Annotated in this window: 52 protein-coding genes and 1 pseudogene (1 of these 53 cut by a window edge); 28 read left to right on the forward strand and 25 right to left on the reverse strand. The window is 73.4% G+C overall.

Translation table 11 applies throughout. The features are described 5' to 3' along the window. Positions 1–217: 217 nt before the first annotated feature. The 3 genes from ACSNOB_RS07910 (at position 218) to ACSNOB_RS07920 (ending at position 2,595) form a co-directional block, all read left to right on the forward strand. Positions 218–757 carry an RNA polymerase sigma factor gene (locus tag ACSNOB_RS07910; protein ID WP_393102445.1) on the forward strand — a complete coding sequence of 180 codons (540 nt, stop codon included), beginning with the start codon at positions 218–220 and terminating at the stop codon, positions 755–757. A 13-nt stretch (positions 758–770) separates the two neighbouring features. Continuing rightward, a complete protein-coding gene (locus ACSNOB_RS07915; RefSeq protein ID WP_436685924.1) occupies positions 771–1,811 on the forward strand; it encodes a CU044_5270 family protein in 1,041 nt (346 codons plus the stop codon). A 106-nt stretch (positions 1,812–1,917) separates the two neighbouring features. After that, the gene (locus ACSNOB_RS07920) at positions 1,918–2,595 is read left to right on the forward strand and encodes a GOLPH3/VPS74 family protein (RefSeq protein WP_436685925.1); all 678 of its coding nucleotides are present in this window, start codon (positions 1,918–1,920) and stop codon (positions 2,593–2,595) included. Positions 2,596–2,691: 96 nt separating this feature from the next. On the opposite strand, the gene ACSNOB_RS07925 is transcribed toward ACSNOB_RS07920, so the two are convergent. Then, the gene (locus tag ACSNOB_RS07925) at positions 2,692–4,416 is read right to left on the reverse strand and encodes a phospho-sugar mutase (protein WP_436685926.1); all 1,725 of its coding nucleotides are present in this window, start codon (positions 4,414–4,416) and stop codon (positions 2,692–2,694) included. A gap of 48 nt (positions 4,417–4,464) precedes the next feature. Then, a complete protein-coding gene (locus ACSNOB_RS07930) occupies positions 4,465–6,573 on the reverse strand; it encodes a protein kinase domain-containing protein (protein ID WP_436685927.1) in 2,109 nt (702 codons plus the stop codon). 206 nt (positions 6,574–6,779) lie between these two features. Between ACSNOB_RS07930 and ACSNOB_RS07935 the strand changes: the two genes are divergently transcribed. Continuing rightward, positions 6,780–8,363 (forward strand): acyl-CoA mutase large subunit family protein, encoded by a 1,584-nt coding sequence (locus tag ACSNOB_RS07935; RefSeq protein WP_436685928.1) that lies wholly within the window; start codon positions 6,780–6,782, stop codon positions 8,361–8,363. 692 nt (positions 8,364–9,055) lie between these two features. Further along, a complete protein-coding gene (locus ACSNOB_RS07940; RefSeq protein WP_393102451.1) occupies positions 9,056–10,315 on the forward strand; it encodes an amidohydrolase in 1,260 nt (419 codons plus the stop codon). Here the strand turns inward: ACSNOB_RS07940 and ACSNOB_RS07945 are convergent. Continuing rightward, positions 10,272–11,255 (reverse strand): DUF4349 domain-containing protein, encoded by a 984-nt coding sequence (locus tag ACSNOB_RS07945; RefSeq protein WP_436685929.1) that lies wholly within the window; start codon positions 11,253–11,255, stop codon positions 10,272–10,274. The two genes, ACSNOB_RS07940 and ACSNOB_RS07945, sit on opposite strands and share 44 nt — an antisense overlap. A 117-nt stretch (positions 11,256–11,372) precedes the next feature. Here ACSNOB_RS07945 and ACSNOB_RS07950 point away from each other — a divergent pair, with 117 nt between their 5' ends. The 4 genes from ACSNOB_RS07950 (at position 11,373) to ACSNOB_RS07965 (ending at position 14,883) form a co-directional block, all read left to right on the forward strand. Next, entirely contained in the window at positions 11,373–12,002 is a 630-nt protein-coding gene (locus tag ACSNOB_RS07950) for an MBL fold metallo-hydrolase (RefSeq protein WP_436685930.1), read from the forward strand. Positions 12,003–12,007: 5 nt separating this feature from the next. Continuing rightward, positions 12,008–12,958 (forward strand): hypothetical protein, encoded by a 951-nt coding sequence (locus ACSNOB_RS07955; RefSeq protein WP_436685931.1) that lies wholly within the window; start codon positions 12,008–12,010, stop codon positions 12,956–12,958. Between the two features lie 37 nt (positions 12,959–12,995). Beyond that, positions 12,996–13,739 carry an SCO6745 family protein gene (locus ACSNOB_RS07960; protein WP_393102455.1) on the forward strand — a complete coding sequence of 248 codons (744 nt, stop codon included), beginning with the start codon at positions 12,996–12,998 and terminating at the stop codon, positions 13,737–13,739. A gap of 181 nt (positions 13,740–13,920) precedes the next feature. Continuing rightward, positions 13,921–14,883, forward strand: coding sequence for an N-acetyltransferase family protein (locus ACSNOB_RS07965; protein ID WP_436685932.1), 963 nt, complete (start codon positions 13,921–13,923; stop codon positions 14,881–14,883). Between the two features lie 115 nt (positions 14,884–14,998). Here the strand turns inward: ACSNOB_RS07965 and ACSNOB_RS07970 are convergent, their stop codons facing one another. Further along, on the reverse strand, positions 14,999–15,454 hold the full coding sequence (locus ACSNOB_RS07970) for a gamma-glutamylcyclotransferase (RefSeq protein WP_091097949.1): 456 nt from the start codon (positions 15,452–15,454) through the stop codon (positions 14,999–15,001). 165 nt (positions 15,455–15,619) lie between these two features. Between ACSNOB_RS07970 and ACSNOB_RS07975 the strand changes: the two genes are divergently transcribed. Next, a complete protein-coding gene (locus ACSNOB_RS07975) occupies positions 15,620–17,023 on the forward strand; it encodes an NAD(P)H-quinone dehydrogenase (RefSeq protein ID WP_393102457.1) in 1,404 nt (467 codons plus the stop codon). On the opposite strand, the gene ACSNOB_RS07980 is transcribed toward ACSNOB_RS07975, so the two are convergent. Continuing rightward, entirely contained in the window at positions 17,001–17,639 is a 639-nt protein-coding gene (locus ACSNOB_RS07980) for a DUF998 domain-containing protein (RefSeq protein ID WP_436685933.1), read from the reverse strand. The genes ACSNOB_RS07975 and ACSNOB_RS07980 overlap by 23 nt on opposite strands. Positions 17,640–17,831: 192 nt before the next feature. Here ACSNOB_RS07980 and ACSNOB_RS07985 point away from each other — a divergent pair, with 192 nt between their 5' ends. After that, on the forward strand, positions 17,832–18,293 hold the full coding sequence (locus tag ACSNOB_RS07985; RefSeq protein ID WP_436685985.1) for a DUF1877 family protein: 462 nt from the start codon (positions 17,832–17,834) through the stop codon (positions 18,291–18,293). Here ACSNOB_RS07985 and ACSNOB_RS07990 read toward each other — a convergent pair. Beyond that, entirely contained in the window at positions 18,290–19,000 is a 711-nt protein-coding gene (locus ACSNOB_RS07990) for a DedA family protein (RefSeq protein ID WP_436685934.1), read from the reverse strand. The two genes, ACSNOB_RS07985 and ACSNOB_RS07990, sit on opposite strands and share 4 nt — an antisense overlap. Before the next feature lie 505 nt (positions 19,001–19,505). Here ACSNOB_RS07990 and thrS point away from each other — a divergent pair. After that, entirely contained in the window at positions 19,506–20,723 is a 1,218-nt protein-coding gene (gene thrS, locus ACSNOB_RS07995; RefSeq protein ID WP_436685935.1) for a threonine--tRNA ligase, read from the forward strand. 73 nt (positions 20,724–20,796) lie between these two features. Here the strand turns inward: thrS and ACSNOB_RS08000 are convergent, their stop codons facing one another. From ACSNOB_RS08000 to ACSNOB_RS08015, 4 genes are all read right to left on the reverse strand, one after another. After that, positions 20,797–22,701 (reverse strand): ABC transporter ATP-binding protein, encoded by a 1,905-nt coding sequence (locus ACSNOB_RS08000; protein ID WP_436685986.1) that lies wholly within the window; start codon positions 22,699–22,701, stop codon positions 20,797–20,799. Positions 22,702–22,843: 142 nt separating this feature from the next. Next, entirely contained in the window at positions 22,844–24,577 is a 1,734-nt protein-coding gene (locus ACSNOB_RS08005; protein ID WP_436685936.1) for an ABC transporter ATP-binding protein, read from the reverse strand. Then, positions 24,571–25,035: a MarR family winged helix-turn-helix transcriptional regulator gene (locus tag ACSNOB_RS08010; protein ID WP_393102463.1), complete on the reverse strand. Its 465-nt coding sequence runs from the start codon at positions 25,033–25,035 to the stop codon at positions 24,571–24,573. Before ACSNOB_RS08010 ends, ACSNOB_RS08005 begins: the two co-directional genes overlap by 7 nt. A 25-nt stretch (positions 25,036–25,060) precedes the next feature. After that, positions 25,061–25,507: a DoxX family protein gene (locus tag ACSNOB_RS08015; protein WP_436685937.1), complete on the reverse strand. Its 447-nt coding sequence runs from the start codon at positions 25,505–25,507 to the stop codon at positions 25,061–25,063. Between the two features lie 85 nt (positions 25,508–25,592). On the opposite strand from ACSNOB_RS08015, the gene ACSNOB_RS08020 reads away from it, so the two are divergent. Next, on the forward strand, positions 25,593–26,159 hold the full coding sequence (locus tag ACSNOB_RS08020; protein WP_436685938.1) for a TetR/AcrR family transcriptional regulator: 567 nt from the start codon (positions 25,593–25,595) through the stop codon (positions 26,157–26,159). Positions 26,160–26,207: 48 nt separating this feature from the next. Here the strand turns inward: ACSNOB_RS08020 and ACSNOB_RS08025 are convergent, their stop codons facing one another. Together ACSNOB_RS08025 and ACSNOB_RS08030 are read right to left on the reverse strand one after the other, a co-directional pair. After that, positions 26,208–27,647 (reverse strand): GuaB1 family IMP dehydrogenase-related protein, encoded by a 1,440-nt coding sequence (locus ACSNOB_RS08025; RefSeq protein ID WP_436685939.1) that lies wholly within the window; start codon positions 27,645–27,647, stop codon positions 26,208–26,210. Between the two features lie 87 nt (positions 27,648–27,734). Beyond that, positions 27,735–28,331: a LysE/ArgO family amino acid transporter gene (locus ACSNOB_RS08030; RefSeq protein ID WP_436685987.1), complete on the reverse strand. Its 597-nt coding sequence runs from the start codon at positions 28,329–28,331 to the stop codon at positions 27,735–27,737. A 96-nt stretch (positions 28,332–28,427) separates the two neighbouring features. On the opposite strand from ACSNOB_RS08030, the gene ACSNOB_RS08035 reads away from it, so the two are divergent. After that, positions 28,428–29,318 (forward strand): LysR family transcriptional regulator ArgP, encoded by an 891-nt coding sequence (locus tag ACSNOB_RS08035; RefSeq protein ID WP_436685988.1) that lies wholly within the window; start codon positions 28,428–28,430, stop codon positions 29,316–29,318. Positions 29,319–29,426: 108 nt separating this feature from the next. On the opposite strand, the gene ACSNOB_RS08040 is transcribed toward ACSNOB_RS08035, so the two are convergent. Next, positions 29,427–31,178 carry an acetyl/propionyl/methylcrotonyl-CoA carboxylase subunit alpha gene (locus tag ACSNOB_RS08040; protein ID WP_436685940.1) on the reverse strand — a complete coding sequence of 584 codons (1,752 nt, stop codon included), beginning with the start codon at positions 31,176–31,178 and terminating at the stop codon, positions 29,427–29,429. Between the two features lie 147 nt (positions 31,179–31,325). Here ACSNOB_RS08040 and ACSNOB_RS08045 point away from each other — a divergent pair, with 147 nt between their 5' ends. The 4 genes from ACSNOB_RS08045 (at position 31,326) to ACSNOB_RS08060 (ending at position 35,144) form a co-directional block, all read left to right on the forward strand. After that, positions 31,326–31,934 (forward strand): PadR family transcriptional regulator, encoded by a 609-nt coding sequence (locus ACSNOB_RS08045; RefSeq protein WP_436685989.1) that lies wholly within the window; start codon positions 31,326–31,328, stop codon positions 31,932–31,934. A 129-nt stretch (positions 31,935–32,063) separates the two neighbouring features. Continuing rightward, entirely contained in the window at positions 32,064–33,023 is a 960-nt protein-coding gene (locus ACSNOB_RS08050; protein WP_393102468.1) for an ATP-binding cassette domain-containing protein, read from the forward strand. A gap of 20 nt (positions 33,024–33,043) precedes the next feature. Further along, positions 33,044–33,799 (forward strand): ABC transporter permease, encoded by a 756-nt coding sequence (locus ACSNOB_RS08055; protein WP_393102469.1) that lies wholly within the window; start codon positions 33,044–33,046, stop codon positions 33,797–33,799. Positions 33,800–33,896: 97 nt separating this feature from the next. Then, a complete protein-coding gene (locus ACSNOB_RS08060; RefSeq protein ID WP_436685941.1) occupies positions 33,897–35,144 on the forward strand; it encodes an MFS transporter in 1,248 nt (415 codons plus the stop codon). A gap of 79 nt (positions 35,145–35,223) precedes the next feature. Here ACSNOB_RS08060 and ACSNOB_RS08065 read toward each other — a convergent pair whose 3' ends face one another. From ACSNOB_RS08065 to ACSNOB_RS08085, 5 genes are all read right to left on the reverse strand, one after another. Further along, a complete protein-coding gene (locus ACSNOB_RS08065) occupies positions 35,224–35,877 on the reverse strand; it encodes an O-methyltransferase (RefSeq protein WP_436685942.1) in 654 nt (217 codons plus the stop codon). A gap of 9 nt (positions 35,878–35,886) precedes the next feature. Beyond that, on the reverse strand, positions 35,887–36,543 hold the full coding sequence (locus ACSNOB_RS08070) for a Maf family protein (RefSeq protein WP_436685943.1): 657 nt from the start codon (positions 36,541–36,543) through the stop codon (positions 35,887–35,889). A gap of 17 nt (positions 36,544–36,560) precedes the next feature. Then, entirely contained in the window at positions 36,561–37,673 is a 1,113-nt protein-coding gene (mycP, locus tag ACSNOB_RS08075; RefSeq protein ID WP_436685990.1) for a type VII secretion-associated serine protease mycosin, read from the reverse strand. A gap of 1,450 nt (positions 37,674–39,123) precedes the next feature. Further along, on the reverse strand, positions 39,124–39,591 hold the full coding sequence (locus ACSNOB_RS08080; RefSeq protein WP_436685944.1) for a hypothetical protein: 468 nt from the start codon (positions 39,589–39,591) through the stop codon (positions 39,124–39,126). Between the two features lie 144 nt (positions 39,592–39,735). Continuing rightward, positions 39,736–39,948: an acyl-CoA carboxylase subunit epsilon gene (locus tag ACSNOB_RS08085; protein WP_436685945.1), complete on the reverse strand. Its 213-nt coding sequence runs from the start codon at positions 39,946–39,948 to the stop codon at positions 39,736–39,738. A 92-nt stretch (positions 39,949–40,040) separates the two neighbouring features. On the opposite strand from ACSNOB_RS08085, the gene ACSNOB_RS08090 reads away from it, so the two are divergent. Beyond that, entirely contained in the window at positions 40,041–41,972 is a 1,932-nt protein-coding gene (locus tag ACSNOB_RS08090) for a protein kinase domain-containing protein (RefSeq protein WP_436685946.1), read from the forward strand. An 88-nt stretch (positions 41,973–42,060) separates the two neighbouring features. Continuing rightward, the gene (locus ACSNOB_RS08095; protein WP_436685947.1) at positions 42,061–42,291 is read left to right on the forward strand and encodes a hypothetical protein; all 231 of its coding nucleotides are present in this window, start codon (positions 42,061–42,063) and stop codon (positions 42,289–42,291) included. A gap of 95 nt (positions 42,292–42,386) precedes the next feature. Here ACSNOB_RS08095 and ACSNOB_RS08100 read toward each other — a convergent pair whose 3' ends face one another. Beyond that, complete coding sequence (locus tag ACSNOB_RS08100; protein WP_436685948.1) at positions 42,387–43,139, reverse strand: GH25 family lysozyme; 753 nt, start codon at positions 43,137–43,139, stop codon at positions 42,387–42,389. Positions 43,140–43,513: 374 nt separating this feature from the next. Here ACSNOB_RS08100 and ACSNOB_RS08105 point away from each other — a divergent pair, with 374 nt between their 5' ends. Continuing rightward, positions 43,514–44,257 carry a M50 family metallopeptidase gene (locus ACSNOB_RS08105; RefSeq protein ID WP_436685949.1) on the forward strand — a complete coding sequence of 248 codons (744 nt, stop codon included), beginning with the start codon at positions 43,514–43,516 and terminating at the stop codon, positions 44,255–44,257. Between the two features lie 178 nt (positions 44,258–44,435). Here the strand turns inward: ACSNOB_RS08105 and ACSNOB_RS08110 are convergent, their stop codons facing one another. Further along, positions 44,436–44,906: a GNAT family N-acetyltransferase gene (locus ACSNOB_RS08110; protein WP_393102479.1), complete on the reverse strand. Its 471-nt coding sequence runs from the start codon at positions 44,904–44,906 to the stop codon at positions 44,436–44,438. Positions 44,907–45,066: 160 nt separating this feature from the next. Here ACSNOB_RS08110 and ACSNOB_RS08115 point away from each other — a divergent pair, with 160 nt between their 5' ends. The 3 genes from ACSNOB_RS08115 to ACSNOB_RS08125 all read left to right on the forward strand — a co-directional run bounded on the left by ACSNOB_RS08115 (position 45,067) and on the right by ACSNOB_RS08125 (position 47,481). Further along, positions 45,067–46,059, forward strand: a complete 993-nt coding sequence (locus tag ACSNOB_RS08115) for a ketopantoate reductase family protein (protein ID WP_436685950.1) — start codon at positions 45,067–45,069, stop codon at positions 46,057–46,059. A gap of 62 nt (positions 46,060–46,121) precedes the next feature. After that, positions 46,122–46,622 carry a SigE family RNA polymerase sigma factor gene (locus ACSNOB_RS08120; RefSeq protein WP_393102481.1) on the forward strand — a complete coding sequence of 167 codons (501 nt, stop codon included), beginning with the start codon at positions 46,122–46,124 and terminating at the stop codon, positions 46,620–46,622. Further along, positions 46,615–47,481 carry a hypothetical protein gene (locus tag ACSNOB_RS08125; RefSeq protein ID WP_436685951.1) on the forward strand — a complete coding sequence of 289 codons (867 nt, stop codon included), beginning with the start codon at positions 46,615–46,617 and terminating at the stop codon, positions 47,479–47,481. Before ACSNOB_RS08120 ends, ACSNOB_RS08125 begins: the two co-directional genes overlap by 8 nt. 157 nt (positions 47,482–47,638) lie before the next feature. Here ACSNOB_RS08125 and ACSNOB_RS08130 read toward each other — a convergent pair whose 3' ends face one another. After that, a complete protein-coding gene (locus ACSNOB_RS08130) occupies positions 47,639–49,222 on the reverse strand; it encodes an acyl-CoA carboxylase subunit beta (protein ID WP_436685952.1) in 1,584 nt (527 codons plus the stop codon). Between the two features lie 118 nt (positions 49,223–49,340). Here ACSNOB_RS08130 and ACSNOB_RS08135 point away from each other — a divergent pair, with 118 nt between their 5' ends. Continuing rightward, positions 49,341–50,216: a biotin--[acetyl-CoA-carboxylase] ligase gene (locus ACSNOB_RS08135; RefSeq protein ID WP_436685953.1), complete on the forward strand. Its 876-nt coding sequence runs from the start codon at positions 49,341–49,343 to the stop codon at positions 50,214–50,216. Between the two features lie 80 nt (positions 50,217–50,296). On the opposite strand, the gene ACSNOB_RS08140 is transcribed toward ACSNOB_RS08135, so the two are convergent. Then, the gene (locus tag ACSNOB_RS08140; protein WP_436685954.1) at positions 50,297–50,758 is read right to left on the reverse strand and encodes a MarR family winged helix-turn-helix transcriptional regulator; all 462 of its coding nucleotides are present in this window, start codon (positions 50,756–50,758) and stop codon (positions 50,297–50,299) included. Positions 50,759–51,149: 391 nt separating this feature from the next. Between ACSNOB_RS08140 and ACSNOB_RS08145 the strand changes: the two genes are divergently transcribed. Further along, positions 51,150–51,722 (forward strand): PH domain-containing protein, encoded by a 573-nt coding sequence (locus ACSNOB_RS08145; RefSeq protein ID WP_436685955.1) that lies wholly within the window; start codon positions 51,150–51,152, stop codon positions 51,720–51,722. 33 nt (positions 51,723–51,755) lie between these two features. On the opposite strand, the gene ACSNOB_RS08150 is transcribed toward ACSNOB_RS08145, so the two are convergent. The 3 genes and pseudogenes from ACSNOB_RS08150 to ACSNOB_RS08160 all read right to left on the reverse strand — a co-directional run. Then, the gene (locus tag ACSNOB_RS08150) at positions 51,756–52,484 is read right to left on the reverse strand and encodes a GtrA family protein (protein ID WP_393102930.1); all 729 of its coding nucleotides are present in this window, start codon (positions 52,482–52,484) and stop codon (positions 51,756–51,758) included. Between the two features lie 63 nt (positions 52,485–52,547). Next, positions 52,548–53,081 (reverse strand): GtrA family protein, encoded by a 534-nt coding sequence (locus tag ACSNOB_RS08155; protein WP_393102932.1) that lies wholly within the window; start codon positions 53,079–53,081, stop codon positions 52,548–52,550. Between the two features lie 162 nt (positions 53,082–53,243). Beyond that, positions 53,244–53,340: pseudogene (locus ACSNOB_RS08160) on the reverse strand (GtrA family protein); the annotation flags it as partial. A gap of 157 nt (positions 53,341–53,497) precedes the next feature. Between ACSNOB_RS08160 and ACSNOB_RS08165 the strand changes: the two are divergent. Both ACSNOB_RS08165 and ACSNOB_RS08170 read left to right on the forward strand, forming a co-directional pair. Further along, positions 53,498–55,339: a phosphoenolpyruvate carboxykinase (GTP) gene (locus tag ACSNOB_RS08165; protein WP_436685956.1), complete on the forward strand. Its 1,842-nt coding sequence runs from the start codon at positions 53,498–53,500 to the stop codon at positions 55,337–55,339. A 43-nt stretch (positions 55,340–55,382) separates the two neighbouring features. Further along, positions 55,383–55,609, forward strand: partial view of a hypothetical protein gene (locus ACSNOB_RS08170; protein ID WP_436685957.1) — the 5' portion only. Its footprint extends 637 nt past the window's final position; 227 of the gene's 864 nt are visible here — the first part of the coding sequence; it begins with the start codon at positions 55,383–55,385; its stop codon lies off the right edge, out of view.

Raw genomic sequence — 55,609 nt, forward strand, 5'->3', positions numbered from 1 at the left:
GGGGCGGGCGGCCCCGGCCGGCAGGCCACGTCCCGCCCCGGCCGGTGACTTCCACCCGACCGCCACGACGGTCCGCTCGGCCGACAGGCCGTCCCGCCCCGGCCGGCCAGTTTCCGCCCCGGCCGTTGGGTTCCGCCCCGGCCGCCGGTAACGATCCGCCCCGCCCGCGACACATACGTGGTGTCCCTGTCAGGAACTGCGGTCGGGAGATCGATAGATGAAACCCGTGGGTGAGCGGGGCGAGGGCTGGTTCACCAGCCTCTACGCCGCGCACTACCCGGACATCGTCAGGTATGGCATGCGTCGGCTTCCCGATGCCGACGCGGCGGCCGAACTCGCCCAGGACGTGTTCGTCGTCGTCTGGCGGCGGCGCGGCGAGGTGCCCGAACGCGCCCTGCCGTGGCTCTACGCCGTCGCGCGGCACGTCGTGGCGAACCGGTGGCGGTCCCGGCGTGGCGGTCCGAGCCTGCTTCCGCTCGCCGAGGCGGACCACGTACCGGCACGAATCGTCGGACCCGACGCCGTCGCGCCGGTGCTCGACCTGCACCGGGCGCTGCGCACGCTGCCCGAAGCCGACCAGGAGATCCTCCGGCTGGTCGGCTGGGAGGACCTGAGCGTCGGCGACGCCGCCGTCGTCCTGGGCTGCACCCGGTCCGCCGCCGCCGTGCGGCTCTACCGGGCCCGGCGCCGACTGCGCTCCGCCCTGGCCACCCCCACCCCCGCCCGCGGCGCCCGGCCGGCGTCCGCCCATGTCTGAGAGGAGCAGCAGCATGCACACCAAGCAGCAGGTCCGGGAGCTCCTGGGCCCGGCCGACCCGGCGCGCCACGCCGTCGTACCTCCGTCGCCCCTCACCGCCCACGACCTGATCCTCCGCGCGGAGGACGCGACCGCGATCCCGGCCGGGCCGGCGCGGCGGGGCGCGCCCCGCCGCACCATGCTCGTCGGCGCGGCCGCCGCGCTGGCCGTGCTCGGCTCCGCCGGGGTGGCGCAGGTGCTCCGGGACGGGGCGCCCACCGGTGCGGTGCCCGCGCAGCCGGTCGCCGGGACCGTGCTCGTTCCGGTGGCCTACGAGGTCGTCGAGGGTGAGCCGGCCGGGCGGCACCTGCGGGCGCTCGCCGCCCGCCTGGTCGACGGCCCGCAGGACACGACCGGTGGCCGCTACTCCTACCACCACACCAAGTCCTGGGGCGGCGCGGCGATGTCGTCGCCCGAGGGCCACACGATGAGCTTCGTGGAGGAACGCCGCCACTGGGCGGCGGACGACGGCCGCCGCTGGCAGGACGACAAGACTCTGGGTGTCGAGTTCCCCGACGCGGCGTCCCGGGAATACTGGTCCACGCGGCCGCAGACGCCCGCTGCCAACCCCTCGGCCACCCCCCCGCGGCAAGGGATCCAGGAGATCCCGCGCGAGCCGGAGAGCAGGCCGTTGCCGGCAGACCGGGCGGAACTCGCGCGCTGGCTCGGGGCCGAGAAGCCGGCGGGCGAGCTGGCCAAGCCCACGTACCAGCTCTACAGCAGCTACCTGGTGCCGAAGCGGACCCGGGCCGACCTCCTCACCATCCTGGCGGAGAAGCCCGGCTTCGTGTGGCGTGGCCGGGTCGTCGACCGGGCCGGCCGCCAGGGCGTGGCCGTCACCGCCGACCTCGTCCCACCGACGGGGGAGTACCCGGAGCGGGCGCAGATGCTGCTGGTCTTCCACCCGTCGACCGGTGAACTGCTCGCGCACGAATACCTGGAGACGGCCCCGAAGCGTCGCGTGCTGCACTACGCGCTCCTGCTCGACGCCCGGCGCACCGACACGGTGGGCTGACCGGCCGCCCCCGGCCTGCGGCGACGGCGAGGCGCGCGGCCGCGGCGGCGAGTCGTCGGCGCGCAGTTGCTGCGCGGAATGCGCGCACCCGCTAGCGTCTCCGCCCATGACTGGTGTTGCGCTCGCCGAAGAGCTGCTTCTCCTCGCGTACGACGACGAGACCGGCAAGGCGACCATGCCGCGGATCAGCCTCGACCTGGGGATGGCCGCCGCGGTGCTGATCGAGCTGGCCCTGGCCGGACGGATCGTGTATTCCGACGGATCCCTGGCGGTGGTCGACCCGACGCCCACCGGCGAGCCGCTCGTCGACGGGGTACTCGCCCGCATCGCCGAGGACACGCCGCACAGCCCGTCGTCCTGGGTGCAGCGGCTGCGGCACGGCCTGCGGGACAGGATCCTCGGCGACCTGTGCGCCGAGGGCGTCGTGCGGGACGTGGACGAGACCGAGCTGGGCTTCATCCACGTGCACCGCTACCCGACCGTGAATCCCGACGTGGAGGCGGACACCCGGCGCCGGCTGGCCGAGGCGCTGGCCGACGGTCAGCTCCCCGACGAGCGGACCGCCGCCCTGGCGACCCTGGTCGCGGTGCTGCGGATGGAACCGGCCCTCGGCCTGAGCGGCGATGCCGCCCGCGACGCCCGTCGCCGGCTGGAGGAGATCGCCGGCGGCGCCGGCTTCTCCGGCAACGTCAGCCTCGACGACTCGGTCGTCCGCCCCTCGGTGGGCCTCGTCGTCGCCGCCCTGGGCCGCGCCGTGGACGCCGCCCTCGGCCCTCGCCGCTGACCCCCGGCCCCGTCCACCCGTCGACCGTGGGGTCGCCGCCCCGGAGAGCGTTCCGGCGGCCGGCCTCACGGTCGACGTGGTGGGGCGGGGCGGGTCTCAGAGCGCGAGGGCGGCGGAGATCTCGGTGCGGAGGGCGGCGACCGCCGCCTGCGCCCGGGTGCGGGCCGCGGCGACGTCGCCGTCCGCCACCGGCTCCACCACCTCCAGGTACGCCTTGAGCTTCGGCTCGGTGCCGGACGGCCGGATGACCACCCGGGCGGCCTCGGTGCGCAGGATCACCACGTCCGCCTCGGGGAGCAGGTCCTGCGCCTGCGTGACCGGGTGGCCGAGCAGCACGGTCGGGGTCGCGGCGCGGATCCGGGCCATCGCGTCGGCGATCACCCGCAGGTCGTCCACCCGCACCGAGAGCTGGTCGGTGTGGTGCACGCCGAACTCGGCGGCCAGCTCGTCCAGCCGGTCGGTCAGCGTGCGGCCCTGCGTCTTCAGCCCGGCGGCCAGCTCGGCGACGGTCAGCGCGGCGGTGATGCCGTCCTTGTCGCGGACGTGCTCCGGGGCGACGCAGTAGCCGAGCGCCTCCTCGTAGCCGAAGACCAGCGGCTCGGCCCCGCCGCCGGCCCGCACGATCCACTTGAACCCGGTCAGCGTCTCGTCGTAGGGCAGGCTCCGGGCGGCGCACATGGCCCGCAGCAGGGACGACGACACGATCGTGGTGGCGTAGAGGCCCTCGACACCGCGCCGCATGAGGTGGTCGGCCAGCAGCACGCCCACCTCGTCGCCGCGCAGCATCCGCCAGCCGGGGCGGTCGGCGTCCGACGCCGCGGGGCCGGCGACCTCGCCGCGGTCGCTCGCCGCCCGGCCGGTGTCCCGGACCACCACCGCGCAGCGGTCCGCGTCGGGGTCGTTGGCGATGGCGATGTCCGCGCCGGTCGACTCGGCGATGGCGATCAGCCGGTCCACCGCGCCCGGCTCCTCCGGGTTGGGGAAGGAGACGGTCGGGAACGCCGGGTCCGGCTCGGCCTGCTCGGGCACCACCCCGGGCACCGGGAAGCCGGCCCGGGCGAAGGCCGCCGTGAGCACCGCCGCCCCCACCCCGTGCAGCGGCGTGTACGCCACGGCCAGGTCGCGCGGCCCGTCCGGGTCGATCACGGCGGTGGCCCGCTCGACGTAGGAGGCGACGAGGTCGTCGCCGAGGACCTGCCCGGCGGGACCGAGCGGCACCTCGGCCAGCGGGCCGACCGCGCGGATCGCTGTCTCGATGCCGGCGTCGGCCGGCGGCACGATCTGCGCGCCCGCCCCGAGCGCCCCGCCCAGCTCCGCGCCGAGGTAGACCTTGTAGCCGTTGTCCTGCGGCGGGTTGTGGCTGGCGGTCACCATCACCCCGGCGACCGCCCCGAGGCGCCGTACCGCGTACGCGAGCACCGGGGTGGGCAGCGGGCGGGGGAGCAGCAGCGCGGCGCGTCCCGCGCCGGTGGCGACCTGCGCGGTCCGCTCGGCGAACTGCCGGGAGCCGCGCCGGGCGTCGTACCCGATCACCAGCGGGCCGGAGCCGCCCTGGGCCGCGAGCCAGGCGACGAGCCCGGCGGCGGCCTGGGTGACCACCGCGAGGTTCATCCCGTTGGGGCCCGCGCGCAGCGGGCCGCGCAGCCCGGCGGTGCCGAAGGTCAGCGGGCCGGCGAACCGGTCGGCCAGCTCCGGGGCGCTCGCCGGCAGGCGGTCGAGCACCGCCCGCAGTTCCTCCCGGCTGGCCGGGTCGGGGTCGTCGTCGAGCCAGCGCCGGGCTTGCTCGCGAATGTCGTCGATGTCAGTGGTTTCCGCCGGCATGCCTCTTGATAGCACGCCGGCGGATCACCGCTTCTTCTTCCCCTGCGATCAGCCGGCGTCGGTGAGTTGGAACGACTTGACCATCTCGTCGAAGATCGGCTTGCTCTCGTCGAACTTCGCGTCGGTCGAGGTGAGGTAGAACGAGTAGGCCTTGCCCTCGTGGACCACGCCGCGCCACACGCCGTGCCGCTTGGTCTCGCCCTCGCCGCAGGTGTACTCGAACTCGGCCGCCGGCTTGCCGACCCACTCCACCTCGTTCATGGCGAGCTGGGCGTACGGCTTGACGCACGACTTCGACCGGGTCTTGAGGCCCTCCTCGGCGACCTCCGCCCAGCGGATCGAGGTGGTGCGGAAGTTCTCCACCAGGATCCGCACCTTGCGGCCCTCGTCCTGCGGGTCGACGTAGTCGACCCAGTCGCCGGCGCTCTTGCGCTCCCAGCCCTGCGGCACCATGACCCGCACGCCCTTGCCGGAGTGCTCCTTCATCTCGGGCACCCCGGCCGGGGCCGCCGAGGTCGGGGCGGCCTGCGGAACGGTCGGCGCCGCGTCGTCGCCGCCGGTGAACAGGACGATCGCCCCGATCAGCAGCACCACGGCCAGGCCACCGGCGGCGGCGAGCTGGACCTTGCGGGGCCAGCCCTTGACCGTGCCGACGAACTGGCCGCCGACGGCGCGCACGCGACCGGGGAGCCCGCCGCCGGCGTCGCCCGCGCCCGGCGCGGTGGCCGGGGAGGTCCAGGGCTGGCCGGTGCCGGGTACCGACCACTGGCCGCCGCCGTAGGTCCCGCCGAGCTGCTGGGTGGCCTCGGGCGGCGGGCTGCCGAAGACGGGCGCGCCGGCTGCCATCCGCTGGGTGGTGTCCGGCTGGCCGCCGAAGCCGACCAGGCCGGCCGCGTTGGTCCGTAGCTGCTGGGTGGCGTCGGCCGCGCCGGCGTGCGGGGTGGCCTCGGGGCCGCCGTAGGTGCGGCCGGCCGGCGCGGTCGCGCCCGGGGCCGGCATCGCCCCGGTGGGGGTGTGCAGCGGCCCGGCCAGCGCGTCGGCGCTGGTGTCCTCCGTGGCGGCGGAGCCGGCGGGGAGGGCGGCCGGGGCCGGGCGCTCGCCCCGGCGCAGCGCGGCCAGGCGGTCGGTGAGCGACTCGTCGGGGCCGAGCATCGCCCGCCCGCCGATCTGCCCGCTCGGCTTCGGCTGCTCCGGCTGGGCGGCCGGCGGGGCCGGCACCGGCCGCTGCACCGGGACGACCGAGTACGGGTCGGTCACCGAGTTCACCGCGGCGGCGTTGCTGGTCAGCGGGCCGGCGAGCAGCTCGCGCAGCATGGCCCGGGCGGTGTGCACGTCGAGGCGGCGGGCCGGATCCTTCTCCAGCAGGCCCATCAGCACCCGGGTCAGCGGCCCGCTGCGCTGCGGCGGGGCGGGCGGGTCCTCGACCACCGCGTGCATGGTCTCGATCGGGTCGCCCTTGTCGAACGGGGGCCGCCCCTCCACCGCCGTGTAGAGCGTGACGCCCAGCGAGAAGAGGTCGCTCGGCGGGCCGAACTCCTGGCCCATCGCCCGCTCGGGGGAGATGAAGTGCGGCGAGCCCAGCACCATGCCGGGGGTGGTGAGCTGCACGTCGGTGGGCATCCGGGCCACGCCGAAGTCGGTCAGCACGCAGCGGCCGTCGGCGCAGATCAGCACGTTGGCCGGCTTGACGTCGCGGTGCAGCACGCCGATCGCGTGCGCCACCTCCAGCGCGCCGAGCAGCGCGATGCCGATCTTGGCGACCACCCGCTGCGCGACCGGCCCGTCCTCGATCACCATGTCGGCGAGGCTGCGGGCGTCGAGCAGCTCCATCACGATCCAGGGCCGGCCGGCCTCGGTGACCACGTCGTAGACCTGGACGACGGCCGGGTGCTGGATGGCGGCCGCCGCGCGGGCCTCGCGCAGGGTGCGCTCGTACATGGCGTCGCGGTCGCTGGGGGCCAGCCCCGGGGGCAGGACGACCTCCTTGACGGCGACGTCTCGCCGCAGGAGCGTGTCTGTGGCACGCCAGACCGTGCCCATGCCGCCGTTGCCCACCGCGGAACGCAGCGAGTAGCGACCACCGATGGTCGTGCCGGGTGTCGCGCGTCCGTTGGGGGGACTGACTGGTCCGCCGCTCCACGTCGGGATCTGAGTCACAGAAAAGCCACCGGGGGAAATCGAGGGGGGCTGGGACACAACCCCCCTATCTTGCTGGTTCCGACGCCCGATGCGAAAGCCGACGCGACGGACGTTTCCCTAACTCGACAGTACGTGCCCGAAAGTTCACCTCTCGTCGATCTCCGGCGACGTGGTGTGCGGTATCCCTCACCCGCCGACGCCGCCGCGCGTCCTACCATCCGCTAATGAGCGAACGGCGGTCAAGCGAGTCCGGCTTCCCGATCAAGGGCGTCTACACGGCGGCCGACCTTCCCGAGGACCTGGACTCCCGACTCGGCGGGCCGGGCGAGTTCCCGTACACGCGCGGGGTCTACCCCACCATGTACACCTCCCGTCCGTGGACGATGCGCCAGTACGCCGGCTTCGGCACCGCCACCGAGTCCAACGCGCGGTACCACCAGTTGTTGCGGGCCGGCACGATGGGCCTCTCGGTCGCCTTCGACCTGCCGACCCAGATGGGCTACGACTCCGACGACCCGATCGCGCACGGCGAGGTGGGCAAGGTCGGGGTGGCCATCGACTCGATCGACGACATGCGGCTGCTCTTCGACGGCATCCCGCTGGACAAGGTCTCGACCTCGATGACCATCAACGCGCCCGGCTCCGTGCTGCTCCTGCTCTACCAGCTGGTGGCCGAGGAGAACGGCGTCCCCGGCTCGGCCCTGAACGGCACGATCCAGAACGACATCCTCAAGGAGTACATCGCCCGGGGGACGTACATCTTCCCGCCGAAGCCCTCGCTGCGGCTGGTCGCCGACACCTTCGGCTACTGCCGCAAGGAGGTGCCGAAGTGGAACACCATCTCCATCTCCGGCTACCACATGGCCGAGGCCGGCGCGACGCCCGCGCAGGAGATCGCGTTCACCCTGGCCAACGGCGTCGAGTACGTCCGGGCCGCGCTGGCGGCCGGGCTGGCCGTGGACGACTTCGCGCCCCGGCTGTCGTTCTTCTTCGTCGCCCGCACCACGCTGCTCGAGGAGGTGGCGAAGTTCCGGGCCGCCCGGCGGATCTGGGCCCGGCTGATGCGCGACGACTTCGGCGCCAAGGACCCGAAGTCGATGATGCTGCGCTTCCACACCCAGACCGCGGGCGTGCAGCTCACCGCCCAGCAGCCCGAGGTGAACCTGGTCCGGGTGGCGGTGCAGGGGCTCGGCGCGGTGCTCGGCGGCACCCAGTCGCTGCACACCAACAGCTTCGACGAGGCCATCGCGCTGCCCACCGAGAAGGCGGCCCGGCTGGCGCTGCGGACCCAGCAGGTGCTGGCGTACGAGACCGACCTGACCGCCACCGTCGACCCGTTCGCCGGCTCGTACGTGGTGGAGGCGATGACCGCCGAGATCGAGGCGGCGGCGACCGAGCTGATGGAGCGGGTCTTCGACCACGGGTCGGCGGTCGACGCCATCGAGGCGGGCTTCCAGAAGCGGGAGATCGAACAGTCGGCGTACCGGATCGCGCAGGAGATCGACTCCGGCGAGCGGGTGGTGGTGGGCCTCAACCGGTTCGCCATCGACGAGGAGGAGCCGTACGAGCCGCTGCGGGTCGACCCGGCGATCGAGGCGGCGCAGGCGGAGCGGCTGGCCCGGCTGCGCGCCGAGCGGGACGCCGGCGCGGTCGAGCGGTCCCTCGCGGAGTTGCGCGCCGCCGCCGAGGGCACCGGGAACGTGCTCTACCCGATGAAGGAGGCGCTGCGGGCCCGCGCCACCGTGGGCGAGGTCTGCGGCACGCTGCGCCAGGTGTGGGGGCTCTACCGCCCCGCCGACCGCTTCTGACCGCTCCGGCCGACGGCCGTCCGTCCCCGCCCACGCCGACGGCCGTCCGTCCCTGCCCACGCCGGCGGGGCGGACGGCCGTCGGCCGTTCCGGTGCCCCACGGGCCGGTCGGTCGGGACGTTTGCGCAGCTCGCGGCGCATGCCGGACCGAGCGCTACAGTCGAGACAGCTCCGTCGCCGATCGGGCGACGCAGACCGCGGGAGCAGGCCCGGCGACGCCGCCGGAGGGGCCCCCGCGTTCGGCGGGGCGGCGCGGCCCACCCGGCTGCGGCGTGTGCCGGAGGGGTTTGGGGGTAACCCGACCGGGTGAACTCGGACGCACACGGTGTGCGGTCGTTCCGTGCCCGGCTGTGTGACCGTCTTCGGGGCCCGTCGCCGACAGGTCGGGTAATTGTCGGAGTGTCGGTTCATCGGACCGACTAATGCGACAATTCGGAACGACGGCCCCGAGATCGGCGTCGATTTGGTGACGACCGAGTCGGTTACGCGTTGTAGGAGGTGTGGGGCAGATGACGGCGTTCGACCGCGATCTACCTGCTGTCCCGCAGATCTACGAGCGCTCTCAGCAGGGCATTCGTGACACTGTGCGTCCCGATCACTACCGGAACGAGGTTGCGCAGCGTCACCGCCGGAGGTCTAGGCTGTCTGCTGTTCCTGATGATCCATCCATCTCTAGCGAACGAGAATTCGACGTGACGAGTGCGTTGACGCTGCCGACCGGCAGCCAGCTGGCGTCGTCCTGGCCGGAGACGCCGCCCGGGTCCGAGCCCCTGCCGTTCGAGCTGGACCACCTGCTCGCCCTCCGGGTGCCCGGGCTGATCGCCACCCGTCGCCACCTCCACTCGCACCCGGAGCTCTCCGGCGAGGAGTTCGAGACGGCCGCCCTGATCGCCCGGGAGCTCTCCCTGGCCGGGCTGCGCCCGCGCCTGCTCCCCAAGGGCAACGGGGTCATCTGCGACATCGACGGCCGCCCCGACGGTCCGGTGGTCGCGCTGCGCGCCGACATCGACGCGCTGCCGCTGACCGACTCGAAGGACGTGCCCTACCGCTCCACCGTGGACGGCGTCTGCCACGCCTGCGGCCACGACGTGCATACCACCGTCATGCTCGGCGTCGGCATGCTGCTGGCCCAGCTCGCCGACCTCGGCGAGCTGCCCGGCCGGGTCCGGCTGATCTTCCAGCCGGCCGAGGAGATCCTGCCCTGCGGCTCGCTGGAGGTCATCGAGGCCGGCGGCCTCGACGACGTGGTGCAGATCTTCGCGCTGCACTGCGACCCCAACCAGCCGGTCGGCAAGGTCGGCCTGCGGGTGGGCCCGATCACCGCCGCCGCCGACAACGTCACCGTCCGGCTGACCGGCCCCGGCGGGCACACCGCCCGCCCGCACCTGACCGTCGACCTGGTCGACGCGCTGGGCCGCCTGATCACCGAGGTGCCGGCCCTGGTCAGCCGCCGGGTGCCGGCCAACAGCGGGCTGCTGCTGGTGTTCGGCCACGCCTCGGCCGGCACCCGTTACAACGTCATCCCCTCGGAGGCGTGCGCCTCCGGCACCCTGCGGGTGATGGACCGCGACACCTGGGAACTGGCCCCCAAGATCGTGGGTCAGGTGGTCCGCGACGTGATCGCGCCGACCGGGGCCACGGTCGACCTGGAATACCTGCGTGGCCGTCCGCCGGTCTGCAACGACTCGCGGGCCATCCAGGTCCTGACCGCCGCCACCGCCGCCGCGCTCGGGCCGGAGGGCGTCGCCGAGACCCCGCAGAGCATGGGCGGCGAGGACTTCTCCTGGTACCTGGAGTACGTCCCCGGCGCGCTCGCCCGGCTCGGCGTGGGCCGCTCCGGCCCGAACGTGGACCTGCACCGGGCCTCGTTCGACGTCGACGAACGGGCCATCCCGGTCGGCGTGCGGCTCATGGTTCAGACCGCGCTGCGGGCACTGGCGGCGGCGCGGTAGGCGGCAGCGACGCCCCCGGCCCCACCGGTCGCACCGGCGGCGGGCCGGCGCGACGACGCCGCCGGCGCAGCGCCACCAGCAACACCGCCAGCGGTACGCCGAGCGCCACCAGCCACGGCAGCACCGCGCCCAGCACGGTCAGCAGGATCGTCATCGAGGCCAGGAAGACCTTCCAGCCGCCCTTCAGCCCGGCCAGGAAGCCGACCTCGGTCTCCTCGTCGGCGGTGCTCGCGTCCGGCCCGACCAGCGACACGGTGATCGTCGACAGACTGGCCAGATCGGTCAGCCGCTCCTTCTTCGCCTCCAGGGAGGCCAGGTCGGCCTCCCGGCGGGACAGCTCGTTCTCCAGCGACACCAGGTCGCTGATCGAGGTGGCCCGGGCCAGCAGCCGCCGGGCGCTCTCCACCCGGGCGCGCTGGGTGGTGATCCGGGCGTCCAGGTCGACCACCTGCTCGGTGACGTCCTCGGTGTGGATCTCCCGCCGCTGCTGCCGGCCCAGCTTCGCCAGCTCGTCGACGACCCCGTAGAACTTGGCGGCGGGCACCCGCAGCTCCAGCTCGGCCCGCGCGTCGGCGTCGGCGCTGCGCCGCTCGTCACCGCCGACGAAGCCGCCGGCCGCCGTCACGGTGGCGATCGCGCTCCGCGCGGCGGCGTCCACATCGTCCACCTCCACCCGCATCGTGCCGGTGTAGATGATGGACCGCTGGTCGACCCGCAGGTCCGGCGCGCCCGCGCCGCCGCCCTGCTCGGCCTTTCCGCCGGTCTGCTCCGCCGCGCCGCCGGCCCGGTCCCGGTCCGCCGTAGCCGCCTCCGGCGCGCTGGCGGCCGAGTCCTTGCTCCCGCCGGAGTCGCCGCCGCCGCACGCGGCCAGCCCCAGCAGCGCGACCAGCGCCGCAGCCGTCAGCCGTACGCCCCGGCGTCGTCGTTCCCGTCCGTCCATCCCGGCTCCCCTCGTCGTCGCCCCCGTGCGGGGCGATACGTCAGACGCGGCGCGCCAGCACGCCGGTTCCGGCAGACTGCGCTCAGGACATCACGATTCGATAATCTTGGAGTCACGATGCACATCACCAAGTACGCCCACTCCTGCCTCCGGGTGGAGCACGACGGGGGAGTGCTCGTCATCGACCCGGGCGTGTTCAGCGAGCCCGCGGCGCTCGACGGGGCGGACGCGGTGCTGATCACCCACGAGCATCCCGACCACGTGAACGTGGAGGCGGTCACCCGGCAGCTCGACCGGCGTCCGTTCCCCATCCACGGCCCGGCCTCGCTCGCCGGCACCCTGGGCGACGCGGCCGGGGCGCTCGACCCGGTCCAACCCGGACAGTCCTTCACGGCCGCCGGGGTGCCGGTGCGCGCCTACGGCGGCCGGCACGCCGTGATCCACCCCGACATCCCGGTGGTGGACAACCTGGCCTACCTGCTCGACGACGTGGTCTACCACCCCGGGGACTCCCTGGTGGTCCCCGAGGACACGCAGGTCGACACGCTCTTCCTGCCGATCCACGCCCCGTGGACGAAGTTCTCCGAGTCGCTGGACTTCCTCCGCGCGGTCGCCCCGCGCCGGGCGTACGCGCTGCACGACGGGTTGCTCAACGACAACGGGCTCGGCGTGCTGAACAGCAACTTCACCCGGCTCTCCGAAGTCGACTACCGCCGGCTCGAACCGGGCACGCGAATCGACGCCTGACGGCGATGCCCGGCCCGCCCCGAGAGCTGGTGCACCGGCTCTACACCACCCCACCGGACCGGTTCGTCGCGATCCGCGACGAGGCCGCCGCCGAGGCGCGCCGGGCCGGCGACCCGAAGACCGCGCGGGAGATCGCCCGGCTGCGCCGCCCCACCGTGGCCGCCTGGCTGGTCAACCTGCTGGCCATCCGTCGCCCCGAGCTGGTCGCCGACCTCGCCCAGCTCGCCGAGGCGCTGCGGTCCGCCCAGCGCGAGCTGCGCGGGCCCCGGCTGCGGGAGCTGTCCGCCCAGCGGCGGGCGGTGGTCGGCGCGCTCGTCGCCGAGGTCCGCAAGCTGGCCGCCGAGGCCGAGGGGGCCCCGCCGGCCGGGAAGCTGCCGCTGGCCGAGGTGGAGGGCACCCTCAACGCCGCGCTCTCCGACACCGAGGTCGCCGAGCAGGTCCGCTCCGGCCGGCTGCTGCGGGCCGCCCACTACGCCGGGTTCGGCGAGGTGCCCCGCCCGCAGCTGCGCCTGGTGACCGGCGGCGAGGAACCGGAACCGGAGCCCCGGCCGGAGCCGGCCGGCAAGCGGCGGGCCGGCGTCGACCGGGCCGCGCTCCGCGCCGAGCAGGCGGAGCGGGCCGCCCGCGCGGGCCGGGCCCGCCGACGCCGGGCGCTGGAGAAGGAGCTGGCGAAGGCGCGTACCGAGCAGGAACGGGCCGAGGCGGAGCTGGCCGACGCGACGGCGGCCGAGCGCGACGGCGCCGCCACCCTGGACGCGATCGAGACGGAGCTGGCCGAGCTGGAGCGGCGGCGGGCCGTCGCCGAGCAGGACCTGAGCCGGGCGAAGCTGGCCCGCCGCGGGGCGGAACGGACGGTGACCGCCGCCCGCCGCCGCGCCGGCGAGGTCGAGGCGGCGGTGGAGGCCCTCGACGCCGAAGAGGGGGATGCCGAGGCGGGCGACGGCGGGGCAGACTGACCCCTGTGGACGGACGGGTCGATCCGGGAGCGGGCGGATGACGCCGGAACAGGTCGCCGCGGCCAGCAAGCCCGTCGTGCTCGAACTCGGCGACGCGTACACCCGCTGCCCGACCACCCTGCGCCGGGCCCGGCTGCTCGGGATCTCCGGCTGGGCGTTCTACGTCGCCGGCCGGGCCGGCGCCCTCGGTGACGTCCGCGCCGAGACGGTCGCCGCCGCCCTCGGCTTCCTGGCCCCCGACGCGGTCGCCGACGGGTGGGACGCGGCCCTGCGCACCGTCCGGCCGGTCGACGTGGCCGCCGCCACCCTCGCCGAGTGCTGCCGGTGGGGCGACGAGCACCTCGACGCCCTCCCCGGGGCGGGGCGGCTCGCGGCGCTGCTTCGCCGCGCGGTCGAGGCGGCGGACGCCAGCGGCATGCCGCTCTTCGCCGCCTGGCGGGCGATGCCGGTGCCGGAGCGCACCGCCGGCGCGCGGGCCGCCGTCGGCCTGCGCCTGCTCCGGGAGCACTTCGCCGGGGCGTACCTGCTCGCGGTCCGGGCCGGCGGGATGACCCCGCTGGAGGCCGTGCTCGCCGGGCCGGAGGGGGAGGCGGGCGCGGTGGCCTGCGGCTGGCCCCCGCCGTACCCGGCGGTCGGGCCGCTGGTCCGGCGGCGGCTCTGGGCCGAGGCGGTGACCGATCGGCTGGCCTCGCCGGCGTTCGCGGCCCTCGGCCCGGCGGACGGCGCCGAGCTGGTGGAGCTGCTCTTCGCCACCCGCGCCCACCTGAGCGGCCAGGGCTGAGCCGGGACGCCGTCCCGCTGCCCGCCCGACCGGCGCGGGCTGAGCCGGTAGTGGTGTCCCGGGCGCCCACCCTCGGGCGCCCGGCCAGCCGATCCGCCGGCACCGGCGCCGCCGGCGGGCGTGAGCCGGGCCGCGCGAAAATCGGCGGCGCCCCAGCGGCCCGCCTGTCAGGATCGCCCCCGTGACTCTCCCCGCCGGCTGGCACGCCCGCCGCCCCGCCCCGGACGACGTACCGGCGATCCTGGCCGTGGTGCACGCCGCCGACACCTTCGCCGTTGGCTACCCCGACTTCGACGCCGAGGACGTCACGGCCGCGCTGACCGCGCCGTTCTTCGACCCGGCCCGGGACTCCTGGGTGGTCACGGACCCCGAGGGCGCGGTCGTGGCCTGGGCGACGCTGGACAACCCGACCGGGGTGGGGCGCGAGTTCGTCGAGGTCTACGTCGACCCGGAGCGCGGCGACGACCTGCGTGCGCCGCTGCTCGCCCGCCAGCTCGACCGGGTCGCCGAACGCGCGACCGAGCGGGGCCTGCCGGCGCTGACCGTGCGCACCGCCGTCTTCGCCCCCGAGACGCGGTGGGCGGCGGAGCTGGTCGAGGCCGGGTTCACCCGCGCCAAGCGGTACGTGCGGATGAGTCGGCCGCTGGCCGGGCTGCCCGCCGAGCCGCCGCCCCCGCCCGGGGTGACCGTCCGCCCGCTGCGCGGCGACGACGAGGCCGACCTGCGGGAGTTCCACCGGATCTACGACACCGCGTTCCGGGACACCCCGGACTACGAGCCGGCCGACTTCGACCGGTGGCGGCAGCGGATCACCCAGCACGGCACCACCTGGGACGAGTGGTTCGTGGCCGAGGTCGACGGGGTGCCGGCCGGCGCGCTCCAGTCCTCCGACCAGGCGCTGGAGCAGAACGAGGGCTTCGTGCGGGCCCTGTCGGTGCTGCCCGCGTACCGGCGGCGCGGGGTGGGCGCGGCGCTGCTGTGGCGGGCCTTCACGGTCTACGCCGCCAAGGGCCGGCAGGCCGCCGGGCTGGGCGTGGACCTGGCCAACCCGACCGCCCCGGTGACGCTCTACCGGTCGGTCGGGCTGCGCGAGGTGCGCTGGACCGACATGTACGAGCTGGTCGTCCCGGCCGTCGGTGTGTGATTGACGACCCCGGCCGGGGTCGGCTCGTGGCGGCGGCCCGCCCGGTAGCAGACTGGGGGCCGTGGGATACGCGCGCAGAGGCCGACGCGGTGCCGGTGGGCCGGGACCGCGGCCTCTAGGCCGACGCGGTGCCGGTGGGGCGGGACCGCAGCTCGGTGACGTAGTCGTCCGGGGCACCCGCCTTCTCGGCGGCGTTCGCGATCTCCGACAGGTACCACGAGGTGGGCAGGCCGCCCTCGTAGCCGTCGAAGACGTAGACCCACGCGGTCACGTCCCCGTCGAGGGTGGAGACGCGCACGTGCAGCTTGCGGTACGTGCCGGCGGTCACCCCCTCGATCTCGTCGAGCTGGGCGGCGTCGTAGGGGTGGATGTCGTAGAGCGCCACGAAGACCCGGTCGCCGGGGGACTCGACGACGGTGCTGACCGCGCCCTCCCAGCCGATCACGTCCTCGCCCGCGAAGGTGAGCCGCCAGCCCTCCAGCCAGCCGGTGCCCACCATCGGCGAGTGCGGGCAGTAGGCGCGCATGCGGGCGGGATCGAGGTTTGAGCCGTAGGCGGCGTAATGACGCACGGCGATGACGATAGCCCGCCCGCCGGGTGGGGGAGAATACGACGGTGCGTGTCGGACGCGTTCGGGAGAAGAAAGTCACTGTGAGCATGGGTCGGGGGCGGGCACGGTGAGCGCGAGGAGTGCAGCGGAGCGGAGCCCCGCAGTCGCGAACGAAAGGATGGCCCTGTGAGCCGGATCGTGATCATCGGTGGCGGGCCGGCGGGCTACGAGGCGGCCCTGGTCGCCGCGCAGCTCGACGCCGACGTCACCGTCGTGGAGGCCGAGGGTGCCGGCGGGGCCTGCGTGCTGTCCGACTGCGTACCGTCGAAGACCTTCATCGCCAGCTCCGAGGTGGTGACCGGCTACCGGGACACCGAGGAGTTCGGGGTGCACTCCGACGGGCTGGAGGCGGTCACCGTCGACGCCCGGGCGGTGCACGGGCGGGTCAAGCGTCTCGCGCTGGCCCAGTCGGCCGACATCCACGCCAAGCTGGTCAAGGCCGGGGTGACGTTCGTCGCGGGCACCGCCCGGCTCGGCGAGGACACGCTCGGCCACACCCACCGGGTGATCGTCACCCCGGCCGACGGCGGCGCGGAGCACACGATCGACGCGTCGACCGTGCTGGTCGCCACCGGCGCCACCCCGCGTCAGCTTCCCACCGCCGTACCGGACGGCGAGCGCATCCTGACCTGGCGCCAGGTGTACGACCTGCCGGAGCTGCCCGAGCACCTGATCGTGGTCGGTTCCGGCGTCACCGGCGCCGAGTTCGCCAGCGCCTACCTCGCCATGGGCGTCCAGGTGACCCTGGTCTCCAGCCGCGACCGGGTGATGCCGCACGAGGACGCCGACGCGGCGATGGCCATCGAGCGGGTCTTCCGCAACCGGGGCATGAGCATCCTCAACAACTCCCGGGCCGACGCCGTGCGCCGCACCGCCGACGGGGTGGAGGTGGAGCTCTCCGACGGCCGGAAGGTGTCCGGTTCGCACGCGCTCATCGCGGTCGGCTCGATCCCCAACACCGCCGACCTGGGCCTCGCCGAGTACGGCGTCGCGCTCGCCCGGGGCGGCTACGTCACCGTCGACCGGGTCTCCCGCACCAACGTGCCCGGCATCTACGCCGCGGGCGACTGCACCGGGGTGCTGCCGCTGGCCAGCGTCGCCGCGATGCAGGGCCGGATCGCGATGTGGCACGCGCTCGGCGAGGCGGTCCGGCCGCTGCGGCTGCGTACGGTCGCGGCGAACGTCTTCACCGACCCGGAGCTGGCCACCGTCGGCGTCTCCCAGGACGAGGTCGACGCGGGCAAGGTGCCGGCCCGGCAGGTGATGCTGGCGTTGGACGGGAACGCCCGCGCGAAGATGGACGACCTCGCCGACGGCTTCGTCAAGCTCTTCTGCCGGCCGGCGAGCGGCCAGGTGATCGGCGGCGTGGTGGTGGCGCCGAAGGCGAGCGAGCTGATCCTGCCGATCACGATGGCGGTGGAGAACAACCTCACGGTCAACGAGCTGGCCCAGACCATCACGATCTACCCGAGCCTCTCCGGCTCGATCACCGAGGCCGCCCGCCAGCTCATGCTCCACGAGCTGGAGTGACCTGTCGCTCCCTTGCCTCACTGACGGCCCGCGAGCGGGCGAGGGTGGCCGCCACGGTGGCGACGACGGCGACCTCGGTCACGATGAGCAGGCGCTCGACGAGACCGAGCAGCACCCGGTCGCCCGGGTAGGCCGACCAGGCCATCGCCGCGGCGAGGGCCACGCTGGCCACGGCGAGACGACGCACCCAGCGGGCGGCACCGCCGGGCAGCCGGGCCGCCAGCAGCCAGCCACCGATCGGCAGCGCCAGGAAGGCGGCCACCGAGGCGTACCGGTGGACGTACGCGGAGGTGTCCATCGGCATGCCTGGCTCGTTCGTCGGCACGACGGCGGCCAGCAGTAGCCCGCCGACCCAGGTGGCGAGGAGCAGGTCGGCACCGACGGACGGGCGTCGTCCGGCCATCCGCAGCCCGGGCAGCAGCACGGCGGTGGCCGCGGCGAGCACCACCATGGCGACGTCGATGACGCCGCCCCGGTCGGAGACGGCGAAGTCGCTGACGGTCAGCGACCACGGGTTCAGGTCGTCGTTCACCTCGAGGTGACCAACCACGGCGAGCAGCGCCGCGACGGCGATCCCGCCGAGGGCCGCCAGCCCGCTGTTCCGGGTTCCACGCATGCTTCAGCCTGTCGCCACAGACACCCCACGCGGATCCGGGAAGGCCACCGAACTCCATCCTCGGGACCACCCCTAAGAGGCCCCGGGCGGTGCGTGCCGAGGAACAGCTGGCGGATAGTGTTCATGATCGAGGGTGCGACGCAACGACGGCATCACACATCCCGCCTAAGCCATGAGGTGAGACACGTGGGCATGACCCTGGACTACGTCGAAGTGACCCCGCAGCAGTTGGCCGACGTCGCGGACGACGGCGAGAAAGCCGACGAGCTGTACGAGCAGGTCAGCAGTGGGGAAACTGCTATCAGCGGGTTCGTCGAGAAGGCATGGGACGGCATCCAGTACCTGCTCGACGCCGCCGACGTCGGTGTGCAGTTGCGCGAGGGCGAGCCCATCGACGATGACGGTGAGTTCAGTGGCTTCGACCCGGACGTGGTCCGTCACATCGCCCAGCGTCTGAACGATGCCCCGTTCGAACGACTCGCCCCGTACTACAACCCCACCGACATGACGGAACGGAACGTCTATCCCCACTGTTGGGACTCCGACCCCGAGACGGAGCGGGAGTATCTCCGCGAGAGATACGCCGTCCTGCGGATGTTCTTCGACACCGTCGCCCGCAACGGCAACGCCGCACTCGCCTCCTTCTCCGTCTAGGGGGTCATGTCCAACCGGCCAGGAAGACCGCCTGCCTCGTGGGGCCGAACGCAGTCGCCCGGACCTCCGTCGAGCCGGTCGAGCCCGGCCTCAGTCTCCTGACGTGGTGGACCGAACGGCCTGGCGGTGCGGGCGCCGAGCGCCGTCATCGCCCAGCCGGCCACCGCGAACCCGGCCGCCGCGACCGCCGCGATCACCGCCAGCCGCCACGCCGACTCGGTCAGCGCCGTCCCGCCCAGGTGCCCGACCAGCCCGCCGTACGTCGCCCAGCCCAGTGCGGCCAGGCCCTCGTAGAGCAGGAACAGCCGGTACGGGTACCGGCTGCGGCCGGCGGAGAAGCAGGCCGCCATCCGGCCGCCGGGCACGAAGCGGCAGAGCAGGATCACGAGCGGGCCGGGCCGGCGCAGCCCCTGGGTGACCCGGCTGGCGACCCGGCGGGCCCGGCCCGGCGCGGTGTCACGGTGCGCCCGGCGGTGTGGCGCGCCCCGCCCGAGCAGGTAGCAGGCGAGGTCTCCGGCGAAGACGCCGAGCGCGCCGACGGCGATGGTCAGCGGCAGGTTCAGCCCGCCGTAGACGGTCAGGGCGCCGCTGGTGATCATGATGACCTGGGTGGGGATGACCGGGACGAAGGCGTCGGCCACCAGCAGCCCGAGCAGCGCGAGGTAGGCCCAGGTCGGCGAAGCGACCTCAGTGAGTAGTTCGGGCACCACTGCCACCTCGCCGGATGGGACCGATCGGTGTACCGAGCCTGACGGCGTGTCCGGCGTCACCGGACACGGCCCCGGCTCGTGGTGACCGCCGACACGGCAGGGCTACCCGGGCCCAACGAGCGGGCGCCGGCGAAGGTGACGCCACCGCGTGCTTCCGGGGGTCGGCGGATCGGCGCCGGTCGGCGTACCGTTGTCGGCGCGCGGCCCCCCAACCGTCGGGTCCCCCGTTCCTGACGACCGGCCCGCCCCCGATCCCCGGGCCGTGCCGGTCCACGAGCAGCGCCCACGGCACCGTACCGGCGGGGGAAATCCGGCTGCGGCCCCCGCGCGGGTGGGCGTACCGTCGCCGCATGAGCAGTGCGGTGCTGACCACGACGCCGGGATACCCCGGCGCGCCGCACTGACCTGACCGTCGACGAGGCCCCGGGGCGATCCGCCCCGGGGCCTCGTGGCGTCCGGTGACCGGGTCGCCTCCGGGTCGTACCCGATCAAGGAGCGCGACATGATCGACCACCGCAGGCTCGGCCGGGAGCTGGACCTGTTCGACTCCGACCCGCTGGCCGGCGCCGGGCTGCCGCTCTGGCTGCCGGCCGGCGCCGCCGCCCGGCACGCCGTCGAGGAGTACGTCCGGGACCTGGAGCGCCGGGCCGGCTACCGGCACGTGTACACCCCGCCGCTGGGCAAACGGGAACTGTTCGAGCTCTCCGGGCACCTCGGCTACTTCGCCGACGACATGTTCCCGCCGCTGCGGCTCTCCGCCGACGACGAGTTCGTGCTGCGGCCGGCGCTCTGCCCGCACCACGCCCTGGTGTACCGGGCCCGGGGCCGTTCCTACCGGGAGCTGCCGCTGCGGATCGCCGAGCTGGGCGGCATGTACCGCGCCGAGCGCTCCGGGGTGCTCGGCGGGCTGTCCCGGGTGCGGGCCATCTCGCTCAACGACGCGCACAACTTCTGTGCCCTGGAGCAGGTGGGTGAGGAGGTGGCGGAGATCCTCCGGCTGATCGGCGAGGCGCACGCCGCGCTCGGCGTACGGCCGGCGGGGTTCCGGTTGTCGCTGCGCGGGCCCGGCCAGCAGTACGTCGGGGACGACGCCCAGTGGGCACGGGCCGAGGAACTGCTCCGCTCGGCGCTGCACGGGGTGGAGTTCACCGAGGCGCCGGGGGAGGCCGCGTTCTACGGGCCGAAGATCGACATTCAGGTGCGTGACGCCGCCGGGCGGGAGTTCACCCTCTCCACCGTCCAGCTCGACTTCGACAAGCCGGAGCGGTTCGACCTGTCGTACACCGACCCGGCCGGGGCGCGGCGTCGGCCGGTGATGGTGCACCGCAGCCTCGTCGGCAGCATGGAGCGGCTGTTCGCGTACCTGATCGAGGTGCACGAGGGGGCCTTCCCCGCCTGGTACGCCCCGGTGCAGCTGGTCGTGCTGCCGGTCGGGGACGCCCAGGCCGGGGCGGCGGCCCGGCTCGCCCGCGACGCGATGGCCGCGGGGCTGCGGGTCGAGGTGGAGTCGTCCGGTTCCCTGGGCGCCCGCATCCGCGACGCCGCCCGCGCCCGGATCCCGTACGCCGCCGTGGTCGGCCCCCGCGAGGCGGCCGAGGGCGCGGTCTCGCTGCGCCTGCGCGGGGGCCGCGCCCTGGACCCGATGCCCGCCGCCGACGCCCTGCGGCTGATCGGCGCGGTGGTTTCCGGGCGCGGCGCGGCCCTCCTCCCGGCGGGCTGAGGCCCCGGCCGGCCCCGGGCCAGTCGGCCGGCCGCTTGTCGCGGCCGGTGGCCGCGTCGTCATGGCGGTCACGTCAGATCGACGCGGGCTCGGGGTCGGGCCGGGTCGCGGCGGTGAACTGCGACCGGTACAGCCGGTGGTACGCGCCCTGCGCGGCGAGCAGTTCGTCGTGCGTGCCCTGCTCCACGATCCGGCCGTCCTCCATCATCAGGATCAGGTCCGCGTCGCGGATGGTGGACAGCCGGTGCGCGATGACGAAGCTGGTGCGGTCCGAGCGCAGGGCGGCCATCGCCCGTTGGAGCAGCACCTCCGTGCGGGTGTCCACCGAGCTGGTCGCCTCGTCCAGGATCAGCAGCGACGGCTCGGCGAGGAACGCCCGGGCGATCGTGATGAGCTGCTTCTCGCCCGCGCTGACGTTGCTGCCCTCCTCGTCGATCACCGTGTCGTAGCCGTCGGGGAGGCTGCGCACGAACCGGTCCACGAACGTCGCCCGGGCCGCGGCCAGGATCTCCTCCTCGGTCGCGCCCGGCCGGCCGTACGCGATGTTGTCGCGGATGGTGCCGCCGAAGAGCCAGGTGTCCTGGAGGACCATGCCGATCCGGCCGCGCAGGTCGTCGCGGCGCATGGTCGTGACGTCCACCCCGTCGAGCGTGATCCGGCCGGCGTTCAGCTCGTAGAAGCGCATGACCAGGTTGACCAGGGTGGTCTTGCCGGCGCCGGTCGGCCCGACGATGGCCACGGTGTGCCCGGGCTCGGCGACCAGCGACAGGTCCTCGATGAGCGGCTTGTCCGGGGCGTACCGGAAGGAGACGTGCTCGAACTCGACCCGGCCGTGCGGGTCGCGCACCCGGGCCGGCGCGGCCGGGTCGGGGCTCTGCTCCTCGGCGTCGAGCACGGCGAAGACCCGCTCGGCGGAGGCCACCCCGGACTGGAGCAGGTTCGCCATCGAGGCCACCTGGGTGAGCGGCTGGGTGAACTGCCGGCTGTACTGGATGAACGCCTGCACGTCGCCGAGGCTCATCGAGCCCGACGCCACCCGCAGGCCGCCGACCACGGCGATCGCCACGTAGCTGAGGTTCCCGACGAACATCATCGCCGGCATGATGATCCCGGAGACGAACTGCGCGCCGAAGCTGGCCCGGAACAGCTCCTCGTTCTTGGCGGTGAAGGCGGCCTCCACCTCGCGCTGGCGGCCGAAGACCTTGACCAGCTCGTGGCCGGTGAACGCCTCCTCGATCTGGCCGTTCAGCTCGCCGGTGTGCGTCCACTGGGCGATGAACTGCTGCTGCGAACGCTTGGCGATGACGCCGGTGACGACCACCGACACCGGCACCGCGACCAGTGCCACCAGGGCCAGCAGCGGCGAGATCCAGAACATCATGGCCAGCACGCCGACCACGGTGAGCAGCGAGGTGAGGAGCTGGCTCAGCGTCTGCTGGAGGCTGGTCGAGATGTTGTCGATGTCGTTGGTGACCCGGCTGAGCAGCTCGCCGCGGGGCTGCCGGTCGAAGTAGGGCAGCGGCAGCCGGTTGAGCTTGTCCTCCACGTCCGCCCGCAGCCGCAGCACGGTGCGCTGCACCACGCCGTTGAGCAGCCAGCCCTGCCACCACATCAGCGCGCTGGCCGCCAGGTAGAGCCCGAGCGCCAGCAGCAGCACCCGCGCCAGCGCGGCGAAGTCGATGCCCACGCCGGGCACGACGTCCATCCGCGCGAGCATGTCGGCGAAGCTGTCGTTGCCGGCCGCCCGGGCGGCGGCCACCGCCTGGTCGGCGGTGGTGCCCGCCGGCAACTGCCGACCGATCACGCCGGTGAAGATCAGGTCGGTGGCGTGCCCGAGCACCTTCGGCCCGATCACGCTGAGCCCGACGCTGGCCACCGCCAGCGCGATCACGGCGACCAGCGGGAGGCGGTCCGGCCGCAGCCGGCGCAGCAGCCGCCGGGCCGAGGGCCCGAAGTTCATCGACCGCTCCGCGGGCATCCCGGCGCCGCCCCACGGCGGGCCGCCGCGCTGCCCGCCGGGCGGCAGCCGCCTGGGCGTCGGCGCCTCGGCGGCCGGCTTCTGCTGTGGTACGGCGCTCACACCGCCACCTCGCTCCGCTGGTGCCTGACGGTTCGCTCGCTCACGCGGCCACCTCCGCCGTGTTCTGGGACGCCACGATCTCGGCGTACGTCGGGCAGGTCTCCAACAGTTCGTCGTGTCGGCCCATCCCGACCACGCCTCCGTCCTCGAGCACGATGATCTGGTCGGCGCCGACGATGGTGGAGACCCGCTGCGCCACGATCACCACGGCGGCGTCGTCCGTGACGGGGCGCAGCGCCGCCCGCAGCCGCGCGTCGGTGCCGAGGTCGAGCGCGGAGAACGAGTCGTCGAAGAGGTAGATCTCGGGCCGGCGCACCAGGGCCCGGGCGATCGCCAGCCGTTGTCGCTGCCCGCCGGAGACGTTCGTGCCGCCCTGCGCGATCGGCGACGCCAGCTGGTCGGGCATCGCCTCGACGAAGTCCCGCGCCTGGGCGATCTCCAGCGCCTCCCACAGCTCCGCGTCGGTCGCGTCCGGGTTGCCGTAGCGCAGGTTGCTCGCCACCGTGCCGGTGAACAGGTACGGCCGCTGCGGCACCAGCCCGATCCGGCGCCACAGCTCGTCCGGCGCCAGGTCGCGTACGTCGACGCCGTCGACCAGCACCGCGCCGGCGGTGGCGTCGACCAGCCGGGGGACGAGCGACAGCAGGGTGGTCTTGCCCGAGCCGGTGCTGCCGATGACCGCCGTGGTCGTTCCGGGCGTCACGCGGAACGAGACGTCCCGCAGCACCGGTGCGGCCGCTCCCGGGTACTGGAACCGCACGCCGCGCAGCTCCAGCTCGCCGCGGGCGGACACCTCGGTCACCGGGCGGGGCGCCGGCACCACGGAGGAGTCGGTGTCCAGCACCTCGACGATCCGCTCCGCGCAGACCGCGGCCCGCGGCACCATCATCAGCATGAAGGTGGCCATCATGACGGCCATCAGGATCTGCATCAGGTACTGCAGGAAGGCGGTGAGGGCGCCGACCTGGATCGCCCCGGCGTCGACGCGTTGGGCGCCGAACCAGAGCACCGCGACGCTGGAGATGTTGAGCACCAGCATCACCACGGGGAAGATCAACGCCATCAGGCGGCCGGTGCGCAGGGCGGTCGCGGTGAGGTCGGCGTTCGCGGTGGCGAAGCGCTCCGTCTCGTACGGCTCCCGGACGAACGCCCGGACCACCCGGATGCCGGTGATCTGCTCGCGCAGCACCCGGTTGACCGTGTCGATGCGGGTCTGCATGAGCCGGAAGCCCGGCACCATCCGCCGGATGATCAGCCCCAGGGCGACGGCCAGCACCGGGACGCTGACCAGCATCAGCCAGGAGAGGCCGAGGTCCTCGCGCAGCGCCATCACCACGCCGCCGACGCTCATGATCGGCGCGGCGACCAGCATGGTGCAGCTCATCAGCACGAGCATCTGCACCTGCTGCACGTCGTTGGTGTTGCGGGTGATCAGCGAGGGCGCGCCGAAGCGGGCCACCTCCCGCGCCGAGAAGCGGTTCACGTGCCCGAACACCGCCGCCCGCACGTCCCGGCCGAAGCCCATCGCGGTCCGCGCGCCGAGGTAGACGGCGGCGACGGAGCAGACGATCTGGACCAGGCTGACCGCGAGCATCCACCCGCCGGTGCGCATGATGTAGTCGGTGTCGCCCCGGGCCACGCCGAGGTCGATGATGTCGGCATTGAGGCTGGGCAGGTAGAGCGACGCCATCGTGCCGACGAACTGGAGCAGCACCACCGCCGCCAGCGGCCGGTGGTAGGGGCGTAGGTGCGTGCGCAGCAGCCGGATCAGCATGTCGGAATTCCTTCCGGCCTGCCGGCGTCGCCGCTGCCGATGACCTCCAGGAGGAACTCCCGGATCACCGCCTCCTTCGCCGGGTCGGCGTCGACCGAGGTCAGCGGGCGCCCGGAGCGGATCAGGGCGGTCAGCGCGTCGACCCGGGCCCGGCCGGCCGGGGTGATCGCGAGCCGGACGCTGCGCCGGTCGGTGTCGTCGCGCTGCCGTTCGACCAGGCCGTCGCGTTCGAGGGTGTCGACGATGCCGGTGAGGGTGGCCGGCCGGACGAAACACTGCTCGGCCACCGCGCGGTGCGGCAGCTCGCCGTGCTCGGCGAGGGTCATCAGGGTCGCCATCCCGGCCTGGGTGAGCCCGTGTTCCTCGGCGAGGTAGCGGTTCCACCGCTGCCCGGTGACGTGTCCGGCGACCACGAGAAGGCGCCCGAGGGGCACGTCTCGCAGCTGGATCAGTTCCATGCCGGACACATTAGCCTCCTGATCGTCAGGGGCCAAACGAAATAGCGACGGCCACGGCGACGAAGAAGACCTGCTCCACCGTGCGCGGGCCGAGGGGGGTCACCGGCTTGCCGCCCAGGGTCAGCCGGCGCCGGGCGGCCGAGACGTTCGCCGGGAACATGGCCAGCATCAGCAGCGCCAGCCCGGCCGCGGCCCAGCGGGCGGTGGCCGGCACCAGCAGCCCGACCGCGCCCACCAGTTCCAGCACCCCGGTGAGCGCGACCAACAGGTCCGGCCGGGGCAGGGCGGGCGGCACCATCGCGATCATGTCCCGCCGGTAGGCGGGGGCGAAGTGCGCGACGCCGGTCACGACGAACATCAGCGCCAGTCCCACCCGCAGCGCGGGGTGCCAGCCGTCGAGGGCGGCCACGCCGGCCAGGCCGGCCAGCCGGGCGAGCGCGGTGCCGACCACGAGCGCGATCAGCGGAGCCATGGGATACCTCCTCGATGGGAAACTTGTCGCCGACAAGATTGCCTGCCGAGGTGTCATCTTGTCAATGGCAAGATAGGATCGCGGCATGACCGGAACGCGCGGCTACCACCACGGCGACCTGCGTCGCGCCCTGCTCGCCGCGGCGGTGCAGGTGATCGAGGAGTCCGGGCCGGCGGCGCTGAGCCTGCGCGACCTGGCCCGGCGGGCGGGCGTCTCGCACGCCGCCCCGGCGCACCACTTCGGCGACAAGGCCGGGCTGCTGACCGCCCTCGCCGCAGAGGGCTTCGAACTGCTCGCCGAGGCGCTGCGCGGCGCGGACGACCTGCTCGGCAGCGGCGTCGCGTACGTCGACTTCGCGGTCGGCCACCGGGCGCACTTCGAGGTGATGTTCCGCCCGGACCTCTACCGGGGCGACGCCGAGGAGCTGGTGGCGGCCCGCCAGCGGGCCGGGGACGCGCTGCGCGCCGGCGTCGCCGGGCTGCCCGAGGAACGGCCGACGGCGGCGGATCCGCAGGGCGACGCGCTCGCCGCCTGGTCGATCGTGCACGGCTTCGCCACGCTCTGGCTCGCCGGCGCGCTGCCGGAGCGGGTCGGCGACGACCCCCGGGCGGCGGCCCGCGCGGTCATCCGCCGCCTCTTCCCGAAGCCGTGACGCTCGCCGGCGGGCGGACCGCCCGGCCCGCCCGCCGGCGAGGGCACCTCACCAGCTCGTCGGCAGCGGCATGCCCTCGGTGTAGCCGGCCGTGCTCTGCACGCCGACCACGGCCCGCTCGTGGAACTCCGCCAGGTCCCGCGCGCCGGCGTAGGTGAAGGAGCTGCGTACCCCGGCGATGATCTCGTCGATCAGGTCCTCCACGCCGGGGCGGGCCGGGTCGAGGTACATCCGGGCCGAGGAGATGCCCTCCTCGAAGACCGCCTTGCGGGCCCGGTCGTACGCGCTGTCGTCGGCCGTGCGCGCGCTGACCGCCCGCGCCGAGGCCATGCCGAAGCTCTCCTTGTAGCGCCGGCCGTCGGCGTCGGTGTAGAGGTCGCCGGGGGACTCGTAGGTGCCGGCGAACCAGGAGCCGATCATCACGTTCGACGCGCCGGCGGCCAGGGCCAGCGCCACGTCCCGCGGGTGGCGTACGCCGCCGTCGGCCCAGACGTGCCGGCCGAGCTGGCGGGCCGCCGCGGCGCAGTCGAGCACGGCGGAGAACTGTGGCCGGCCCACCCCGGTCATCATCCGGGTGGTGCACATCGCGCCGGGCCCGACGCCCACCTTGACGATGTCGGCGCCCGCCTCCACCAGGTCGCGTACGCCCTCGGCGGTCACCACGTTGCCGGCCGCGACCGGGACCGCCGGGTCCAGCGCGCGGACCGCCCGCAGCGCCGTGATCATCCGCTCCTGGTGGCCGTGCGCGGTGTCCACGACCAGCGTGTCCACCCCGGCCTCCAGCAGCGCCGCGGCCTTTCCGGTCACGTCGCCGTTGATGCCGACGGCGGCGGCGATGCGCAGCCGGCCCCGGTCGTCCACCGCCGGCTTGTAGAGGGTGGCCCGCAGCGCGCCCTGCCGGGTCAGCACCCCGACGAGGCGGCCCTCGGCGTCGACCACCGGGGCGAGCCGCCGCCGGCCGGCCGAGAGCCGGTCGAAGCCGGTACGCGGATCGGCGTCTGCCGGCACGGTGTGCAGCTCGGTGGACATCACATGCCGGAGCTGGGCGAAGCGGTCGACGCCCACGGTGTCCGCCTCGGTCACCACGCCCAGCGGCCGGCTCTCGTCGTCGATCACCACGACGGCGCCGTGCGACCGCTTCGGCAGCAGGTGGATGGCGTCGCCGACGGTGTCGGTCGGGCCGAGCGTGATCGCGGTGTCGTGCACCAGGTGGCGCCGCTTGACCCAGGCGACGACGTTCGCCACCACCTCGATCGGGATGTCCTGCGGGATCACCGCGATCGCGCCGCGCCGGGCCACGGTCTCGGCCATCCGCCGGCCGGACACCGCGGTCATGTTGGACACGACCAGCGGAATGGTGGTGCCGGTGCCGTCGCCGGTGGCCAGGTCGACGTCGAGCCGCGAGCCCACCTCGGAGCGGGCCGGCGCCATGAAGACGTCGTTGTAGGTCAGGTCGTGCGCGGGAACCGCGCCGTGTAGGAACCGCACCCCGCCATCATTCCCGCCCCGCGGCGCCCGCACCCCCGGTGGTCGCGGAAAACACCCCCGGCCGGGCGGTGCGCGGCGTCACCCCGGTCAGCCCAGCACCAGCCCCGCCGCGATCGCGGCCATCACGAGGGCGACCACCCCGTCGACCACCCGCCACGCCGCCGGGCGGGCCAGCACGGGCGCGAGCCGGTGGGCGGCGGTGCCCAGGGCGGTGAACCAGACCACGCTGGCGAGCGCCGCGCCCGCGCCGAAGACCCAGTGGTGCGGGTGCTGGCGGGCCACCCCGCCGAGCAGGAGCACGGTGTCGAGGTACACGTGCGGGTTGAGGTAGGTGAAGGCGAGGCAGGCCAGCACCGTCGCCCCGAGCGTGGCCGGGGGCCGGTCGGCGGGCGAGAGCCCGCCGGGGCGCAGCGCGCGGCGTGCGGCCAGCACGGCGTACCCGAGCAGGAACGCGGCGCCCAGCCAGCGGACGGCGGCCAGGGCGGTGGGGTGCTCCGCCGTGGCGGTGCCCATCCCGGCGATGCCGACGGAGATGAGCAGCGCGTCGGAGGCGGCGCAGACGACGACCACGGGCACCACGTGCTCGCGGCGCAGGCCCTGCCGCAGGACGAAGGCGTTCTGCGCGCCGATGGCGGCGATCAGCGCGATGGCGAGGGAGAAGCCGGCGGCGGCGGAACCGGTCACGGAGCTGGTGAGAATCTCGGGCACGGGTCGACGCTACGAGGCTCCGCGGATGCAGCCCAGCTAAAGATTCTGATGGTGGATAAGCTGGTCTTCATCATGCTCGACACCACGCAGCTCCGGACGTTCGCCGCGGTGGTCCGCGAGGGCAGCTTCGAGGCGGCCGCGCACGCCCTGCACGTCACCCCGTCGGCCGTCAGCCAGCGGATGAAGGCGTTGGAACAGGCCGTCGGGCAGGTGCTGGTCCGCCGGACGAAGCCGTGCCGGGCCACCGACGCCGGCCGGCCGCTGCTGCGGCTGGCCGGGCAGGTGGCCCTGCTGGAGCGGGAGGCGTTGGACGCCGCCCGTCCGCCGACGACGGGCGGCGCCGCCCCCACCCGGGTGACCGTCGTGGCGAACGGGGACTCGCTCGGCACCTGGTTCGTCGGCGCGCTGGCGCGGCTGCCCGCCGAGCTGGCGCTCCTGTTCGACGTGCGCCGCGACGACGAGGACCACACGGCGGAGCTGATCCGCGACGGCACCGCGATGGCGGCGGTGACCGCGCAGCGCGAGGCCGTCCAGGGCTGCCGGGTGGAGCGGCTGGGCGCGATGCGGTACGTCGCGCTGGCCCGGACCGAGTTCGCGGCCCGCCACTTTCCCGACGGTCTCACCGAGGCGGCCCTCGCGGCGGCGCCGATGATGGCGTTCGACCGCAAGGACCAGCTCCAGCACCGGTTCGCCCGCACCGTCACCCGGCGCCGGATCGATCCGCCCGTCCACTACGTGCCGTCCTTCGACGGCTTCAACGAGGCCGTGCGGCTGGGGCTGGGGTGGGGGATGGTCCCCGAGCGGCTCGCCCGTGCCGACATCGCGGCGGGCCGCTGCGTCGACCTCGGCGCCGGGCGCCACCTGGACCGGCCGCTGTACTGGCAGCACTGGCGGGTGGACTCCACCACGCTGGACGCGCTGACCGCCGCCGTCCGGGCGGTCGCCGCCACCGAGCTGCGCTGACGCGCGCGCCGGCCGGGCAGCGAGCCGGCGGGGCGCTGCGCCCGGTCAGAGATCGGCGAGCGCCGAGCGCGGCCCGGGCCGGCGATCGGGCGGTGACCCCGGACGGGGTCAGGCGATGGTGCAGATCGCCGCGCCGGCGCTGATCACGGCGCCGACCTCGGCGGCCAGGCCGCTGACCGTGCCCGCCTTGTGCGCGTGCAGCGGCTGCTCCATCTTCATCGCCTCCAGCACCACGACCAGGTCGCCCTCGGCGACGGTGTCCCCGTCGGCCACCGCGATCTTGACGATCGTGCCCTGCATCGGCGAGGTGAGCGCGTCGCCGCTGACGGCGGCCCCGGCCTTGGTCCCGCCGCCCCGGCGGGCCGGCTTGCGGGCGGCGGGCGCGGCGGCGGTCGTACCCCCGCCGAGGCCGGCGGGCAACACCACCTCCAGGCGCTTGCCGCCCACCTCGACCACGACGGTCTCGCGCTCGGCCGGCGCCTCGGCGGCGCCGGCGGCGGCGGCGAACGGCGGCACGGTGTTGTCGAATTCGGTCTCGATCCACCTGGTGTGCACGGTGAACGGCTCGGCGGTGAACGCCTCGTCCCGGACGACCAGCCGGTGGAACGGCAGCGCGGTGGCCATGCCCTCGACGACCATCTCGTCCAGCGCCCGGCGGGCCCGCTCCAGCGCCTCGGCACGCGTCTCGCCGGTGATGATGACCTTGGCGAGCAGCGAGTCGAAGTTGCCGCCGATCACGTCGCCGGCCGAGATGCCGGTGTCCACCCGGACGCCGGGGCCGGTGGGCAGCCGCAGCGCGGTGACCGTGCCGGGGGCGGGCAGGAAGTTGCGGCCCGGGTCCTCGCCGTTGATCCGGAACTCGATGGAGTGCCCGCGCGGCGTCGGGTCCGCGGTGAACCGCAGCTTCTCGCCGTCGGCGATGCGGAACTGCTCGCGGACCAGGTCGATGCCGGCGGTCTCCTCGGTGACCGGGTGCTCGACCTGGAGGCGGGTGTTGACCTCCAGGAAGGAGATGGTGCCGTCGGCCCCGACCAGGTATTCCACCGTGCCGGCGCCGTGGTAGCCGGCCTCCCGGCAGATCGCCTTGGCGCTGTCGTGGATCTGGGCGCGCTGCGCGTCGGTGAGGAACGGCGCGGGGGCCTCCTCGACCAGCTTCTGGTGGCGGCGCTGGAGCGAGCAGTCCCGGGTGCCGACCACGACCACGTTGCCGTGCTGGTCGGCCAGCACCTGCGCCTCGACGTGGCGCGGCTTGTCCAGGTAGCGCTCGACGAAGCACTCGCCCCGGCCGAACGCGGCGACCGCCTCGCGGGTGGCCGACTCGAACAGGTGCGGGATCTCCTCCATCGTGCGGGCCACCTTGAGCCCGCGCCCGCCGCCGCCGAAGGCGGCCTTGATGGCGACCGGCAGGCCGTGGTCGACGGCGAACGCCATCACCTCGTCCGGGTTGGCCACCGGGTCGGGGGTGCCGGGCACCAGGGGAGCGCCGGCACGCTGGGCGATGTGCCGGGCGGTCACCTTGTCGCCGAGGTCGCGGATCGCCTGGGGGGTGGGGCCGATCCAGGTCAGCCCGGCGTCGATGACGGCCTGGGCGAAGTCGGCGTTCTCGGAGAGGAAGCCGTAGCCGGGGTGCACCGCGTCGGCGTCGGCCTTGGCGGCGACCTCCAGCAGCTTGTCGATGCGCAGGTACGACTCGGCGGCGGTGTCCCCGCCGAGCGCGTACGCCTCGTCGGCCAGCGTGGCGTGCAGGGCGTCCCGGTCGGAGTCCGCGTAGACGGCGACGCTGCCCAGACCGGCGTCGCGGCAGGCGCGGATGACGCGGACGGCGATCTCGCCGCGGTTGGCGATGAGTACCTTGCGCACCTTGAGGGCTCCTCCCGGGAGGTTACTGACCGGGAGTGTATCGGCCACCCTGAGGACCCTAACGATCGCTCAGTGTGGGATGCCGCACTGTTCCGCCGAGCCCTAGTCAAGTTTGCCTATTACGCTCTTCCGGTGTCTGCCACGCGAATGATGATCCTCGGGCTGGTGCGGTGGATGCAGCCCGTGCACGGCTACGACGTGCGCCGCGAGCTGCTCAGCTGGAACGCCGACAAGTGGGCCAACGTGCAACCCGGTTCGATCTACCACGCCCTGCGTAAGCTCACCGAGGAGGGGCTGCTGCGCGAGGTGGCCACCGAGCAGGTGGGCGCCCGCCCGGCCCGCACCACGTACGAGGTGACCCCGAAGGGGGAGGAGGAGTTCGAGAGGTTGCTGCGCGGGCTCTGGTGGCGGCTGCACGAGCCGCCGGACCCCTTCGCGGCGGCGTTCTCCTTCCTGCCCGCGCTGCCGCGCGAGGAGGCGGCGGCAGCCCTGCGCAACCGGGCGAACCTGCTGCGCGCCGGTGTCGAGTGGATGCGTGCCTCGTTGAGTTCTGACTGGATGCGTGACACCAAGCCGGTGCACGTGGGGTGGATGTTCGAGCTCTGGACGGCCCGGTCGGAGGCGGAGATCTTCTGGTGCGAGCGCATCGCGGAACGGATCGAGTCGGGGGTGTCGTACCTGCCTGATGGATTGGAGCGGGCGCAGGGCTGGGAGGGCTGGGAGAAGCGGCTGCCGCCGCGACCGGACGCCGATTAATCAACGTTGACCATAAAAGCTATATCGCGTTAGCCTGCTCGCGACGCACGGGGGAGCACGCCGTCCGGCGTCGTCTCCACGGGACAGGCAGGCGGCCGGTCGCGCCGGCCCCGACGACCAGGAGCAGAGATGATCGAGACCAGAGGGTTGCGGAAGTCGTTCCGCTCCCGTGAGGGTCGCCAGACGAAGACCGTCGACGCGGTGCGCGGCGTCAACCTGCAGGTCGCCGAGGGGGAGATCTTCGGGTTCCTCGGCCCCAACGGCGCCGGCAAGACCACCACCCTGCGGATGCTGGCCACGCTGATCGAGCCGGACGGCGGCGAGGCCACGATCGCCGGCGCCGACCTGCGCAAGGACCCGGCCGAGGTGCGCCGCCGCATCGGCTACGTCGCCCAGGGCGGCAGCACCTGGGACGAGTCCACCGCCCGCGAGGAGCTGGTCCTCCAGGCCCGGATGTACGGCATCGGCAAGGCCGAGGCGCACCGGCGGGCCGCCCTCGCCCTCGACGCCTTCCAGCTCACCGAGTACGCCGACCGCAAGTGCAAGACCTACTCCGGCGGCCAGCGGCGGCGGGTGGAGATCGCCCTCGGCATCATCCACGAGCCGAAGATCGTCTTCCTGGACGAGCCCACCAGCGGCCTCGACCCGCAGAGCCGCGCGCACATGTGGGACGAGATCCGCCGGCTGCGCGCCGACGGGATGACCGTCTTCATCACCACGCACTACCTGGACGAGGCCGACGCGCTCTGCGACCGGATCGCGATCATGGATCACGGCGAGGTCGTCGCGGAGGGCACCCCGGCGGACCTGAAGCGCGAGATCTCCGGCGACGTGGTGCTGGTCGGGCTGGACGCCGCGGCCACCCCGCAGGCCGCGCAGCTGCTCGACAGCGAGCCGTACGTCAACAAGCTGGAGACCGCCGACGAGGGCGGCCTGCGGCTCTACGTCGACGAGGGCGCCACCGCCATCCCGCAGATCCTGCGGCGCGTCGACACCGGGGGCCTCGCGCTCAACTCCATCGAGCTGCACCGGCCCAGCCTCGACGACGTCTTCCTCACCAAGACCGGCCGCTCGCTGCGCGAGTCCTGACCCCAGACCGGAGAGACCTCATGAAACTCGCCCGTGACACCTGGCTGATCTTCCAGCGCCAGCTCCAGCTCCTGCTGCGCAACCCCGTCTGGGTCTTCGTCGGCGTCTTCCAGCCGGTGATGTACCTGCTGCTCTTCGCCCCGCTGCTCAAGCCGGCGCTGAACGCGCCCACCCAGGCCGAGGCCTACAAGATCTTCGTGCCCGGCCTGCTGGTGCTGCTGGCCATCTTCGGCGGCCTGTTCCAGGGCTTCGGGCTGATCGCCGAGCTGCGCGCCGGGGTCATCGAACGCTCCCGGGTCACCCCGGTCAGCCGGCTGGCCCTGCTGCTCGGCCGCTCCCTGCGGGACGTGGTGTCGCTCATCGTGCAGGCGGTCATCATCACCCTGCTCGCGCTCCTGTTCGACCTGCGCGTCTTCATCGTCGACCTGCTTCTGGCGTACCTCATGCTCGCCCTGATCGCGCTGATGACCTCGGCCGTCTCCTACGGCGTCGCGCTCAAGGTCAAGAGCGAGGACGCGCTGGCCCCGCTGATGAACACCGTGGCGCAGCCGGTGCTGCTGCTCTCCGGCATCCTGCTGCCGCTCACGTTCGCGCCCGGCTGGCTCCAGGGCGTCGCCGAGTGGAACCCCTTCTCCTGGGCCGTCGACGGCACCCGGGCCCTCTTCGCCGGCGACCTCGGCGACGACAAGGTCTGGCAGGGGCTGACCATCATCGCGGTGCTCGCCGCGGCCGGCGTCTTCTGGGCGGCCCGGCAGTTCGCCCGCACCGTCCGCTGAGGTCGACGCCTGCGGTGCGGGAGGCCCTTCCCGCCCCCTGGGAGACCTGCCTCTCACCCGAGCGGGGCGCCGGCCGGACACTTGTACCGTAAGGCCGGTGCCCCGCCTCACCCGTGACCGGATCACCTGGCTGACCTACGCCCAGCTCGGGCTGTGGGGCTTCTTCCTCTACGGGTTCGGGCCGGTCGTGCCGCTGCTCCGCGACGAACAGGGCACCTCGGCCGCCGTCGCCGGCCTGCACAGCACCGGCATCGCCGTCGGGGCGCTGGCCGGCGGGGCGCTCTTCGCGCCGCTGGCCCGCCGGGTCGGCCGCGGTCGCGCCGTCTGGGTCGGGCTGGCCGGGGTGGCGTGCGGCGTCGCCGCCCTCGGCACCCTGCGGGCCCTGCCCGCCACGATCACCGCCGTCGCGGTGGTCGCCACCTTCGGCATGATGGTGATCAGCGGCGTGTCCGTCGTGCTCACCGCCCGGCACGGCGCCGCCGCGCCGGCCGCGCTGACCGAGGCCAACGCCGCCTGCGCCGGCATGGGCATCCTCGCGCCGCTGGTCATCGGCGCCAGCGTCGACGCCGGGTGGGGCTGGCGGCCGGTGATGGCCGTCGAGGCCGGCCTGATCGCGCTGGTCGCGCTCGCCGCCCTGACCTTCCGCGTACGCCTGCCGGAGGCCGCCCCCGCTGCCGCGGCTCCCGGTGGATCGCCGGCCGGCGACCCGGCCGACGCCGGCTCGAATGGGGCTGGTCCCGCCGGGACGGCCGCCCGGCGGCTGCCCCCGGCGTACTGGATCGCCTGGGTGCTGATGGCGGTCACCGGCTCGATCGAGGTGTGCCTCTCCCTCTGGACCGCCGACGTGCTGCGCTCGCACGCCGCAATGGCGGCCGGCACGGCCTCGGCCGCGGTCGCCGCGATCGTCTGCGGCATGTTCGTCGGCCGGCTCGCCGGCGGCCGGATCGCCCTGCGGTACCGGCCGGTGCCGCTGCTGCTGGCCGCGTTGGGTGTGTCGCTGCTGGGCTTCGCGCTGTTCTGGGTCGCCCCGGTCGGCTGGCTCGCCGTGACCGGCCTCGTGGTGCTCGGCCTCGGCAACGCGCTGCACTACCCGCTGGCCATCTCGATCGCGCTCGCCGTCGCCGGGCCGGCCGCGGACCGGGCGGCCGGCTGGGCGTCGTACTCGATGGGGGTCGGCTTCGGGATCGCGCCGGTCGCCCTCGGCTGGGTGGCCGACGGAGTGGGGCCCCACCTGGCGTTCCTGCTGCTGCCGGGCTTCATCGCGGCGGCCGCGCTGCTCGCCGCCCGCCTGGGCCGAGCCCTGCGCCCGGCTCCCGCCGAGGTCCGCGCCCCGGCCCCCGCCTGACTCGGATCTTGGCAGGGAGCGGCCCCTCCAGGGGCCGTTGCCTACCAAGATCGCGCGGGGCGACGCCTCCCGGTGGCCGTCAGTGCACCCGGGCCAGGGTCAGGCCGTCGGCGATCGGGAGCATCACCGCGTCCACCCGGACGTCGGCGAGCACCTCGTCGTTGAACGCGGCGATGGCCCGGTCGTCGGCGTTCTGCGGGGCGATCACCCGGCCTCCGCGCAGCACGTTGTCGACGGCGATCACCCCGCCGGGACGCATCCGGGGCACCAGCTCCGACCAGTAGATCGGGTAGCCCGTCTTGTCGGCGTCGATGAACGCGAAGTCCAGGTGACGCTCGTGGGGCAGTTCGCGCAGCGTGTCGCCGGCCGGGCCGATGCGCAGCTCGATCCGGTCCTCCACGCCGGCGCGGGCCCAGTAGCGCCGGGCGATGCCCGTGAACTCCGCCGAGATGTCGAAGCAGGTCAGCCGCCCGCCCTCGGGCAGCCCTCGGGCGATCGCCAAAGACGAGAGCCCGGTGAAGGTGCCCACCTCCACGGCCTGCCGCACGCCGAGCAGCCGGGTGAGGAAGGTCAGGAAGGCGGCCTGCTCCGGCGCGACCTGCATCTGCGCGTTGTCCGGCAGGGCGGCGCGGGTCTCCTCGGCCAGGTCCCGCATGATCTCGTCCGGTGGCGAACCGTGCGCCACCAGGTACGCGTGCAGTTCCGACGTGAGCGGGATCGACTTCGTGGTCATGAACGGACGCTAGCCGAGCGGTTCGACCGACTGGTTGCCGGGCGCGACCTTCGTCCACAGATCAGTGATCCGCAGGTCCAACTCGGACAGCAGGCGGCGCAGCATGGGCAGCGAGAGCCCGATGACGGTGCTCGGGTCGCCCTCGATCCGCTCCACGAACGGCCCGCCCAGCCCGTCGATCGTGAAGGCGCCGGCCACCGCGAGCGGCTCGCCGGTGCCCACGTACGTGGCGACTTCGTCGTCGCTGACGTCGGCGAAGTGGACGACCGTGGAGGCGACCGCCTCGGCCCGACGCCCCGCCACAATGTCGATGAGACAGTGCCCGCTGTGCAGCACGCCGCTGCGCCCCCGCATCCGCCCCCAGCGTCGGGTGGCGTCCGCCGCGTCGGCCGGCTTGCCGAGGATCTCCCCGTCGAAGGCCAGCACCGAATCGCACCCGATCACCAGCGTCCGCTGGCCATCGGTCGGCCGCAGCCGGGTGAGCACCGCCTGCGCCTTCAACCGGGCCAGCTCCAGGCAGAGTTCCTCGGCCCGCTCGGTGACCACCTGGGACTCGTCGACGCCGCTGACGAGCACGTCCGGTTCGATCCCGGCGGCCTGGAGGATCTTGCGGCGGGCGGGGCTCGCCGAGGCGAGCACGAGGCGGAGCGGCATGAATTCGGACACGTCGCCGACGTTACCGGTCAACGGCTCACGCGGGGTGGGGGGTCGTCACCTCGGCGACGCCTGCGGGCGATCAGCGCCCATGCCCCACCAGCGGCCACGATCACGCCGAGGGTGACCAGGCCGCGAGCGGTCGCCCCGTCGTCGCTCTCGCCGTCAGGCTCCGCGACCGCTGTCGTGGTCGAGGCGGCGCGGGTCGGAGCGCTGGCCGTCGCCGACCCGAAACCCAGCGGAGGTACGTCCGCCGTCAACGCGGCCACGAGGTCGATGACCCCGTACCCGTACTCGTCGTCCCGTCCCGGTGGTCCCTTGTCGACGGCGGTAGCGACAAGCCGATGCGCCACCTCCGACGCTGGCAGGTCCGGATACTTCGACCTAATCAGCGCCACCGCGCCTGCCACGATCGCCGTAGCGCCAGATGTTCCAGCGCCCTTCGAGTACTTCCCGTCGTAGCTGGTGCTGTAAATGTCAACGGCGGGAGCAGCTACATCGACCTCGGCTCCGGTAACCGAGAGAGCTGCACGTTTGCCGGTGCGATCGATGCCCCCAACGGCGATGACGCCTGGGTGGCTTGCAGGAAAGCCAACTGCCTGATTTCGAGGCCGGTTTCCGACTCCAGCAACTACCACCACATCTGAAGCCAAGGCGCTATCGATAGCACGGCGAAGTCGGGCACTGCTTGCGCCGACAGACGAAATGTTGATTACATCTGCACCTTCTGAGACAGCATACTCGATACCTTGTGCTAGGGCGTCGGGCTCGCCTTCGCCGTTAGGCGGCGAGTCAAATATTGGCAGGATCTTTGCCTTCGGCGCTATACCGAGTGCTCCCATTTTTCCGCCCTGTCCGTGCGCGGCGATCAGACCCGCCATCGAGGTCCCATGGCTGTCGCGATCCCGCCGGCCGTCGCCGCTACCACCCGGGATAATGTCTATTCCCGGGAGTAGGTTGTCGCGTAAGTCGGGATGTGGATCCACTCCGGTGTCAGGGACAGCGACCGTTACCCCCGCGCCCTGCGTTAGTTGATGCGCTTCAGTAATCTTTAGATACGTCAGGTGCCATTGGTCGCTGCGGATTCGGTCGGCGCCATTGGGCCTAGGCGCGGCTTGGGCCGAAATCATATTGAGAGGCATCGCTAGGCTCAATGCCGTTGCCGTAACAATTGCAACCGCAAGGCCCGCGCCAGCGGGGTCTGGCTTCACCGATTGAAGCCGATGGCGGGACCAGGGTCGATGGGCCCCTCCTCATCCGGCGGCCGAACCACCGGCGCGACTCCCTGATCCGTTGCCCAGGGTTCGTCGGGATCCCAGCGTCGGACGTCTTCCCTATGGCTGTCACGACGTTGAGGTCGGCCCGGCACTCCGCCTACACCGGTTGTGCTCCCGGTGCTTCCTAGATTGGCCAGGCCAGGGGCCCCTCCCAGCGGCGGCATCCCGTGCAAAGCTCCGGAGCCCCGGCCGCTGCCAGGGCGGGAGCCGGCACCTCCCGTTGGTGCGGTGCCTGCGCCTCCGCCGCCGATCACGCCGCCGATCGGATTGACTCTGCGAGGCTGCGAGTTGCTGGTGCCGGGCTGTCCAAGTCCCATCCCTGACGCTCCGCCGATAAGGCCGCCAGGAGGCATGGGTCGAGGCGATGCGCTGGGTAGGCTGTTGGCTCCTCCTGAAACGGGACGCCCGCTGTGTCCGGGCTGTCCGGGCAGTGGACGAGGCGTCCCTGAGCGGCTTCCAGGTGACGGCGGAATCGTTGGTGGCGTTCCTAAGTTCGGCGACGGTGTGGTTGACGGGGCCTGCGGCAACGTAGGGCTAGCGGGCGCTGGTGCCAAACCGGTACCTGCCCCGCCAAGTACCGGTCCGATGGCTGGAGTTACCGGAGTAGGTACCGGTCGAACAACGGGCGCTGGACGAGGCGTCGTCGATGTGGAAGCGGTGGGCAGCGGCACTGGGACGATTGGCGGTATGACCGGTGCGCCGCCGCCGCTCCCATACGCGTCCGGCTTCTCGGATTGAATCGGAGGACGGCCTGCTGGCGGCTTTTGGAGCATTACTTGGGCGTGTTGGAGTTCGCCGCTGAGGCCGTACATGATGCCGCGAGCCTGGACGTTGAGCCGTTCCAGGTCGGCGTCGGTCACCGGGCGGTCGGGGACCCGGCTGCCCATGGCCGCCTTGGGGTCGGCGAGCGTCGCCTCGTACGTCCGCTTCTCCTGGAGCTTGACGGCGTACTCGTCGTAGATCTTCTTGAGCTGGGCCCGGGTGGTCCCGATGGCCTGTGTCGCGGCGGAGAGCGCGGTGTAGTTGGTGGCGGCCGCGTCGTGCGTGCGTTGCACCTTGTCGATCAGGTCGTCGAGCTCGCGGACGTACGCCCGGGCGGCCTCGTTGGTCTCCGGGTTCCATGCCTCCGCCAGCCCGCGGCGGTATTCCTGGAGCCGGCTCAGGTGGGTCCGGGCGAGGTCGCAGACCTTGCGCCAACCGGCGACCTGCTTCCAGTGATTGGTGGTGTCGTGGTCCTGGAGGCAGGCCCACATGCTGGCCACGTCCATCAGGCGCCAGTCGGTCAGGCCGGACGTGCGGCCGCTGCCCCGCTCGATCACGGCAGCACCACCGGCCCCGAACCCGGTCCGGTCTCCGGCCCGGTGGGATCGCGCAACACGGGCGACGGGCCGCGCGGCGCGGCGGCCGCCGGGTTGGCGAGCGCCCGCTCGACGTCGGCCACGCGGGCGGACGAGAAGGCATCGGAGTCGGTGTAGCGGCTGGCCACCGTGCCGGCGGCGACGGCCAGGTGGCCGGTGGCGTCGCGGACGCCCCAGACGATCTCGGCGGTGGCCTGCTGCGTTTCGTGGTGTGCGCGCAGGAAGTCGACCAACTCGATGAAGGCGTCGGCCGGGTTGGGCACCGGAGCCCGCATGTCCTCGGCGATGTACGACAGGTGGGGGGCGTAGTTGCGTTCGACCTCGGCCCGGAGCTTGTCGGCGAACTCGCGTAACTGCCGGATGTCCGCCTCGATGCCGCCGTAACCGCGGAGCCAGGACGCTGGACGGTCCTCCTCGGGGATCATCGGCCCTCCCTACCCGTCACTGCGCCGTTTCCCTGAGTGAGGTTAATGGGTCTCCGACGATGTCGGCAGCCCCAACCCCGCACTCTCGGGCCGTCCGCGGGCGGGTAGGGGCGGCGAGCTGCGGTGATCCGTACCGGGAAAGGGTCAGCGGGGCAGGCCCGACGCCCGCCAGGCGCCAGGACCGGCCACGGGCGTCGTGGCGGCCGGGCGGCCGCTGCGCGACCACGCGGACGCGGCGACCGGCGAGGGGGCGGCGGCCGGACGGGACCGGACGACGATCGCGCCCACCAACGCGGCCAGTTCCTCGGCGGTGGGCACCCCGCGGACGACCCGGAACAGCGGCTCTTCGGCAGACATGGCGCCAGCGTACGCGGCGCGAAGGCTGACCTGAACCGCACAGTGGCGTGCCGGCGGTGTGAGCGTCGTGCCCGCCGGGTACCGTCTGGGCGATGTCGAACGCGCTGCCCCAACTCGTCGCTGACCGATACCGGCTCATCTCGCCGCTCGGTCAGGGTGGCATGGGTCGGGTGTGGAAGGCGCGCGACGAGGTGCTGCACCGGGACGTGGCGATCAAGGAGCTGGTTCCGCCGCCCAGCCTCACCGACGACGAGCGCCGCGAGATGCGGGAGCGGTCGCTGCGTGAGGCCCGGGCCATCGCCCGGCTCAACCACATCAACGTGGTCCGCATCTTCGACGTGCTGCGCACCGACGGCGACCCGTGGATCGTCATGGAATACGTGGCGTCGAAGTCGCTGCAGGACACCCTCGCCGAGGACGGCCCGGTGCCGCCGGCGCGCGCCGTCGAGATCGGCCTCGGCGTGCTGGGCGCACTCAAGGCGGCGCACAAGGCCGGCGTGATGCACCGCGACGTCAAGCCCGGCAACGTGCTGCTCGGCAACGACGGCCGGGTGGTGTTGACCGATTTCGGTCTCGCCACGATCCCCGGCGACCCGAACGTGACCCGCACGGGCATGGTGCTCGGCTCGCCCGCGTACATCGCGCCGGAGCGGGCCCGTGACGGCACCGCCGGGCCGGAGGCCGATCTCTGGTCGCTGGGCGCCACCCTCTACGCCGCGGTCGAGGGCAAGTCGCCGTACGCCCGGCCGTCGGCGATCGCCACCCTGGCGGCGCTCGCCACCGAGGCACCCCCGCCGCCGAAGAACGCCGGCCCGCTCAAGCCGGTGCTCAACGGCCTGCTGCGCAAGGACCCGAACGAGCGGATCACCGCCGAGGTGGCGGAGAAGCTGCTGCGCCGCGCCGGCGGCAAGCGGACCCGCACCATCCCGCTGCTCGACGGCGTACGCCGGCCGGGGCCCAACGGTCCGCGCGAGCCGCGCCCACCGCTGGTGCCGGCGCCGCGACCGGCCGAGGCGCCGTCCGCCAAGCCGGTCAGCCCGCCGGCGCCCCGTACGCCGCACGAGACCGCCGGGGCCGCGGCCGCGGGAGTCGCCGCCGTGTCTGACGGCGCGTCCGCCGCGGTCTCCTCGGATCTCGCCCCGACCGCCAAGGTCGAGCCGGCCACCTCCGACAGCGCCCCGACGGCGAAGGTCGAGGCGCCGAAGCCGGCGGACGGCGACACGAAGACCGAGCCGGTGAGCCCCGAACCCCGCGGGCCGGTGAACCCCACCTCGGTGATGCCCGCGCCGGTGAGCCCGCCGTCCGGCCGCGCCACGGTGGTGCCGTCCGACGGCACGAAGCCGAACAACACCCGGCGCAACGTGCTGATCGGCGTGCTGGTGGCGCTGCTGCTGCTCGGCCTGGTGGTGATCGTGCCGATGCTGACCAGCGGCGACGGCGAGGACGGCGGCGGCACCCCGCAGGCCGACCCGACCACCGCCGCCTCGCAGGCGTCGCCGCAGTCCTCCGCGCCGGCCCCGCCCACGAGCGCCGCGCCGAGCCCGACCCCGTCGGTCAGCCCCTCCACTGACCCGGACGCGTTGCCGGCGGGCTGGAAGCTGCACAAGGACCCGGCCGGCTTCGCGCTGCCGCTGCCGGAGGGCTGGGTGCGCCGTCAGGTGGACGGCAGCACGGTCGTCTTCGACCAGTCCAACGGGCCGGGCGAACTGCTCGTCCAGTGGACCTCCACGCCGAAGTCGGACGCGTACGCCGACTGGAAGCGGATCGAGCCGGACCGCAGGAAGTTCGTCAACAACTACCAGTACCTGAGCATCGAGCGCTGCGACTTCTGGAAGACCTGCGCGGACTGGGAGTGGCTGGAGACCCGCGACGGCACCCGGATCCACGTCCGCAACCGGGGCTTCGTCACCGCCAGCAACCGGGGCTACGCCCTGCGCTGGGAGGTCGCCGCGAAGGACTGGCAGGCCAACCTGGCCAACTTCGACCGGATCGCGAAGGGCTTCAAGCCCGACCGCCAGGACTGACCCGCGGGATTCGTACCGCCGCGAGATTGATTCGCATGGCCTTCCCTCGTACGGGGTATCTCTTCCGCACGACGGAAGGAGGTACGACATGGGTTACCGACGGAAGGACGCGCGGCCTCGGGTGGCACTGTGGATGCTCGTGGCCCTCGGCGACATCGTCCTGCTGCTCGTCAGCGCCGGCCTGCCGGTACTGTTCGCGCTGCTCAGCGTCGTCACCGTCACCCTCGCCGGAGTGGCTGCCTGGCGGGTCACGCGCCGTGGCGGGCTCGCCCGCGACAACGCGGTGACCGTGCCGATGGCGGCCCGACGGCGGGCCTGACGCCCGCGATGGTGGCGTGGCGGCAGCCGGACCAGTTGTCGACCGTACGGTGACAGCCGATCCCGCTGCCGCCAAGCGCCTCTCCGGGCTCAGCCTCAGGTGTTGTTGGCCAGCGCGATCAGCCGGGTCCGGTCGCCGTTCCAGTAGTTGCGGTCGACGGCGCCGCTGATCCCCGCGACGCTGCCGCGGTCGGTGTACTGCCAGAAGCTCCAGAACGGCGCGCCGGCCGGCAGGGTGCCGACCGTGCTGGACCAGCGGGCCACCCAGAGCGGGTGGTTGGCCCACGGCGCGGTCCAGCTGCCGGTGCACTGGTTCCACCAGCTCGTGGTGGTGTAGATGACCGCGTAGCGGCCGGTGCGCGCGCGGTAGGTGTTGAGGAAGTCCTGGACCCAGTTCCGCATGCCGGTCGTGCTCAGGCCGTAGCAGTAGCCGCCGGCGTACGGGTTGGCCTCGAGGTCCAACGCGGCGGGGAGGGTGCGGCTGTCGGCGGACCAGGCGCCGCCGTTCGAGGCCAGGTAGTTCGCCTGGGTGGCCCCGGAGGAGATGTTGGGCCGGGCGAAGTGGTACGCCCCGCGGATCACGCCGGCGTTGTAGGCGGCCACGTAGTTCGTGTTGAACCTCGGGTCCTTGTAACTGGTGCCCTCGGTGGCCTTGATGAAGGCGAACTGGATGCCCGCGTTGCGCACGCTGGTCCAGTTGATGGCGCCCTGGTAGTGCGAGACGTCGATGCCGGGCGTGGTGGCGGCCGCCGCCGGGGTCGCGGTGGCGACGAGCGCCGCCGCCGCGGTGGCGACGGTGGCGAGGCCGGTGGCGAGCAGCCGCCGCAGGGATGTTCTGGTACGGGTCATGGATGCCTCCAAGGACGCCGATGGGAATTGACACCCATCTTTGGAGGTAAATGCCCTCGATCGCAAGGGGCGCTAAATATATCTACATAGATGTTGGGTGTTGTATGTGTGCCGGACGCATCCGACGCGCGTACGGTGCCGTCGGGGTCACGCTCGGTGCGGGCCCTTGGCGCCCCGCGGTCGCGGGTGGGTGCCGGTCAGCGCAACGACGCGGGATCGGTGATGACGATGCGGTCGACGCCGAGCCGGACGTTCACCGCCTCGGCGACCGCGGGGCGTCCACCTCCCGCTCCTGTCGCCGCTGGATCAGCCTGCCACGATACGGACCGAGGAGGGCGCGGCGACACAGGTCGGGGCCGGTAGGCTCGCGCCCCATGGTGTCGATCGACGGGCTCGGCGGTCTCTGGGACAGGCTCTTCGCGGCGCAGCCGGACCCGCCGCCGCTGCTGGTGTTGCTGACCGCCGCCGTCGCGCTGGTGGTCGTCTCCACCCGGCTGCCCTGGCGGATCGCCCGCAACGCCGTCACGATCGCCCACGAGGGCGGGCACGCGCTCGCCGCCCTGCTCACCGGCCGCCGGCTGCACGGCATCCGGCTGCACTCGGACACCTCGGGACTGACGTTGTCCGCCGGCCGGCCGACCGGCCCGGGGATGATCCTGACCCTGCTCGCCGGCTACGTCGCCCCACCGCTGGTCGGGCTGGCCGGCGCGTGGCTGCTCGGCGGCAACCGGATCACCCTGCTGCTCTGGGTCGCCGTGGCGCTGTTGCTCGCCATGCTGGTGATGGTCCGCAACGCGTTCGGCGTGCTCTCGCTGCTGGTCACCGGCGGGGTGGTGCTCGCCGTGTCCTGGTACGCCACGCCGCAGGTGCAGGCCGCGTTCGCGTACACCGGGGTGTGGTTCCTGCTGCTCGGCGGCGTACGGCCGGTGGTGGAGCTCCAGCGGCTGCGCTCGCGGGGCCGGATGCCCGCGTCCGACGCCGACCAGCTCGCCGGGCTCACCCCGCTGCCCGCGTTCTTCTGGGTCACCGTCTTCGCCCTGGCCAACCTGGTCGCCCTCGCCGCCGGCGCGCTGCTGCTCGCCGGCCCGATCCTCGCCGACGCCGGTCTGACGCCCTGAGTCGAGCCGGCGCCGGCCTGACGCCCTGAGCCGAGCCAGCATCGGCCTGACGCCCTCAGCGGGGCGGTCGCCAGCCGCACGCCCTGAGCCGGACGGTCGCCGGCCCGGTGCTCCGAGTCGAGGGGCGTCGGCGTGCGGGCTGGGCCGGGTCGGCGTCGCACGGGGTGGACGGAAGCGGTCAGGCCGGAGCCGGGCGGAGCAGGATGTGCCCCGTCGCGGGGAACTCCTCGTTGCCGGCCAGGCGGCCGGTCTTCGTCTCCGCCAGCCGGAAGCCCTCGGCGAGGTAGAGCGCGAGCGCGCCGTCGTTGCCCGCCAGCACGGTCGTCTCGACGGCGACGTCGCCCGCCGCTTCGAGGGCGTGCCGCAGCAGCGCCCGCCCGTGCCCCTGCCGGTAGTGCGACGGATCCACGTACAGCCAGGTGACCTCGGCGTCGGCCAGCGCCACGAACCCGACGACCTCGCCGGCGTGCACGGCCACCCACACCTCGCCGTCGAAGAGGCCCTCGCCCTCGGCGGTGTCGGCCAGGGACCGGAACGCGGCGACGCCGACCGAGCAGCGCAACTCGTCCATCCGGGCGGCGTCGTGGATGCGGGCGATCGCCGGCCAGTCGTCCGGGCGGTAGGGGCGGACGGCGCGGTCGAGGGTCATGCCGCCATGCTGCCCGCGCCGTCCGTCGGCGGCAGGTCAATTTCCGGCCACTGGCGGGAGCGCGCGGGCGGGACCGGCGGGCCCGGGAGACCCACCGCCCTGGCCGCCGGGCCAGGCCGGCCGCCGTCGTGAGGGCGGGGCGGCGACGCGGGCGGGCAGAATGGGCCCCGTGCGATACGTGATCATCGGAGCGGGCGCGGTCGGCGGCACCATCGGCGTACGGCTGGGGCAGGCCGGCCACGACGTGACCCTGGTCGCCCGCGGCGCGCACCTGGACGCGATTCGGCGGCGGGGCCTGACCCTGCGCCAGCCCGACGGCGAGGTGACCTGGCGCGGTCCGGCCGTCGACGGGCCGGGCGACGCCCCGCTGCCCGCCGACACCGTCCTGCTCCTGACCGTCAAGTCGCAGGACACCGCGGCCGCGCTGGCGGCGTGGGCGGACGCGCCGGTGGCTGGCGGCGGTACGGCCGCCCACCGGCTGCCGCTCTTCGCCGCGCAGAACGGGGTGGCCAACGAGCGGACCGCCCTGCGGCTCTTCGCCGACGTGCACGGCGTCTGCGTCTGGCTGCCCGCCACCCACCTCGAACCGGGCGTGGTGGTCGCCAACGGCCACCCGCACCCCGGCATGCTGCACCTCGGCCGCTACCCGTCCGGCTCGGACGCCACCGACCGCGCGGTCGCCGCCGACCTGACCGCCGCCGGCTTCGTCGCCCCGGTTCGCGACGACGTGATGCGCTGGAAGTACGGCAAGCTGCTCGCCAACCTCGGCAACGGCCTCCAGGCGCTGCTCGGCCGGGAGGTCCCGGACGCGCTGCGGCGACAGGCCCAGGCCGAGGGCATCGCCGTGCTCGCCGCGGCCGGCGTCGCGCACACCACCACCGAGGAGGAGGCGGCCGAGCGGGGTGACCTCGTCGGCTACCGGCCGGTCGGCGGGGAGGAGCGGGCCGGCAGCTCCACCTGGCAGAGCCTCGCCCGGGGCGCGGGATCGGCCGAGGCCGACCACCTCAACGGCGAGATCGTGCTGCTCGGCCGGCTGCACGGGGTGCCCACCCCCGTCAACGCCGCCGTCCAGCTCGCCGTTCGCCGCGCGCTGCGGGAACGGATCCCGGCCGGCGGGTTCCGGCTGGCCGAGCTGGAGAAAATGATCGGTTGACCCGGCAACCTGTCGCACCGGCCGGCGCGTGTCCCCTGCGACCGCCACGGGGGAGGTAGCAGGTGCCGGACGTCGACGGCTTCGACGAGTTCTACCGGGGCAGCCGGCAACGGCTGCTGGGCTTCGTCTATGTGCTCACCGGTGACCTCGCCGAGGCGCAGGACGCCGTGCAGGAGGCGTACGTGCGTGCCTGGCAGCGCTGGTCGACCGTGAGCGCGTACGAGGAGCCGGAGGCGTGGGTGCGGGTGGTGGCCAGCCGGATCGCGGTCAGCCGCTGGCGCAGCCTGCGCAGCCGGGCCCGCGCCTACCTGCGGCACGGCGGCACCGAGACCGTGCCCGGCCCGGATCCCGACACCGTCGACGTGGTCGCCGCGTTGCGCCGGCTGCCGGAGGAGCAGCGCACCGCCATCGCCCTGTACTACCTCGTCGGCATGCCGGTGGCCGAGGTGGCCCGGCAGACCGCCGCCCCCGTGGGCACGGTCAAGGCCCGACTCTCCCGGGGGCGTGCCGCGCTCGCCGGGCTGCTCGCCGTCTCTGACCTGGAGGAGGCCGCCGATGCGTGACGACACGAGGTTCGTCGAACGGCTGCACCGGGACCTGCGCGACGTCCGCTGGCCGGAGCCCGCCGAGATCCGCGCGCGGGCACGCCGGCGCAGCAGGCGTACGGCGGCAGCGGCGGCGGCCGTCGTGTTCCTCGTCGCCGGCGCCGTTGCCGGCGCCGGCGACTGGTGGCACCGCCCGGCCACGTCGTCGGAGGCGGCGTCGGTCGGCGCCGGGCCCGGCGGGAACGAGGTGCCCACGGAGGCGCTGCTCCAGCCGGCGGACCTGCCGGCGACGACCGCGCCACCGCTGGTCGAGGCCGGTCTCGGCGAACGGGTCCGGATCGACGTCGCGCTGGAGGCGTGCCTGCGGAACAGGGGGGCCAGGGTCGAGTGGGTGGAGTCCCGCTACTCGCGGTCGCAGACCGTGTTGCGCGCCCGGCCGGCGGGCGCCGTCCCGCAGCCCGAAGACGTGCTGCTCACCCAGGGCCTGTACCGGGTGGATCCCGCGGCCGCCCCGATGGTCGTGGACGACCTCGCCCGCCGGTTGACCCCGTGCGTGGAGTGGCAGCGCCACGGCCAGACCGGCCGACAGGGGCGGGTGGTCGCCGAGGCGGGTGCGACGCACCGGTGGGACGTCGTCGAACGCGACTTCGCCGGCTCCCAGGCCGCGCTGCTGCGGCACAGCGCGTCGGCGCCCCGGCACCTGACCGTGGGACGGGAGCTGGGCGGCGCCCCGGCGCCGACGAGCACCGCGGTGGTGCGGGTGGGTGACCTGGTCACGGTCCTCAGCCTCGGCGGGGGCGGCAGCGAGGCCGAGCTGCGCCGTCTCGCCACGGTGGCCGCAGCCCGCATGTGCGCCACCGCCAACCCCCGCTGCTGACCTCGCGACCCCCCCCGCCCCCGACTCGCCCTCGGTCCGCGCAACTTCGGGGAAGTTGTCCCCTTCCGGCGAAGGGAGGCCACTCCTTCCCCGAAGTTGCGCGGACACGACGTAGGCAGCGACGCCGGGGCGGCGTGGCGCGGGCGCGACGGGTGGGTCAGAGGGGGATGTTGCCGTGCTTCTTCGGAGGCAGCGTCTCGCGCTTCGTGCGCAGCACCCGCAGGGCGCGGACGATCTGGGTGCGGGTCTCGTGCGGCGGGATGACGCTGTCGATGTAGCCGCGCTCGGCCGCGATGTACGGGTTGGCGAGGGTGTCCTCGTACTCGGCGATCTTCTCGGCGCGCACGGCGGCGGGGTCCTCGGCGGCGGCCAGCTCCGAGCGGTAGAGGATGTTCACCGCGCCCTGCGCGCCCATCACCGCGATCTGCGCGGTCGGCCAGGCGAAGTTCAGGTCCGCGCCGAGGTGCTTGGAGCCCATCACGTCGTACGCCCCGCCGTATGCCTTGCGGGTGATGACGGTGACCTTCGGGACGGTGGCCTCGGCGTACGCGTAGATGAGCTTGGCGCCCCGGCGGATGATGCCGTCCCACTCCTGGCCGGTGCCGGGCAGGAAGCCGGGGACGTCCACGAAGGTCAGCACCGGGATGTTGAACGCGTCGCAGGTGCGCACGAACCGGGCGGCCTTCTCGGAGGCGGCGATGTCCAGGGTGCCGGCGAAGTGCATCGGCTGGTTGGCGACCACGCCGACGGGGCGCCCCTCGACCCGGCCGTAGCCGATGATCAGGTTCTGCGCGTAGAGCGGCTGGACCTCCAGGAACTCGCCGTCGTCGAGGACGTGCTCGATCACCCGGTGCATGTCGTACGGCTGGTTCGCCGAGTCGGGGATCAGGGTGTCCAGCTCCCGGTCCTCGTCCGAGACGTCGAGGTCGGCGGGGGCCTCGTAGACCACCGGCTCGTCGAGGTTGTTCGACGGCAGGTACGACAGCAGCGCCTTGACGTACTCGATCGCGTCCTCCTCGTCCGTGGCGAGGTAGTGCGCGTTGCCGCTGCGGGAGTTGTGCGTACGGGCGCCGCCCAGCTCCTCCATCGCCACGTCCTCGCCGGTGACCGTCTTGATGACGTCCGGGCCGGTGATGAACATGTGCGACGTCTGGTCCACCATCACGGTGAAGTCGGTGACCGCGGGGGAGTAGACCGCGCCGCCCGCGCACGGGCCCATGATCAGGGAGATCTGCGGGATGACGCCGCTGGCCCGCACGTTGCGGAAGAAGATCTCGCCGTAGAGGCCGAGCGAGGCCACGCCCTCCTGGATCCGGGCGCCGCCGGAGTCGTTGATGCCGATGACCGGGCAGCCGATCTTCATGGCCAGGTCCATCACCTTGACGATCTTCTCCCCGAACACCTCGCCGAGGGAGCCGCCGAAGACCGTGAAGTCCTGCGCGAAGACGCAGACCTGCCGGCCGTCGATGGTGCCGTAGCCGGTGATGACGCCGTCGCCGTACGGGCGGGTCTTCTCCAGGCCGAAGTTGGTGGACCGGTGCCGGGCCAGCTCGTCCAGCTCGACGAAGGAGCCCTCGTCGAGCAGCATCTCGATCCGCTCACGAGCGGTCTTCTTGCCCCTCGCGTGCTGCTTCTCGACCGCGCGCGCCGACCCGGCGTGCACCGCCTCGTCGACCCGTCGCTCCAGGTCCGCCAGCTTGCCCGCCGTGCTGTGGATGTTGATCCCGGTCTCGGTAGTCACCCAGGGAATATAACGATGGTTCAGGCCGGTGCCGCTGTGCAGTTCGCCTCAACCGTGCCGCCGCCGGCCGGCGCGGTGCCCGGGCGGTGGCCGGCGCCGTGCATCGTAGGCTGGCGGGATGCCGGGCTCGCCGTACACCGATCTGGACCGCCCGCCGCTGTCGGCGGCGCGGCTGCGGCGCGCGCTGGTCGCCCCGCACGGCCCGTGGACCCGACTGGAACTGCGCGCCGAGACCGGCTCCACCAACGCGGACGCGGCCGAGGCGGCCCGGGCCGGCGAGCCGGAGGGCCTCGTCGTGGTCGCCGAGCGGCAGACCGCCGGGCGCGGCCGGCGCGGGCGGGTCTGGCAGTCGCCGGCCCGGGCGGGCATCGCGACCAGCGTGCTGCTGCGGCCGGGCGAGGCCGTCGCCGACCGCGGCTGGCCGCCGGCGCCCCCCGCCGGGTACGGCTGGCTGCCGCTGCTCGCCGGCGTGGCGCTGGTCGAGGCGGTGACCCGGCTCGCCGAGCTGGACGCCAGCCTCAAGTGGCCGAACGACCTGCTCGTCGACGGCCGCAAGTGCGGCGGGATCCTGGCCGAGGCGATACCGGCGGCGGATCCGGCGCGGCCGCCCGCGATCGTGCTCGGCATCGGGCTGAACGTGACGCTGCGCGCCCACGAACTGCCGGAGAACCCGGGCGGGCTGCCGGCCACCTCGCTGCAACTGTCCGGCGCGTCCGCCACGGACCGGGACCCGCTGCTGCGGTCCCTGCTGCGTGCGCTCGCCGACTGGTACGACCAGTGGCGGGCCGTGGGCGCGGACGTGCGGGAGTGCGGGCTGCACGAGGCGTACGTGCGGTCGTGCGACACGGTGGGCCGGCAGGTGCGGGTGCTGCTGCCCGGCGGCGGTGAGTTGGTCGGCTCGGCCACCGGGATCGATCCGGACGGGCGGCTGGTGGTGCGGACGTCGGGCGGCGAGCACCGGGTGGCCGCCGGGGACGTCCTGCACCTGCGGTAGCTCGGCGGGCTGCCGAGGATCGGCCGTCCCGCCGTCCTTCCGAGGGCCGGCACCCGTCCTCGGCGGCGCCCAGCCCGAGGTCAGTCGACCGTGCGGAGCGCCGAGACGAGGGCGGCCTGCGGCCCGGAGGACCGCGCCATCTCGTCCAGCGCGTCGGTCAGCGTCTGCTCGTACGTGCTGCGTGCCTGGTCGTGGCGCGTGCGGCCGGCGTCGGTGACGACGGTGTAGATGCCGCGCCTGTCGTCCGGGCAGAGGTCGCGGTACGCGAAGCCGGCCGCCATGAGCCGCCCGACCAGACGGGTCACCGAGCTCTGGTTGAGGCCGATCCTGGCGGCCAGGTCCTGCATGCGCAGCTCGCCGTCCTGCGCCTCGACGAGGTGGGCGAGCGCGCGGTACTCGGACAGGCCCAGTCCGTGCGCGCGCTGCAACGCGGTGGCGAGCCGGTGCTCGACGTGGGCGTGCAGGGCGGCGACCTGGTCCCACCTCGCGGCGTCGGACGCGGCCGTGGGGCGCGCACTGCCGGTGCCCGCTGTGGTGGCCATCAGCCCTCCTTCGTCCGCCGGCCCGACCGGCCGGGTTGGTACGCGACTTGACAACAATCTACATGCACATGCAAAATTCCCTCCCTTTGCACGTGCATGCAGATTGTGGGGTGGCCTGCTTCGCGGCGATCATCGGTGGTGCCGTCCTGCTCCGGCAGGCCGGCGCGTGACCGTGGCGACGGTCCTTGGGGTGACCAGGTCGCCCCGGGGAGGCAGACCCCCGACCGCCCGCCTGCCGGCGGGCGAGTCGGCGCCGGGGGAGGTTCCCCCGACCCGACGGCCCGGCCGGCGCCGGCGAGGTTTCCCCGCGACACGGGCCTTGCGGCGGAGGCGGCGAGGCGGTGGGAGCCGCTAGCGTCATCGCGGACATCGTGGACGCGAGGAGGTTCGTGTGGCATTTCCGGAGGACGTGCTCACCGAGGACGAGCACGTCGTGCTGCACCTGCACCCGCACTGGAAGGCGCTGATCCGGCCGGTGGGGGTGCTCGTGCTCGCCGTCGCGGCGGTCGTGGCCGGCGTGGTGCTGCTGCCGTCCGGCGGGGGCGGCTCGATCGCGCTCGCCGTCATCGGTGGCCTGGCCCTGCTCGCGGTGCTCTGGTTGGCGCTCTGGCCGTTCCTGGTCTGGCGGACCACCCACTACCTCTTCACGAACGAGCGGGTGCTGCTCCAGCAGGGGGTGCTCTCCCGGGACCGGCGGGACATCCCGCTCACCCGGATCAACGACCACGCGATGAACCAGCGGTTCGTCGAGCGGCTGCTCGGCTGCGGGACGCTGACCATCGAGTCGGCCGGCGAGCGCGGGCAGTCGGTCCTGCACGACGTGCCGCGGGTCGGCCAGGTCCAGACCAAGCTCTACGAGCTGGTCGAGGCACACCACGACAAGCACTCGCTCGGCGAGACCGAGATGCGCGACATCCTGGCGGACATGAACGAGGGGAAGCCGCTGCGCGACCCCACCGCCTGAGCCCCGGCCCCGCGCCCGTCCGCCCGAGCGGGGTCAGCGGCGCGGGGTGCGGCGGGTGCTGGCCTGGAGTTCGGCGGCCAGTTCGGCTTCCAGCTCCCGGTCGAGGGAGCCGCCGAGGCCGGCGTCGAGCGGCACGGGGCGGCCCTGGAGCGGCGCGCCCTGGCCGGTCGCCGGCGCGGGGGCCGGGCCGCGCCGTTCGGTGCCCGGCGGTGGCTGGGCCTCCTCCAGCTCGGAGATGGATTCGGCCAGGTCGGCCACCGGGTCCATTTCGGCCATGGTGTCCCACTCGTCGCGCGGGATGCTGTGCCAGGTCTCGGCGGCGTGGGCCGGCGCCGGTTGGAACACGAACGTCCGGTAGGACCAGAACCGGAAGAGGGTCGCGAGCAGCACGCCGGCGGTCTTCGCCACGTTCAGGGCCAGCAGGCTGGTCATGCCCAGGCCGTACTTGGCGGCCGCGAGGACACCCAACTCGATGAGCAGGCCGGCGCCGTTGAAAAGGAAGAACAGGGCGTATTCGCGCCGCATCGCCGATTTCGGGCGGTCGCGGTACGTCCAGTGACGATTCATCAGGTACGACGTGATCGTCGCCACGATCGTGGCGATGACCGTCGCCTTCAGTTGGCCGTCGACAAAAACGGTCAGTGCCAGCGCATTGAACACCGCGTAATTGATGACGGTGTTGATGCCGCCGACGATCCCGAATTTGAGCGCCTCGTGGATGAACTTCTGCCAGCGCTCAGGCAGCAGACGGACAAGACGCATGCGGAACACCTTAGGGCAGTGGGCGGGGCCGGCAGGCTCCGGCCGGACGAGGTGGGCGGCAGGTCACGCCCCGTGGTCTCGGTCGTGCTTCACTTCCGGAACGGCTGGGGTTCCCGCTTCCACGAAGACGAACCGCCGGTAGGACCAGAATCGGAAGAGCGTGCCGAGCCCGGTGCCGACGATGTAGCTCGCGATGTTGTCGGCCAGCGGGGTCTGGAACACCTCGGGCCAGATGCTGCCGAGGCCGTAGCGGCTGATCGCCAGGCAGGCCACCGCGATCCCCAGGCCGACACCGTTGAAGAAGAAGAACAGCGCGTACTCGCGGGCCGGGTTGGAGCGCTTGCGGTGTCGCCACGTCCAGAACCGGTTGCCGACGAACGCGACGGTCGCCGCGACGAGCGTCGAGATGGTCTTCGCCGTCACCTGCTCGACGCCCCGCACGCTCGTCAGGTAGTTGAAGAGCGCGAAGTCGATCAGAAAGGCGATCCCGCCCACGGTGGCGAACTTGCTCAACTCGCGGACGAGGTGGCCGAAACGCTCGACCAGTGCGTGGACCAGACCCGAGCGGGTCTGCCGGGAGCCTGGCTCCCCGGTCATCGTCGCGGCCACGACGCCGAGCCTACCGGCTGGGGGCATCCCGCACGGGTAGCAACGACGAGCCGCCCCGACGGGTGTGCGGCTGCGGACAGAGCGTAACGAGTTCCGGTGCGCGGCCGGGGCGGTTCGCGAGTTCCGTCGGCGGGACAAGGCGGCTCGGCCGCCGAGGGTTCCCCACAGGATTTGCGTGAAACTGCGCGCGAAAGCGGGTATTAGCTCGTGATGCCGCAGCGTGACCGCACCTTGTGCAGTTCTTCACAACCAGTCCCACTGACTGGCGACGTCACCCGGTTTACGCTGAGGCCAATCCCAGGTTTCCACGAAGGGCGACGCACCGCGCCGTTAAGGACGCACAGCGCCGTCAAGACTCGTGCATCCCATAGATCGGTCAGCGTCGACCACCAAGGAGATGTGTCATGGTTGCTCCGGCTACCGTTCGGGGTATCGATCAGGCCCCGACGTCCCACCCCAAACTGCTCGCCTGGGTCCGTGAGGTCGCTGAACTGACCACCCCCGACCGTGTCGTCTGGGTGGACGGGTCCGACGAGGAGTGGCGTCGCCTCACCGATGAGCTCGTCGAAGCGGGCACCCTGATCCGGCTCAACCCGGAGAAGAAGCCCAACTCGTTCTACGCGCGTACCGACCCGACGGACGTGGCCCGGGTCGAGGAGCGCACCTTCATCTGCTCCGTCGACGAGGCGGACGCCGGCCCCACCAACAACTGGATGGCGCCGGCCGAGATGAAGCGGACGATGACGGAGCTGTACCGCGGCTGCATGCGCGGACGCACCATGTACGTCATCCCGTTCTGCATGGGCCCGGTCGAGGCCGAGAGCCCCATGTTCGGCGTCGAGATCACGGACAGCCCGTACGTGGTCGCCTCCATGCGCATCATGACCCGGATGGGCGCGAAGGTGCTCGAGGCCATGGGCGACGACGCGGACTTCGTCCACGCGCTGCACTCGATCGGCGCCCCGCTCGCCCCCGGCCAGCAGGACGTGGCGTGGCCGTGCAACGAGACCAAGTACATCTCGCACTTCCCTGAGACCCGGGAGATCTGGTCCTTCGGCTCCGGCTACGGCGGCAACTCGCTGCTGGGCAAGAAGTGCTACTCGCTGCGGATCGCCAGCGTGATGGGCCGCGACGAGGGCTGGCTCGCCGAGCACATGCTGATCCTGAAGATCACCTCGCCGGAGGGCAGGGTCTACCACATCGCCGGCGCCTTCCCGTCCGCCTGTGGCAAGACCAACCTCGCCATGCTGGAGCCGACCATCCCGGGCTGGAAGGTCGAGACCATCGGCGACGACATCGCCTGGATGCGCTTCGGCCCCGACGGCCGCCTCTACGCGGTCAACCCCGAGTACGGCCTCTTCGGCGTCGCGCCCGGCACGGACTGGAAGACCAACGCCAACGCGATGCGGACGCTGGACCGCGGCAACTCCATCTTCACCAACGTGGCCCTGACCGACGACGGGGACATCTGGTGGGAGGGCATGGGCGAGCCGCCGGCGCACCTGATCGACTGGAAGGGCAACGACTGGACGCCGGAGAGCGACAGCCTCTCCTCGCACGCGAACAGCCGGTTCTGCACCCCGATCACCCAGTGCCCGATCCTCGCCGAGGACTACTACGACCCGAACGGCGTGCCGATCGACGCGATCCTGTTCGGTGGCCGCCGCCGGGACACCATCCCGCTGGTGACCGAGGCCCGCGACTGGGTGCACGGCGTCTACATGGGCGCGACGCTCTCCTCCGAGACGACCGCCGCCGCCTCCGGCGCCGTCGGTGTCGTCCGGCGCGACCCGATGGCGATGCTGCCGTTCATCGGCTACCACGCCGGTGACTACTTCCGGCACTGGATCGAGATGGGCAAGGGCGCCGACGGCGACGAGTCCAAGCTGCCCAAGATCTACTACGTCAACTGGTTCCGCAAGGACCCGGAGGGCAACTTCCTCTGGCCCGGCTTCGGCGAGAACTCCCGCGTGCTCAAGTGGATCATCGAGCGGCTCGAGGGGCGCGCCGAGGCGGTGGAGACCCCGATCGGCATGGTCCCGGCGCAGGACGCGCTGGACGTCGAGGGCCTGGACATGACCCCGGAGGACGTCCGGATCGCGCTGAAGGTCGACCCGGAGGAGTGGCGCAACGAGCTGCCGCTGGTCACCGAGTGGTTCGAGAAGTTCGGCGACAAGCTGCCGGGCGTGCTCTGGGCCGAGCTGGACGCGCTGCGCGCCCGGCTCGACGCGGCGCCGCAGCGCTGACGACAGGTGTGACGGACGCCCGCACCGGGCATCATCGGATCCCATGAGGACGGCCGCCGAGACCCAGGTCCGGCGGCCGTCCGCCGTCCGGGCGCTGACGACGCTGCTCGCGCTGACCGCGGCGGCCACCGTCGTGGTCGAGCTGCTCAACTGGTGGTACGCCCCGGAGCAGGGCTTCGGGCTGGCCGTACGCACCGGTTGGGCAATGCTCCGTTCGCTCGGCTTCCTGCTGCTGGTCGGGCACGTCCGTCGCGGCCGGACGGTGGCCCG

The organism is Micromonospora sp. URMC 106 (assembly GCF_051386395.1).
Classification (GTDB): domain Bacteria; phylum Actinomycetota; class Actinomycetes; order Mycobacteriales; family Micromonosporaceae; genus Micromonospora.

Excerpts from the sequence above, each read along its gene's own strand:
- ACSNOB_RS07910 (WP_393102445.1), top strand. The coding sequence starts at position 218 with ATGAAACCCGTGGGTGAGCGGGGCGAGGGCTGGTTCACCAGCCTCTAC.
- ACSNOB_RS07915 (WP_436685924.1), top strand. The coding sequence starts at position 771 with ATGCACACCAAGCAGCAGGTCCGGGAGCTCCTGGGCCCGGCCGACCCG.
- ACSNOB_RS07920 (WP_436685925.1), top strand. The coding sequence starts at position 1,918 with ATGACTGGTGTTGCGCTCGCCGAAGAGCTGCTTCTCCTCGCGTACGAC.
- ACSNOB_RS07925 (WP_436685926.1), bottom strand. The coding sequence starts at position 4,416 with ATGCCGGCGGAAACCACTGACATCGACGACATTCGCGAGCAAGCCCGG.
- ACSNOB_RS07935 (WP_436685928.1), top strand. The coding sequence starts at position 6,780 with ATGAGCGAACGGCGGTCAAGCGAGTCCGGCTTCCCGATCAAGGGCGTC.
- ACSNOB_RS07945 (WP_436685929.1), bottom strand. The coding sequence starts at position 11,255 with ATGGACGGACGGGAACGACGACGCCGGGGCGTACGGCTGACGGCTGCG.
- ACSNOB_RS07950 (WP_436685930.1), top strand. The coding sequence starts at position 11,373 with ATGCACATCACCAAGTACGCCCACTCCTGCCTCCGGGTGGAGCACGAC.
- ACSNOB_RS07955 (WP_436685931.1), top strand. The coding sequence starts at position 12,008 with ATGCCCGGCCCGCCCCGAGAGCTGGTGCACCGGCTCTACACCACCCCA.
- ACSNOB_RS07960 (WP_393102455.1), top strand. The coding sequence starts at position 12,996 with ATGACGCCGGAACAGGTCGCCGCGGCCAGCAAGCCCGTCGTGCTCGAA.
- ACSNOB_RS07980 (WP_436685933.1), bottom strand. The coding sequence starts at position 17,639 with ATGCGTGGAACCCGGAACAGCGGGCTGGCGGCCCTCGGCGGGATCGCC.
- ACSNOB_RS07985 (WP_436685985.1), top strand. The coding sequence starts at position 17,832 with ATGACCCTGGACTACGTCGAAGTGACCCCGCAGCAGTTGGCCGACGTC.
- thrS (WP_436685935.1), top strand. The coding sequence starts at position 19,506 with ATGATCGACCACCGCAGGCTCGGCCGGGAGCTGGACCTGTTCGACTCC.
- ACSNOB_RS08000 (WP_436685986.1), bottom strand. The coding sequence starts at position 22,701 with ATGCCCGCGGAGCGGTCGATGAACTTCGGGCCCTCGGCCCGGCGGCTG.
- ACSNOB_RS08005 (WP_436685936.1), bottom strand. The coding sequence starts at position 24,577 with ATGCTGATCCGGCTGCTGCGCACGCACCTACGCCCCTACCACCGGCCG.
- ACSNOB_RS08010 (WP_393102463.1), bottom strand. The coding sequence starts at position 25,035 with ATGGAACTGATCCAGCTGCGAGACGTGCCCCTCGGGCGCCTTCTCGTG.
- ACSNOB_RS08015 (WP_436685937.1), bottom strand. The coding sequence starts at position 25,507 with ATGGCTCCGCTGATCGCGCTCGTGGTCGGCACCGCGCTCGCCCGGCTG.
- ACSNOB_RS08020 (WP_436685938.1), top strand. The coding sequence starts at position 25,593 with ATGACCGGAACGCGCGGCTACCACCACGGCGACCTGCGTCGCGCCCTG.
- ACSNOB_RS08035 (WP_436685988.1), top strand. The coding sequence starts at position 28,428 with ATGCTCGACACCACGCAGCTCCGGACGTTCGCCGCGGTGGTCCGCGAG.
- ACSNOB_RS08045 (WP_436685989.1), top strand. The coding sequence starts at position 31,326 with ATGATGATCCTCGGGCTGGTGCGGTGGATGCAGCCCGTGCACGGCTAC.
- ACSNOB_RS08050 (WP_393102468.1), top strand. The coding sequence starts at position 32,064 with ATGATCGAGACCAGAGGGTTGCGGAAGTCGTTCCGCTCCCGTGAGGGT.
- ACSNOB_RS08055 (WP_393102469.1), top strand. The coding sequence starts at position 33,044 with ATGAAACTCGCCCGTGACACCTGGCTGATCTTCCAGCGCCAGCTCCAG.
- ACSNOB_RS08065 (WP_436685942.1), bottom strand. The coding sequence starts at position 35,877 with ATGACCACGAAGTCGATCCCGCTCACGTCGGAACTGCACGCGTACCTG.
- mycP (WP_436685990.1), bottom strand. The coding sequence starts at position 37,673 with ATGCCTCTCAATATGATTTCGGCCCAAGCCGCGCCTAGGCCCAATGGC.
- ACSNOB_RS08080 (WP_436685944.1), bottom strand. The coding sequence starts at position 39,591 with ATGATCCCCGAGGAGGACCGTCCAGCGTCCTGGCTCCGCGGTTACGGC.
- ACSNOB_RS08085 (WP_436685945.1), bottom strand. The coding sequence starts at position 39,948 with ATGTCTGCCGAAGAGCCGCTGTTCCGGGTCGTCCGCGGGGTGCCCACC.
- ACSNOB_RS08090 (WP_436685946.1), top strand. The coding sequence starts at position 40,041 with ATGTCGAACGCGCTGCCCCAACTCGTCGCTGACCGATACCGGCTCATC.
- ACSNOB_RS08095 (WP_436685947.1), top strand. The coding sequence starts at position 42,061 with ATGGGTTACCGACGGAAGGACGCGCGGCCTCGGGTGGCACTGTGGATG.
- ACSNOB_RS08100 (WP_436685948.1), bottom strand. The coding sequence starts at position 43,139 with ATGACCCGTACCAGAACATCCCTGCGGCGGCTGCTCGCCACCGGCCTC.
- ACSNOB_RS08105 (WP_436685949.1), top strand. The coding sequence starts at position 43,514 with ATGGTGTCGATCGACGGGCTCGGCGGTCTCTGGGACAGGCTCTTCGCG.
- ACSNOB_RS08110 (WP_393102479.1), bottom strand. The coding sequence starts at position 44,906 with ATGACCCTCGACCGCGCCGTCCGCCCCTACCGCCCGGACGACTGGCCG.
- ACSNOB_RS08115 (WP_436685950.1), top strand. The coding sequence starts at position 45,067 with ATGGGCCCCGTGCGATACGTGATCATCGGAGCGGGCGCGGTCGGCGGC.
- ACSNOB_RS08125 (WP_436685951.1), top strand. The coding sequence starts at position 46,615 with ATGCGTGACGACACGAGGTTCGTCGAACGGCTGCACCGGGACCTGCGC.
- ACSNOB_RS08135 (WP_436685953.1), top strand. The coding sequence starts at position 49,341 with ATGCCGGGCTCGCCGTACACCGATCTGGACCGCCCGCCGCTGTCGGCG.
- ACSNOB_RS08140 (WP_436685954.1), bottom strand. The coding sequence starts at position 50,758 with ATGGCCACCACAGCGGGCACCGGCAGTGCGCGCCCCACGGCCGCGTCC.
- ACSNOB_RS08150 (WP_393102930.1), bottom strand. The coding sequence starts at position 52,484 with ATGCGTCTTGTCCGTCTGCTGCCTGAGCGCTGGCAGAAGTTCATCCAC.
- ACSNOB_RS08155 (WP_393102932.1), bottom strand. The coding sequence starts at position 53,081 with ATGACCGGGGAGCCAGGCTCCCGGCAGACCCGCTCGGGTCTGGTCCAC.
- ACSNOB_RS08165 (WP_436685956.1), top strand. The coding sequence starts at position 53,498 with ATGGTTGCTCCGGCTACCGTTCGGGGTATCGATCAGGCCCCGACGTCC.